The following is a 57,671-nucleotide window of genomic DNA, read 5'->3' on the forward strand; positions in this document are numbered from 1 at the left end:
CACTAGCTCTTCAAAATTATCAAGGGTAACAGCTGTGCACGGAGCATTTCCGCGCAACTTTCCATGAGGGTTGCTCAGCATTCGATAGACATCCCAGGCCCCTATTGCGGGCAGTGCTTCGAATACCGCAAGCACCAGCTTGAGCTTCAACGGATCAAGCTGCCAATCTGGGATTCGCTGCCCCCGATTTCCAAGACTAAGTGAGAGCAACCTCCGAGCCTTGATATCCCGGTTGAGCTGATCGCGAGATTTGCCTGCCAACCGAGCAAATGTGGGGAGTGGAAGAGTACTTGGCGCTTCAAATGCTGCAAGCATTTCAGCGCGCTCTTTTTGGATCTCTGAGACTTCCCTGCCGCCAATCTCAGCCTGCGAATCAACAGCCGGCCTACAAGGTTTGGCACCATAATCAGCCCCTTTCGGCTTAGGTTGTGCGAGTACATTGTGCAGTGGAGCTACAAATTGTGTGGCGTCAGTCCGTGCCGGAGCGGACGCAGTGCCCTCCAGCCGAATTGTTAAGGGTGCACTTGCTGCCTGTACATGCCCTTGCGCGCAGAGATCCAGTCGATTCGCCCAGTCCTGCATCATTGCCCGGCGCTGCTCAACGTACTCGGCGTGGTTGTACGAAGCGCTGACCCTGTCGGGGTCGGCGTGTGAAAGCTGTGCATCAACCCATGCTTTCGGGTAGCCGATCTCGTTGAGAGCTGTTGAGATGGTAGCTCGCATGCCGTGCCCGGTGAGCCTGTCAGCAAAGCCCATACGGCGCAGCGCACTGTTCAAAGTGTTCTCGCTAATACGTTTGCTCAAGTCGCTTCGATGGGCAAGCAAATGCCGCTGCGCGGGCACTACGCGCTCAAGCAGCAGCCCCACCACTTCTATCGCCTGGACTGACAACGGAACGATGTATGGCGGCACCTTGGAGGCGCTGCTACGGCTCTTGCGCATCTTCAGCTGCAACTGCTTGACCACTTCTGGCGGAATGATCCACAGCCGACGCTCCAAGTCGAATTGATCAGGCGTCGCCAAACGCAGCTCACCTGTACGGACACCAGTGAGTAGCAGAAGCCAAATTCCCAATAGAGTCTGCTGACCGCCGTTGTAAGTACGGAGCTTACTTAACAACGGGGGCAGCTCAGCCATTCGCAGGAAAGGATTATGCTCCACTGGAGGTTTCGGCATCGCCACAACGTCCAGATCGGCCGCAGGGTTGTGCTCCAGGCCAGGGATGCGCACCAGCGCATAGCGAAACAATTGATTGAGCCAGGTCCGGCACTTTTCCGCCGTGGTAAATGCACCGCGAGACTCGATACGATCCAGCAGCTCCATGAGCACATGTCGGGTGATGTCATGGATTGAGCGGTCGCCGATGTGGGGCAGTATATCTTTGGCGAAGATGCGCAGCATCTGTGACAACGTGCTCTGTCGCCCCTCTTTGAGACTCAAGCGGCGGAAGGCGATCCACTGATTGAATACGGACTCAAAGGCATGATCACTGGAAAGGCGCACTGCTTGGCGTTGCTGCTTGCGCTGCTCACAGGGATTGGTGCCTTGAGCAATCAGCGCTCGCGCTTCATCGCGCCGTGCACGCGCATCGCGAAGGCCGACCTGAGGGTAACTGCCAAACGACATGCGCTTTTGCCGTCCCGCCCAGTAGTAGCGGAAGTGCCAGATCTTGCCACCCTGCGCCGTGACATTGAGGAACAAGCCGTCACTGTCTGCGAGTGTGTAATCCTTACCGGTGACCCGAGCGTGCCGGATCGCCATTTCCGAGAGTGCCATGGTGACCTCCTGAACCTGTCAGAGGCCAAATGCTCGTCTCGTGTGCCACCTAGCTCTACCGGAAAAGCGAATTGGGCGTTTTCCAATTCTGGACTCAATCCTGGACTTAAAATGTCCGGATACTGCCGGTTTTCGGTGGTTTCCGCTGGAACGAAAAAAGGGCCCTAAGGCCCTTTTTTTCAACGACTTACAGACTTCCATGGAACTCTGTAGATCTATAACTGGAGCGGGAAACGAGACTCGAACTCGCGACCCCGACCTTGGCAAGGTCGTGCTCTACCAACTGAGCTATTCCCGCGTCGTGATGGGTGCCATTCTAGCGATATCTGAAACGGCGTCAACCCCTTGATTCAAAGAAAGTTTATTTCTGCTCGGAGCCTTCGCGCAGGTGCGGCCAGGCCGCCAGCAGGTAGTGAATCATCGACCACAAGGTCAGCGCTGCCGCCACTAGCAACAGACCATAGCCAAGCACAACCCAGAAGCTCACCAGCGGCGGATTACCCAGCAGAATCACCAAGGCCAGCATCTGCGCCGCGGTTTTCCATTTACCGAGATTGGAGACCGCCACATGCGCCCGCGCGCCCAGTTCGGCCATCCACTCGCGCAGTGCCGAGACCACGATTTCGCGGCCAATGATGACCGCAGCCGGCAGGGTCAGCCAGAAGTTCGCATGCACCTGCACCAGCAGCACCAAGGCCACTGCCACCATCAACTTGTCAGCCACAGGGTCGAGGAACGCGCCGAAGGGCGTGCTCTGCTGCAGGCGCCTAGCCAGGTAGCCGTCGAGCCAGTCAGTGGCGGCAGCGATGGCGAACACCGTGCTGGCGGCCAGGTAACTCCAGTGGTACGGCATGTAGAACAGCAGGATGAAGATCGGGATGAGCAGGACGCGTAGAACGGTGAGCAAATTTGGAATATTCATCGGTACGACTGGCTGCGGGTTGAGCCGGCATTCTACTCGCTATGCAGGCTGGCATAAATCGACTCGGCAAGCTTTTTACTGATGCCGGGCGCTTTGGCGATTTCATCGATACTGGCGCGGTTGAGCTCTTGCAGGCCGCCGAAATGTTTCAGCAACTCGCGGCGACGCTTGGGGCCGACACCTGCGACGTCTTCCAAGGTCGACGTGCGCCGGGCCTTGCCGCGCCGTGCACGGTGGCCGGTGATGGCGAAACGGTGCGCTTCGTCGCGGATCTGCTGGATCAGGTGCAGCGCCGGGCTGTCACCTTTGAGGGTGAACTCGTGGGCGACATCGTTCAGGTAAAGCGTCTCGAAACCGGCCTTGCGGGTCACGCCCTTGGCCACGCCAAGCAGGGTCAGGTCGGTGAAGGCCAGCTCCTGCATCACCTCGCGGGCCATGTTCAGCTGGCCCTTGCCGCCGTCCACCAGCAGCACGTCGGGCAGTTTGCCCTCGCCATCGCGGATACGCCCGTAACGGCGGGTCAGGGCCTGCTGCATGGCGGCGTAGTCGTCGCCAGCGGTCACGCCCTCGATGTTGAAGCGGCGGTAATCGGACTTGACCGGCCCTTCCGGGCCGAATACCACGCAACTGGCCACGGTGGCTTCACCGCTGGAGTGGCTGATGTCGTAGCATTCCAGGCGCTGCGGCACTTCGTCCAGGCCCAGCACCTCAGCCAGGGCTTCGAAGCGCGCCGCCATGTGCTGACGGTTGGCCAGGCGCGCATTGAGCGCTTGCTCGGCATTGGTGACCGCCAGTTGCTGCCAGCGCGCCCGGGTACCACGCACCCGGTGGCTGATGCTCAGTTCACGGCCGCGCAGGGTCTGCAGCGCTTCGGTGATGGCTTCGAAGTCCTCGTGCACCACATTGACGATCAGCTCGCTCGGCAGCTCGCGCTCGACGTTGCCCAGGTAGTACTGCGAGAGAAACGCAGCCATGACCTCGGCCACTTCCTCCTCGATGCCCACCTGCGGGAAAAAGTTCTTGCTGCCGAGCACTCGCCCACCGCGCACGCTGATCAGGTGCACACAGGCGCCACCCGGATTGACGAACGCTGCGACCACATCGACGTCACCTGAACCGCCCTCGATGTGCTGCTGGTCCTGAACCCTGCGCAGCAGGCCAATCTGGTCGCGCAGGGCGGCGGCCTTCTCGAAGTTGAGGGCCATGGCGGCCTTTTCCATCTCAGCATTGAGCTCATTGCCCAGTTGCTGGCTGCGACCTTCGAGGAACATCACCGAATGGCGTACGTCCTCGGCGTATTCCTCAGGGCTGACCAAGTTGGTGCAGGGCCCTTTGCAGCGTTTGATCTGGTATTGCAGGCACGGACGGGTGCGGTTGGCGAAATAGCTGTCCTCGCACTGGCGCACCGAAAACGCTTTCTGCAGCAGGCTGAGGCTTTCACGAATGGCCCCGGCGCTGGGGTAGGGTCCGAAATAACGCCCCTTGGCCTTCTTGGCGCCACGGTGAATGCCCAGGCGGGGAAATTCACCGTCCGAGAGGAATACGTAAGGATAGGACTTATCATCGCGCAGCAGGATGTTATACGGCGGTCGCCACTGCTTGATCAGGTTCTGCTCGAGCAGCAGCGCTTCCGTTTCGTTGGCGGTGATGGTGGTCTCGACCTGGGCAATGCGCCCGACCAACGCGGCGGTCTTGGGCGCGAGGCCCGACTTGCGGAAATAACTGGCCAGACGCTTCTTGAGATTTTTCGCCTTGCCCACATAGAGCAGCCGCGCCTCGGCGTCGAACATACGGTAAACGCCTGGGCGACCACTGCAGGTCGCAAGAAACGCGCTGGCATCAAAAACTTCAGACATGAGGGATCAAAGGCTTGCGTCGACCATACCGTGGCGAACGGCCAGCAAGGTCAATTCGACGTCACTGGTGACAGAGAGTTTTTCGAAGATTCGATAACGGTAAGTATTGACGGTCTTGGGCGACAAGCACAACTTGTCGGAGATGATCTGCACCTTCTGGCAGCCGACGATCATCAGGGCAATCTGGATTTCCCGCTCGGACAACGCATCGAACGGCGAGCCCTGCGGCTGGAACGACTTGAGCGCCAGCTGCTGGGCGATCTGCGGGCTGATGTAGCGCTGGCCGGCAAAAGCCAGGCGAATGGCCTGGACCATTTCATCAAGGCCGGCGCCCTTGGTCAGGTAACCGGCAGCGCCGGCCTGCATCAGCCGTGTCGGGAACGGATCTTCTTCGCACACCGTGACAGCGACCACCTTGGTGTCAGGGTGGCTGCGCAACAGCTTGCGGGTCGCCTCCAGGCCACCGATACCCGGCATCTTGACGTCCATCAGGACGACGTCTGGCTTGAGCTCCCGCGCGAGTCTGAGCGCCGATTCGCCCGAATCTGCCTCACCGACGACCTGCAGGCCGTCGATGTCGGCCAGCATGCGCGTTATACCGGTTCGCACCAGATCGTGATCATCGACCACTAGGACCCTAATCAAGCACACACCTCGTCAACAGGGCGATTGGATCCCGCCACCTTAACAAAATTTTTCACAGCGGACCTAGCGTAATACTTCTGTCAGAAACGTCTGACGGTTTTGCCGTGGCTGCCAGGCCGATTCACCCCCGACGGCCTCGCCCGCCAGACGCAACAACAGGTGCTGCAAAGCGGCCTTGTCAGCCTCTGGCAAACGCCGAAGAGCGCTCAGCACGCCGGTTTCATCAGCGCTCAGGCAGTCCAGCGGTGCCGGCGTGCGCACCCCGTTCAACACATACAGCGCGTCTACTCCGCTGGCGGCCAGTGCGGCCAGGTAGTCGGCACGCGGCGTCCGCTCACCGCTCTCATATTTGCCCTGGGCGTTCGGCTCCACCCCGCCGATGTCGCCGAAGACCCGCTGGGTCATGCCCAGCCGCTCACGCTCTTCCCTCAGGCGCGTACCGAGTCCGTTCATATTCCCGTTTCTCCTGAATGTCCTTTCAGTAGCGGCGCGCTTCGCTTTCGCACGCGCGCAGACGTGGCGGCCACTATGCCCATCGCCGACCTCGGTCGCAAGCCAGTATTGCGCCACCATGGGCGCCTCGGCGGCCCAGTAAGCCCATCAGCAACTTTCGATAATGAACCAAGACGGCACTTTTTTTACTGACAATTGTCGCGCCACCACGCCGTAGCTTTGGCGCCAGTAAAACGCCATATAGGGCGTTTACATTTTTTTGACGCCTAACTAACAACAACTATAACTTATTGATTCTAAACAGTTTTTTTAACTTAACACGAAAGTATTAAGTTATTTTCACATCGGCGTTTAACAGCGCTTGCATTGAAAATATGAAGCCATTTAGGCTGTAGGGAGACCACTAAGAAATAGCCTGCTACGCCACTTCCGAGCGCGGCTCAATTCTGCGCGTCTGTCTATCCAAACACTTCATGAACGATGTATCTCGGCCGGCTTCGCCGTGCCCCAGGGAGAGGGTTTTATGAACATCAGTATTTTTGGTCTTGGCTATGTTGGCGCGGTCTGCGCGAGTTGCCTGTCGGCTCGCGGTCACCAGGTGCTGGGGGTCGATATTTCCCCGGCAAAGATCGACCTGATCAACCAGGGCAAGTCGCCAATCGTCGAGCCGGGCCTCGAGCAACTGCTGCAGGATGGCGTCAAGACCGGTCGCCTGCGTGGCACCACCGACGTTCAGGCAGCGATCCTGGCCACTGACATGTCGCTGCTGTGCGTGGGTACGCCGAGCAAGAAAAACGGCGACCTGGATCTGGTCTACATGGAAGCGGTATGCCGGGAAATCGGCACGGCGCTGCGCGACAAGGCCAGCCGCCACACCGTGGTGGTGCGCAGCACCGTGCTGCCGGGCACGGTGAAGAACGTGGTGGTGCCAATTCTCGAGCAACACTCGGGCAAAAAAGCCGGTGTCGATTTCGGCGTGGCGGTCAACCCTGAGTTCCTGCGCGAAAGCACCGCCATCCAGGATTATGATTTCCCGGCCATGACCGTGATCGGCGAGCTGGACACCCAGTCGGGTGATTTGCTGGAGTCGCTGTACAAAGGTCTGGATGCGCCGGTAATCCGCAAGTCGGTCGAAGTGGCCGAAATGATCAAGTACACCTGCAACGTCTGGCACGCGACCAAGGTCACCTTCGCCAACGAGATCGGCAACATCGCCAAGGCCGCCGGCGTGGATGGCCGCGAGGTCATGGATGTGGTCTGCCAGGACCACAAGCTCAACCTGTCGCGTTACTACCTGCGCCCAGGTTTCGCCTTCGGCGGCTCGTGCCTGCCCAAGGACGTGCGCGCCCTCACCTATCGCGCCGCGAGCCTGGATGTAAACGCCCCGCTGCTCGACTCGCTGATGCCAAGCAACGCCTCGCAGGTGCAAAACGCCTTCGAGCTGATCGAGCGCCAGGACAAGCGCAAGATCGCCATGCTCGGCCTGGCCTTCAAGGCCGGCACCGATGACCTGCGCGAGAGCCCGCTGGTCGAGTTGGCCGAGCGCCTGATCGGCAAAGGCTACCAGCTGAGCATCTTCGATGAAAACGTCGAGTACGCCCGCGTCCACGGAGCCAACAAGGAATACATCGAAGCCAAGATCCCGCATGTCTCGTCGCTGCTGCACAGCAACCTGGAGCAGGTGATCGGCAATGCCGATGTGATCGTGCTGGGCAACAACGACCCACGGTTTGCCAATGCCCTGCAAGCCGGCCATGGCAAGCAGGTGATCGACCTGGTCGGCTTCATGCCTGGCGTGAGCGACGAGCACAACCACGGCATCTGCTGGTAACCGACCCGGCAGCTTAGCGCCCTGTCCGCTGCAGGCTCTGGCCTGTGCGGCTTGGCGCGCCGGTATTGCACATCTGGAGTCAAGGCTACATGGATCGACAGCAACCCTCTTTCGTGGCACCCGGCTACCTGCGCGCCAGCGCCAGCTTCTTCGGCTGGGCGTGCCTCGCCGGACTGATCGCGCTGGCCTCGGAGATGGTCGCGCCGCAGTACCTGGACCCAAGCCATCACTTGTTCATCTTCCTGATCGGCACCTTGGGCATGTGGCGTTATGGCAACGCCATCGTTCACTACCTGCGCGGCATGTACTTCCTGCACTGGAAATTCCCCCGCATGCGCCGCCAGGTCGAACGCCTGGGCGATGCCGCGCTGCCCTCGCACATGTTCATGGTGGTGACCAGCTTCCGCATCCCGACCATGACCACCTTCAAGGTCTATCAGTCGGTGTTCCAGGAAGTGCAACGGCTGAAAGTGCCGTGCACGGTAATTGCCTCGATCGTCGAAAAAGGCGACGAGACGTTCATCAAGGACATCATGCGCAACGAGGTCAAGGACCGCGACGACATCAAGCTGGTGATCGTGCGCGCCCGCGGCACCGGCAAGCGCGATGGTCTGGCTCATGCGTTTCGCGCCTTGTCGCGGCAGATGCCGCTCAATGACGCGGTGGTTGGCGTGGTCGACGGCGACACCATGATGCTGCCCGGCTGCGTCGAGCGCGCGGTCAAGCTGTTTGCCCTGCTGCCGGACGTCGGCGGCCTGACCACCAACGAGTTCTGCGAGGTCGAAGGCAGCCGCCTGATGCGCCAGTGGCACTCCATGCGTTTCGTCCAGCGCCACATCAACATGTGCTCGATGGCCCTGTCGCACCGGGTGCTGACCCTGACCGGGCGACTGTCGTTCTTCCGCGCCGAGGTGATGATCGATCCTGAGTTCATCCGCGATGTGGAAGCCGACTTTCTCCAGCACTGGCGCCTGGGCCGCTTCCAGTTCCTCACCGGCGACGACAAGTCGAGCTGGCTGAGCCTGATGCGCGCTGGCTGGAACACCTTCTATGTGCCCGACAGCCACACCCTGACCGTCGAGCACCCGCCCAGCGACAGCTTCCTGACGGCTACCCGCCAGCTGATGTTCCGCTGGTATGGCAACTCGCTGCGCCAGAACTTCCGCGCCACCGCCCTGCTCGGCCGGGCACGCCTGGGCCTGTTCACCCTGTACGTGTTGCTCGACCAGCGCGTATCGATGTGGACCTGCCTGATGGGCCTGACCGCTTCGGTGGTTGCGGGCCTGGCCTTCGGTATCCAGTACCTGCTGGTGTACCTGTTCTGGGTCCTGATCTCGCGCAGCCTGGTGACAGTGCTGTTCGTGTTCGCCGGGCACCCGGTCAGCCCGATGTACCCCTTCGTTCTTTATTACAACCAGATCGTCGGTTCGCTGATGAAGGTCTACGCCATGTTCCACATGGACCAGCAGAGCTGGACGCGACAAAAGACCACCCTGGCCACCGGCAGCGTCGACTTCGACGCCACCCTGAATCGCTGGTCCTCGAAGGCGATGTTGTGCTCGTCGATCGCGATCTTCTTCGGGGTCATCACCGTTCTTCTCGAACTCTCGCAACGTTAAGGAAAGGCGCCTGCACATGAGTACCACCAACATCCCCGCGGCCCCGGGCAAAACAGCGGCCAACATCGTCCACGAGGCGATCGACGAGCGTCAGTACGTGCGTACGCGGATGAACGCGCGGGTGCGCCTGTCCAGCGCCGGGCAAGCGCCCTTCGACGTGGCCCTGCAGGATATATCGCTCGGCGGCCTGGGCCTGATCCATGACGCCCCGCTGAAAGTCGGCGCACTGTACGACGCCTCGATCCGCCTGCGCCTGAACCAGGTCGACCTGAACATCGACAGCAAGATTCGCATCGTCTCGCAACGCGGCAGCGAAGTGGGCGCGCAGTTCGTCGAGCTGGATGCGCAGAAACGCGACATCCTGCGCTACCTGATCAGTGCCTATATGTCGGGTGAAATCGCCGACATCAATGGCCTGTTCAACGTCATGCAGCGCGAGAACTACATCAAGGAGCGCAAGCACAAGTTCGCCAGCCCGCGCGGTGCCGGTGCACGCCTGAAGGCCGTGACCGGCACGCTGCTGTATACCGCTGCCGGGATCGCCGCGCTGGCCTTCGTCGGCTACAAAGGCTACATGCTGTTCTTCCGCATCCCCGCCGTACAGGCGCAAGTGGCGACCAATGCCCAGGTCATCAGCATGCCTGACAACGGCTATGTGAAGTACCTGCTGCCTGCCGATGCCACGGAGGTCAAGGCCGGCCAGCCGATCGCCAGCATTTCCACGCAGTTGGCCACCAGCTTCACCAGCCCCGCCGACATGAAGGCAGTCGCCGACCTGTCGCCTGGCGACCTGCAGACCCTGCTCGGCCGCGCCACCATCGAGACGGTGATCAACAGCCCGTGCGACTGCACGGTCTACTACCCCAACCAGCGTGTGGACGGCTACGGCTACAAAGAGGCGCCGTTGATGCACCTGCTGCCCAAGGACCAAGGTTTGTTCGTGCGCGCCAACGTGCCGTTCGACAAGCTCACCGATGTCAACCGGGTCAAGTCGGTGGACATGCAGGTCTTCGGTGTGGACCAGCACTTCAGCGGCAAAGTGGTCGATGCACGCGTGGATGAAACCAACCGCAACCTGGCCCTGACCATCGCGCCCGACAGCCCGCTGCCGGCGGCTGCCTACCAGAAAGCAGCGGCGGTCGACCTGTACCTGGGCCTGCCGTTCGGCGCAGCGCACTAAGCGCCCGAGGATTCTGAAGCCATGAGCGTGAACATGCCCCCCCGCCTGCTGCTGGCCAGCCTGGCGCTGGCTTGCGCCAGCACGGCCAGCGCCGGGCAGAGCCTGGAACAGATTCGCTACGCGCTGTACAAGGATCCGTCGGCCGAGGTCACCACCGATCTGCGCGAGCTGGCTGCGCGTGGCGACCTGGCCAGTACCCTGCTGCTTGGCGACGTGCTGGCCGGGCGCGACGATGCCAGCCGCGCTGAAGTGGTGGCGCTGTACCGCAAGGCTTTTGCCGATGGCCATGGCCTGGTCCCGGCGCTGGCCTCGCTGGCACGACTGATCGACCGTACTCCGAGCCTGCGCCAAGCGCAGAAGCCGTGGATGGCCCAGGCCTTGACCCGTTATCCGGCGAACCTCGATCCGCGCAACACCAGCACCACCCTGGAAGTGTTCATCACGTATCCTGAGCTGGTCGACACCGCCGAGGCCGCCCAGCTGCTGGCGCTGTACGAACAGGCCTGCCTGCTCAACTGCCGGCCAGAGCTGTACCACGCCGTGCTAGCCGAGCGCCAGGGCGACCGCGCCGAAGCCGAGCGCTGGTACCGCCAGGCCGTGCGCGTGGACGTACGCGCCCTGGACCGCTACTACGCCTTCCTCGGCGAGCAGCAGGACCGCCTGTTCACCGCCTTCGCCGACCAGCTCGAGCCCGAACGCGAACAGTTGCCGGTGGAGATCATCCACCGCATCGGTGCGCTGCTCGACACCATCACCAGCGTGCAGCGCGCTGAGATCGACGCCGACCGCTACGAGCAGCAAGCCAGCGTTCAGCCAGGCGCCGAGAAGCTGCCACCCAGCCCTGAGCAAGTGGCCCGCGAGCAGGCCCAGAACCAAGCGCTCGATCTGGCCACCGCGCGCGTGCAGCGCTGGCGTGACGTGGCGGTGGCGCGCGGTTTCGTGCCGGCCATGGTCTCCAAGGCCAACTACATGATTTCCAACCCCACCGAGCACAACGCCGAAGAAACCCAGGCGATGATCGACCAGGTGCGCCAGCGCGAGCCGGTGCGGGCCAAGGCATTGCAGGCGCAGTTCTACATGGTCAACAACTGGCTGACCCTGGATCCCGACAAGGCCCGGGCCTTGATCGAGGAACTGCGCGCCGGCGGCTACCCCGGTGCCGGCCTGTTGCTGGGCGAGTACTACAGCAAGGGCGTGGAAGACCAGCCCGACCAGGACAAAGCCCTGGCGCTGTTCCAGGCAGAAGCTGACAAAGGCAACACTGCCGCCTGGTACCGCATGGCCACCTTGCACGCCTACGGCCGCGCCCTGTGCCATGACCCGGTCAAGGCCTACACCTACGCCCGCGTGGCCTTGGACCTGGGCGAGCGCAGCGCGCGCAGCCTGGTCAGGCGCCTGGAAAAAACCCTGCCGAAGGATGATATCGAGCGCGCCCTGGCCGCTCGCAATGGGCTCTTCAAGGAGGCCACCCTGTGAAAGCGCACCACCCCCTGTTCGGCGCCCTGCTGGCCCTGGCACCGTTGCCAGCGGCCTTTGCCGCAGAAGAGATCACCGGCCCCGAAGCGGACAGCAGCGAACCGGTACGGGTCGCTGCCCTCGATGGCAGCGAGCCGGTCATCACCTCGGAAATGTTCAACAAGCTGACCCTGCAGACCGGCTACGGCCCGGAAGACTCGCAGGTCGGCAGCGACCGTGAGACGTTCTACAGCCTGCGCTACGAGCCTTCGTTCGCCTGGTATTCGCCGGAAAAGCGCTGGGCCAAGTGGATGGTCTACGGTCGCCTGTGGCTGAACTATGACTCCAGCCAGTCGAGCAACCTGACCAACGAAAGCTCCAACAGCAATCAGCGCGAGCAAGCCGAAGGCTGGTACGCGGAAATGCGCGAGCTGTATGTCAAGCGCAACCTGATCGGCGATGATCCACGCTTCTCTGCCTCCTTCGGTCGCCAGCGCTTTTACGACGACTATGGCATCTGGTGGGATGACAGCCTGGAATCGCTGCGTTTCAACTACAAGGACACTTTCTCCGAGGCGTTCGTCGCGGTCGGGCAGAAGTTCTACAACTACAACACCGACGTCAATCGCCTGGACGACACCGAAGAACGCATCACCTACCTGATGGGCCAGTACGCCTATCGCTGGAGCCAGAACAACCAGGTCGGCGTGCGCCTGATGCATGAAAATGATCACAGTGGCCACGACGCCGGCGACCGCTACGACTTCAAGGGCCTGCGCTACGGCCTGTTCTTCAAGGGCGACAACCTCGCCTACCCGATGCTCAGCGATTATCACCTGGAGCTCGCTGCGCTCGACGGCAAGATGGACAACACGGATGGCAACGGTGTCACCAGCACCGGCCACAGCAGCACAGGCTGGGCGGTACTGGGTGAAGTCGGCAAGCGCTTCGACGAGCTGGCCTGGACCCCGCGCGTGGCACTGCGCGGCGGTCTGACCGACAAACCCAGCGACGAGAACGACGGTTTCCGCCTCAACGCGATTCAGTCCGACCGCATCACCCGCACCGGCTCCTACAGCACGCGCCTGACCAGTTCGTTCGTCGCCCTCGACCTGCGTAACCTCAGCTACTACGGCTTCGCCGTGGAAACCCGCCCCACCCCGCGCACCGCGCTGGATCTGCGCGTGACCCAGCTGCAGCTGCGCGACGCCGACGGCACCCTGCCGATCCGCCTGAACGGCGATCAACGCGCCGAGCGCAACCGCGCCATCAACCAAGGCAACAACGGCAACGGGCGCAACGTCGGGCAGATGATCGACCTCAATTACTACTGGAAGATGTTTCCGGTGGCTATCGATGGCAAGCACCTGGATGTCAACGCGCTGGTCAGCGCCAGTTACCTCAATGCCGGCAGCGCATTGGAAACCGGCGATGACTACCAGCTGAGCGTCGGCGTGGTGGTCAGTTACTAAGGAAGGGCAATGCCATGATCTTCGCCTCCAACGTATTCCTGTTTCTCTACCTGCCGCTGTTCCTGGCCGTGTATTTTCTGGCCAAGGCGCAGTGGCGCTCGACGGTGATCGTGGCTGCCAGCTACATCTTCTATGCCTGGTGGCGCCCGGACTTTCTGCTGCTGTTCGTCGGTATCACCTACTGGAACTACTGGTTCGGCCTGCGCATCAAGGCGCGCCTGGATGCCGGCGAAAAACGCATGGCCCTGCGCATGCTGTGGATTGGTGTGGCCGGTAACCTGTCGACCCTCGGTTACTTCAAGTACGCCAACTTCGGCGCCGAGGTCATGGCCATGCTGCTGGCGCCGCTGGGAATCAACACCTGGACCCTGGAAAACATCTTCCTGCCACTGGGCATTTCGTTCTACGTGTTCCATGCGCTGAGCTACATCGTCGACATCTACCGCAAGGACGCCACGCCCACGCGCAACTTCATCGACTTCGCCGCGTTCGTGGCGCTGTTCCCGCACTTGGTAGCTGGCCCGATCCTGCGCTACAGCCAACTGGCACCGCAGCTGCGCGAACGCACCCACTCGATGGAGCTGTTCTCCCTGGGCGTGTGCCGCTTCATGCTCGGCTTCATCATGAAGGTGCTGATCGCCGACCGCCTGGCGCCCATCAATGTGCTGTTCGTGGCCGAGGGCACCTTGCAGTTCAGCGATGCCTGGTTCGGCCTGGTGATCTCGACCCTGCAGCTGTATTTCGACTTCGCCGGCTACAGCCACATGGCGCTGGGCCTGGCGCTGATGATGGGCTTCCGCTTCCCGGAGAACTTCAACCAGCCCTACGTGGCGCAGAGCATCACCGAGTTCTGGGCGCGCTGGCACATGACCCTGGCGCATTTCCTGCGCGACTACGTGTACATGCCGCTGGTGCGCAAGCGCGTGGCCGGTGCGATGCCGGCGCTGATCTGGACCATGCTGCTGTCGGGCCTGTGGCACGGCGCAAGCTTCGCCTTCATCTGCTGGGGGCTGTTCTTCGGCATCGGCATGGTGATCGAGCGCAAGTTCCACCTGGCGACCAAGGTCGGTGCGCCGTACCGCGTCGGCCGGCACCTGCGCACCGGCCTGTTGATCGTGCTGAGCATGCCGCTGTTCTTCACCATGGACCTGCGCCACAGCATCGACATCTACAAGGCGCTGTTCGGTTTCAACGGCTTCGGCTCGCTGGAATTGTACGTGCTTGGCGCCTCGAAGATGGCCATGGCCTTTGCCCTGGTGGCGCTGGCGTGGCTGGTGCTGGCGGGGATCAACAACCTGCGTTTCTACGGCGGTAACAAGGAAGGCTACTTCATGCGCCATGTCGGCGCGTTGAACAGCGTGTTGCTGTGGGCTGGGTTCATCGTGGCGCTGAGCAGCCTGGCGGCCAACTCGTTCTCGCCGTTCCTGTATTTCCAGTTCTAGGAGAATGCCATGTACCCGGTGATGAAAACGGCCAGCAAGGCCAATGGCATTCTGTTCCTGGTGATGCTGGCGGCGATGTTCGTCTACTCGCTCCCTCCGGTCTACACATTCGCCCGCACCTCGACCGATACCTGGAACCTGTTCGTCGATGGCAAGCTGTTGCGCAAGTTCGAGCAGGCCTACGACAAGCGCTTCTTCCTGCGCGAGCCGTCGGTCGAGCTGTGGGCCGATGCCCAGTTCCACCTGTTCGGCGAAGGCACCAAGGGTGTGGTCCTGGGCAAGGACGGCTGGTTGTTCACCAACCAGGAATACCGTGTGCCCAACGACCTGCAGGTCAATGTTCAGGCGCAGATCGAGCAGATCGACAAGGTTCGCGCCAAACTGGCCGAGCACGGCAAGCAGCTGGTGATTCTGCCTCTGCCGATGAAGCTCGATGTGTATGCAGCCCACGCCGAACACGCCTTCGATCCGCGCGTGATCAGCCTGTACGATCAGTTCGTCAGCCAGTTGCAAAGCCGCCAGCTCGATGTCGTGCCGCTGCGCGAGGCGTTTCTGGCCAACATCAACGGCCCCCAGCTGTTCCTCAAGTCCGATACCCACTGGAGCCCTGAAGGTGCACGCTTGTCGGCCTACGAGTTGGCGCGCCAGCGCCCGCAGCTGCTGGGCGAGCAGACCTACGTGTCGCACAAGGCCGGCGAGAAGGAGGTCAAGGGCGACCTGATGAACTACCTGCAGTTCGACCACGCGCGCCTGGCGCCGCAGTTCGGGCCGAACCCGATCGCCCTGTACGAAACCCTCAAAGCCCAGCAAAGCGCCGACGACCTGTTCGCCGAGCAGGACCAGAGCCTGCTGCTGGTCGGCACCAGCTACAGCAAGATCGATGACTGGAACTTCGTCGGCTTCCTCAAGGAGGCGCTGAACCGCGACCTGCTGAGCATCGCTGTCGAGGCCCGTGGTCCTTTCGAGGCGATGAACCAATTCCTGGCCAGCGACCAGTTGGCCAGCCCCCAGATCGACACCGTGGTCTGGGAGTTCCCACTACGTACCTTGCTCGCCCACCGCCCCGGCTCCCTGAGCCGTAGCGCTACGCCCCAGCATTTCTGACCTTCAAGGAGAGCCTGATGAAACTCACCCAACTGTTCACCGCCATCGCCCTGGCCGCCGTCGGCCACACCGCCCTCGCCGCCGAAGGCAACGCCGATCTGTACGATGCCGTGGCACCGGCCGACTCGGCGTTCGTGCGCGTGCTCAACCTCTCCGACAGCAACATCGACGTCACCCTCAGCGGCAAGGTCAACCCGCAGCGCGTTGCCGCCGGCCAGCTCAGCGGCTACCGCTTCACCCCGGCCGGCCCCCACAAGATCGCCATCGGCGGCAAGTCGATCGAGCCGCAATTGAAGGCCAACGCGGCCAGCACCGTGGTCTACGACGGCAAGCAGCTCAAGCTGATCAGCGACAAGTACGTCAACGAGCCGAAGAAGGCGCAGATCGCCTTCTACAACCTGACCCCCAAGCAGGCCGCATTGAAGACTGCCGATGGCAAGCACGACGTGGTCGAGGCGCTGGGCAGCGGTGAGACCGGTACGCGCATGGTCAACGAAATCAAGATCGACTTCGCCGCCTACCAGCAGGACACCAAAGTCGCCAGCTTCGACGAGCAGTTCCTCAAGAAAGGCCGCTCGTACAGCTACGTGCTGCTGCCGGGCAACCGCAGCATGACCCTGGCCAACAGCATCGACCCGACCGAGTGATGATCGCCGCGCAAGGATAATGGCCCATGAAGACCCTTGTACCTTTTGCCCTGAGCGCCGCGTTGGCGGTGCTCAGCCTGCCCGGCCAGGCAGCGCAGCCGGCGCCAGCGGCCCAGGCGAGCAAGCCGGGCTGTGAGAACCTGCAATGCATGCTCTGCCCGGCCCTGAGCGACCCGCAGCGCTATGCCGAAGGGCGCATGAAGCTGATGCGCGAGATCGTCCCTGGCAAGGACCGCTGGCTGTTCCGCTCGGCGGTCGACCTGACCAACGAGTTCGGTATCCCGGCGCCGATGCGCCCGGAGTTCGCCCGCCTCATGCAAGCGTTCGAGCGCCAGGGGATCCATGTCGCCATGGCGATCCAGCCGACCCGCGGCCTGATGCACCGCGACAAGCTGTTCGCCGACCAGCTGCACGGCTTCGACTATGCGCGGGCCAGCAGCAACCTCAACGCCTTCCTGGGCCAACTGCGCCAGGGTGGCGCGGTGGTCGCGCCGATGATGCAGCTGGTGCAGCAACCGCCTCAGGGCGAGTACTTCTTCCGCCGTGATCACCACTGGACCCCGGCTGGCGCCAACGCCACCGCCAAATTGATGGCAGAGGAGATTCGCCGCCAGCCGTTCTACGCCGAGCTGACCAAGAAGCAGTACCGCACCGAGCCTGGGGTGATGGTGCCCAAGGACGGCACGCTCAACCTGGCGCTGAGCAGCATCTGCGGCAACAACTATGGCTTCCAGTACGTGCGCGGCTTCCAGACCGTGCCGGTGGCTGCCGGCGCCGATGCGCTGTTCGACGAAGCACCGGACCCGGAAGTGATCCTGGTCGGCGACAGTAACGCGGCGGCCCGAGAAGATGAGAGCAAGCAGTTCAACTTCGACGGCTACCTCAAGCAATACCTGGACGTCGACGTGCTCAACTACGCGCTGCCAGGCGTTGGCGAGGATGGCTCGCTGCTCGAGTACCTGCTGTCCAGCGACTACAAGCCCAAGGCGCCGCCCAAGCTGATCGTCTGGGAGCTGCCGGCCAACTACCGGCTCGACTCGCCATTGATGTATCGCCAGCTGGTACCGGCGGTGCAAGGGGGCTGCGCGGCCAGCCGCGAAGTGCTCGGCAACAAGCTGCAGCACTCGGCGTTGAAGGTCGGCGAGCGCATCGAACTGCTGAGCAATGCCGGCAGTGGCCGTCAGGCGCTGTCCAAGGGCTTTCTGGACATTCGCCTGAGCGACAAGAACGTCAAGGATTTCTACATCATCGTCTATTACGACAATGGCGCGCGCGACAAGGTGTGGTTCCGCCGTGAGGCGGCGGTCACCGGTGGCCAGTATTACCTTGAGCTGAGCAAGGCACCGGAGTTCGCTGGCGCCAACCTGCTTTCGGTGTTCATGGAACCCACCAAGCCTGGGACCGCGGCGACCGCTGTGGAGACCCGCCTGTGCCTGTAGACACCGTATCGCCACGCCTGGGATTGCGTTGCCCGGCGACAGCTGCACTGGCGTTTGCCATGGCGCTGGCACTCCCGCAGGCCCAGGCCGCCCAATCGATCTGGCCTGCTCATCACACGGCGCAGTCGGCCATGGTCGCCGACTACCGGACCTTGGCCTGCACCAAGCAACCTCCCGCGCCCTACACCGGCAGCCTGCGCCTGCAAAGCAAATACGACCAGCGCGACGCCAGCAAATCGACGCTGCGCAGCAGCCCGGACGCCGATAGCGAACGCATCGGCAAGCAGGTCAAGCAATTCGTCGGCGGGCTGATCTATGCCAGCAAGCGCTTCCAGAACGCCAAGAAACCGCAGGATGCCAACATGGCGTTGGCCTGCCAGGACCAGTGGTTGCAGCAGTGGGCCGAGGCCGGCGCACTGCTCAACCCCGACGCCAGCGGCACCGGTATGGCGGCGCGCAAGTGGGCGCTGGCAGCGATGGCCGGCGCAGTGCTGGCGACCCAGTCGGCCAGCGACGGCAAGTTGCAGCTCAGCGATGCGCAGCGCCGCTGGTTCGGCCAACTGGGCGAGCGGGTGATTGGCGAGTACGATCCGCGCCGCACGGCCAGCGGTGTGTACTTCAACAACCACGATTACTGGGCGGCCTGGGCCGTCGCGGCCACCGGCATGCTGATCGGGCGCGATGATTTCATCCAGTGGGCCGATGGTAATCTGCGCCGCGGCCTTGCCCAGGCGGTCAAGACCGGCGACGGCAGCTATGCCTACCTGCCACTGGAGGTGGCGCGTAGCAAGCTGGCCGCCAACTACAGCCAGTATGCCCTGGTGCCACTGGTGTTGCTGTCGGAGTCGGCGCGGGCCAACGGCCTGCCCTGGAGCGACAGCGACCAGCGCACCTTGGACCTGCTTGCCAACTTCGCCGCGCGCACCGTGCTCGACCCAGATGAGCTACCCGAACTCAAAGGCCAGTCTCAGGCCGACGTGGCCCCCTACAAGATGGCTTGGCTGATCCCGTTCCTGCAGCGCAATCCGGGCCACGCCCTGGCGCGCAAGCTGTACGACAGCGAAGACGGCGAGGTGGACAATTACAGCCAGCTCGGCGGTCCGATCAAAGCCTTCTACCCCCCATTGCCCGGATCAAGGAGCTGACCGATGGCCGCCCTCGCCCGCTATTCCCTTACCTGCCTGGCTGCGCTGTGCCTGGTGGGCGCCGCCCAAGCTGCCACCCAGAGCCTCACCGCGCAACCGAGCGTCGACACCCTGCCGCGCGAACAGCGCCAGCTTCAGGTCGATCACCTGCGTCAGCAGGTGCGCCAGGCCGTGGCCTTCGAGCAAGGCGAACGGCAACGCCCGACCGGCCGCGCCAGCGTCAGCCTGCAACCGATGTTCTCGGCCCAGGCCGGCAGCTGGCCGTTCGAGCCGTTCGTCAACAACGGGCTGTTCCGCGCCATCGCCGGCTACCAGTCGCATCACCCGCAAGTGGTGATGCTACGCGGCGGCAGCATGACCCTGGCGCAATTGCACGATGCGTTGAATGACCCACGGATCCTCAAACGCTACAAGGATGGCTACCTGCTCAGCTACCCGCTGATGATCGGCAGCGATGCTGGCCTGGTGCTAGAGGGCACTGCGCTGTACCTGTCGAGTTTCTCCGGGACGGCGTTGATCAACCAGGGCTGGCTGGGCTTGAACCAGTCGCGCCTGGAAAGCATGGCCGGCGAGCAACCCGGCAGTACCGACCGCGCCTGGCGGCCGTTCGTGGTGGCGTGGGCGGGCAGTCATACGCAAGTCATCGGCTCGACCCTCAAGCGTCTGGGCTACAACGCCAACCTGTCGCGTGGCCTGACCACCGCCCTGAGCACCCAGCAGGCGGCCAACACCCGTCCGGCCACGGTGATCATTCGCGATAGCCAGTTGAGCGAGATGTCCACCGCGGTGGAATTGCAGCACAGCCAGGCGAGCATCAGCGCCAGCCGGATCGAGCAGTCGCAGCAGTACGCCATCGACGTGCAGAACAGCCAGGTCAACCTGCACGGCAACCAACTGCGCGGCATCGACAACAACAGCGGGGTGCGCTTGCGCGGCAAGACTCGCGCCGCTGTCGAGGCTAACCTGATCCTTGGCGCGACCAAGGCCGGCATCGAGGTCAGTGACCAGCAGGGCGCCGTCTTGCTCTCGGGCAACCGCATCGGCGACAGTCGCGGCAATGGCATCCAGCTGCGCAGCCTGGCGCCCACCGCTTCGGCGCCTTTGGTGATCGACGGCAACCTGCTCGGCAGCAGCCAGGGCAGCGCCCTGGATGCCAGTGAAGTGGGCGCGCTGGCGCTGCTCGACAACCGTATCGGCAATACTTCCGAATACGCCATCAGCCTGCGCAACAGCACGCCTCAGGCTGGGCCGCTGATCATCAGCGGCAACCGCCTTGGCCAGGTCGGCAAGGCGCTGCTGCGTGTCGAAGGCATGCGCGATGTGCTGCTCGGCGGCAACCGCTTCGAGGGCAAGCCATTGCTGCAGAACCTGCTGATCGGCGACCTGTTGCCGGTGCAGGGGCAATTGCTCGAAGCCACGGTGCGCCAAGGCGAGACGGTGCGGGTCAGGCAACAATAACCCCAACTGCGGCAGCGGCTTGTCCGGCTTCCACTTACGCCAGTTACGCGGCGAGGAGGCCGGCAAGCTTCACGCGATGACCCGCTGCATCCTGACGAAGCAGCCCTCTTCCCCGACCTCGACGAAGCCGTGGCGCTCGTACAGCTGGCGCGCCGGGTTGCTCTGAAACACCATCAATCGCAACAGCGGCAAGCGCCGCTGCGCTGTCCAGTCGGCGAGGGTCTCGAGCACCTGGCTGCCCACCCCCTGGCCTCGATGGGCCGGCAGCAGGTGCAGCTCGCGGATGAACAAGGCTTGGCGGTCCTGGCTGAGGCTGCAGAATCCGAGGGTTTGTCCAGCTTCGACGACCAACCATTGCTCGCGCCAATCCCAGGCTTGGTCGAAGGCCTCCTCCACCCAGAGCAGATCGAACTGATGGTAGTAAGGCAGCATCGCCCGACGCGTCAGGTCCCGCGCGAAGGTGCGATGGCTAGCGCTGGCGGCGATCAGCTGGACGGGCATCGATATTCTCCCTGAGTCTTTTGCCATCAGCCTAGGTAATTCATTGACCGAGGTCACGTGCCTACGCGCACAACTTTCTATCCTTTGGGCCATTCCCGCCGACGCCCACCGGAGCCCCCATGGCAATCCCGTCGCTGGCCCATGGCGACCCACGCCCGGACCTCTCCCGCTCGCCAGGGCGGCGCAGCCTGTTGCTGTTCTTCACCGTGCTGCTGGCCGGCATTGCCTACACGGCCTGGAGCCTGAAGCAGGACGTCAGCGCCAGCGGCACGGTGATCACCACGGTCACGCCATTCCTGCTGCTGGGCCTGGCGCTGTTGATCGCGCTCGGGTTCGAGTTCGTCAACGGCTTTCACGACACGGCCAATGCCGTCGCCACGGTGATCTACACCCACGCGTTGCCCGCCTCGGTAGCGGTGGTCTGGTCAGGACTGTGCAATTTTCTCGGTGTTTTGCTTTCCAGCGGCGCGGTGGCGTTCGGCATCATCGCCCTGCTGCCGGTGGAACTGCTGCTGCAGGTGGGGTCGTCCGCCGGCTTCGCCATGGTCTTCGCCCTGCTGCTGGCCGCCATCATCTGGAACCTCGGCACCTGGTGGCTGGGGCTGCCGGCGTCATCCTCGCACACCTTGATCGGCTCGATCATCGGGGTGGGCATCGCCAACGCCTGGATGCACGGGCGCGATGGCGCCAGTGGCGTGGACTGGACGCAGGCCGGCAAGGTCGGCTACGCCCTGCTGTTTTCGCCGCTGATCGGGTTCGTCTGCGCGGCCCTGCTGGTGCTGGCATTGCGCAGTTTGCTCAAGCACCAGGCGCTGTATCAAGCACCGCAAGGGCGCATGCCGCCGCCGTGGTGGATCCGCGGGCTGTTGATTCTGACCTGCACCGGCGTGTCGTTCGCCCACGGTTCCAACGACGGGCAAAAAGGCATGGGGCTGATCATGCTCATCTTGATAGGCACATTGCCCATGGCTTATGCACTGAACAAGACGGTGCCGCACGAGCAGGCCGCGCAGTTCTGCACGGTGGCTGAACAAACCCGCCAAGCGCTGGCCCAGGTGGCGCCGGAACCCGCGCCAGCCGACCCGCGCCAGGTGCTCAGCGAGTTCATCGCCGCGCCCACGGCCGGCCCTCTGCCGCTGCCCGCCCTGACGGCCCTGACCGGTGCGATTGCCGAGCAGGTCAAAAGCTATGGCTCGCTGCAACGGGTACCGGCCGAAGCCGTGGCCAACGTGCGCACCGACATGTACCTGACCAGCGAAGCCATCCGCCTGATCGACAGGCATCCGCAACAGACGCTGGATTCCGACACGCGCCACCAGCTATTGCAGTTCAAGACGCACCTGGACGCTGCCACTCGCTATATCCCACTGTGGGTCAAGGTGGCGGTTGCCCTGGCCTTGGGCCTTGGCACCCTGGTCGGCTGGAAACGCATCGTGGTGACCGTGGGCGAGAAGATCGGCAAGACCCACCTGAGCTATGCCCAGGGGGCTTCGGCGGAAATGGTCGCGATGTGCACCATTGGTGCGGCGGATATGTTCGGGCTACCGGTGTCGACGACGCATGTATTGAGTTCCGGGGTGGCGGGGACCATGATCGCCAACGGCTCGGGCATCCAGAAACGTACGCTGATCAACCTGCTGCTGGCCTGGGTGCTCACCCTACCGGCAGCGATGTTGTTGGCCGCAGGCCTGTACTGGCTGTTGAACCAGGTTTTCTGAGTGGATAGGCACGCTTGCTGTTGGAACCGGGGCGCAGGACGCCCCCGCTCGAGCAGTTGGCTCAAGCGGGCTGGGCCACCGCCCTGCCGCGCTTATGAGTCAGTGCAACCAGCAGAATGAAGACGGTCACACCAGCGGTCATCAGGGTTTCGTAGCGGTAGGCATCGCTGAACAGCATGTAGCCCAGGACCATGACGATGGTGCCGATCACCAACCAGGTCAGCCACGGGAACAGCCACATCTTCAATTCCAACGAGCGCCCCTCGCGCTCGGCACGGGCGCGCATGCGCAATTGCGAGACCGCAATCACCAGGTAGACCAGCAGGGCGATGGCGCCGGTGGTCGAGAGTAAGAAGCCGAACACCTTGCCAGGCAGCACGTAGTTGACGAAGCATCCGACAAAGCCTGCCAAGGTCGAACACAGGACCGCCACAATGGGCACGCCGGCGCCAGAGATGCGCTTGGTCATGCGCAGCGCCTGTCCGCGGGCACCTAGTGAATAAAGCATGCGCGAGGCGGTGTACAACCCTGAGTTCATGCAGCTGGTCACCGCCACCAGCACCACCAGGTCGACCAGCAACTTGGCGCCGGGCACGTTCAGCACCTCCAGCGTGCGCTGGAACGAACCGACCGCCTTGAGCCCCGGATCGTTCCAGGCCACCAACGACACCACCAGGAAGATCGACGCCAGGTAGAAGATGGCAATGCGGTACACCACCAGGTTGGTCGCCCGGCGAATCTTGTCCTTGGGGTTGGCCGTTTCATCGGCCGCGATGGTGACGATCTCGGCACCGAAGAACGAGAAGATGGTGATCAGCACGTCGCCCAGTACGGTGCCCCAACCGTTGGGCATGAAACCACCGCTGTCCCACAGGCGGCTGATGCCTGACACCGGCGCCAAGGGCCAGAAGCCGGACACCGCGAGGCTGCACACACCGATGAAGGCGACGATGGCGATCACCTTGACCAAGGCAAACCAGTACTCGAATGCTCCAAAATTCTTCACACTGACCAGGTTGCTTGCCGACAGCACCAGCATGATGACGAAGGCGAACAGCCACGACGGCACCTGCGGGAAATAGGCGTGCAGGATATCGGCACCGGCGATGGCCTCGACCGGAATGATCAGCACCCAGAACCACCAGTACAGCCAGCCGATGGTAAACCCTGCCCAAGGGCCGATGGCCTCGCTGGCATAGGTGGAAAACGAGCCGCTGTTGGGGTTGGCGATGGCCATCTCGCCCAGCATGCGCATCACCAGCAGCACCAGCAGGCCAGTCAGGGCGTAGGACAGCAAGATGGCTGGGCCGGCTGTGGCAATGGCATTGGACGAGCCAATGAACAACCCGGCGCCGATGATGCCGGCGATGGAAATCATCGAAACCTGACGCGAGGTCAAGCCGTGCTGCAAGGACCGCTGTTTCTTATTGTGTAGCGAAGCCATGGAGAACCCTCGAGTGGGTCGGCCGCCGCATGATCCCGCTGCCTGCGACGGCTGAAAGTTGAAGCGCATGTCGGCCAGTAGGTGCCGGCAGTATCGATTCCAGCGCGCGCGCTCAACAAACGACGTTTTGGAAGTACATGATGCCGCCAAGGAATGAATCCGATATTGGCCATGTACTCCCCTGCGTAAGTTCATCGTTTCTAGGCCGGCTTCCTGCATCGCGCCCTGGCCCGCGAAGCGAAGGTTCATGACTGCAGGGAATGATCGCAATCGAATAATTCGTTTGCCGTGCGCCCTGGCGGCAGGTTTGGATAGTGACAAAGCCGAACAAGGTCTACCGCCCATGCATCCGCCAAGCATCAGCCAATCGCTCGCCATCGTGCACCCGATCACCCTCTCCCATGGCCGCAACGCCGAGGTATGGGATACCGAAGGCAAGCACTACATCGACTTTGTCGGCGGCATCGGCGTTCTCAACCTGGGTCATTGCAACCGCGCCGTAGTCGAGGCCATCCAAGCCCAGGCCGGTCGCCTGACCCACTACGCCTTCAACGCAGCTGCACATGAGCCGTACCTGCAACTGATGGAGCGTTTGTGCCGGTTCGTGCCGGTCAGTTACCCGCTGGCCGGCATGCTCACCAACAGCGGTGCGGAAGCGGCGGAGAACGCACTCAAAGTGGCCCGTGGCGGCACCGGCAAGCGCGCCATCATCGCCTTCGATGGCGGTTTTCATGGCCGCACCCTGGCTACCCTCAGCCTCAATGGCAAAGTGGCGCCGTACAAGCAACGAGTCGGTGAGCTGCCAGGCCCGGTGTACCATCTGCCCTACCCCAGTGCCGACAGCGGCATCACCAGCGAGCAAGCGTTCGCGGCGATGGAGCGCCTGTTCAGCGTCGAGTTGGCAGTGGAGGATGTCGCCGCATTCATCTTCGAGCCGGTGCAGGGCGAAGGCGGCTTCCTGGCCATGGACCCGGGCTTTGCCCAGGCCCTGCGGGCATTCTGCGACCAGCACGGCATCTTGATCATCATCGATGAGATCCAGTCTGGCTTCGGCCGCACCGGGCAACGCTTCGGCTTCTCGCGCCTGGGCATCGAACCGGATCTGCTGCTGCTGGCCAAAAGCATCGCTGGCGGTATGCCGCTGGGTGCGTTGCTCGGGCGGCAGGCGTTGCTGGGCGCATTGCCCAAGGGAGGATTGGGCGGAACCTACTCTGGCAACCCCATCGCCTGCGCTGCGGCATTGGCGAGCCTTGCGCAGATGAGCGATGAAAACCTTGCCACCTGGGGTGAGCGTCAGGAGCAGAGCATCGTGGGCCGGCGTGCGCGATGGAAGGCTGAGGGGCTTAGCCCCTTCCTCGGCCGCCTGACCGGCAGCGGCGCGATGCGCGGCATCGAATTGATCGACAGCGATGGCAACCCGGCGCCGCTGCAGCTGACCAAGGTACTGGATGCGGCAAGGGCCCGTGGCTTGCTGCTGATGCCCAGCGGCAAGGCCCGGCACATCATCCGCCTGCTGGCGCCGCTGACCATCGAGGCCGAGGTGCTCGAGCAGGGACTGGATATCCTCGAGCAGTGCCTGGCTGAACTGGAGTGAGGCTTACAAGCCCAGCTCTTCAGGGGTGAGCATGTCGGATTCGAAGGCGATCCAGCCGCCTTCGAGTTCGGCATGGCCATTGACGATCGGACCGTAGTAGGTCAGGCCGTTTTCCAGGGTCACGCAGATGTGCGTGGCGGATTTTTCGGGGGCCGCGAGCGTACCGACGAAATGCACCTTCTTCAGGGTTTCGGTGACCGCCTCCAGACCGACGCGCATGCCGGCGTTCTCCGAGGCTTCAGTATCGCCGCCACGGTCCTCGGCGCTGATGGTCACGGTGGCGGTGTAAGGGTACTGGGTGCTCAAGCGGGGTTACCTCAAAGGGATGAGTTGGGCGTGAAGGCGCGTAGAGTACGGCAGGTCACCGCTGTTGTCTCTACTGGGCTCATCAGCACCTCGTGCGCCAAGCGGCAGGCCAGGCCTGCAAAACCGGCCCCGATCTGTTAGGGTGCCGGCCGATGCACGCCACACCACACGAGGACACCTGAGTGAGCGCCGAACAACCCCTGATCGCCGACCTGTTCGAGGTCGACAAACGCCTGACCCTCAAGCCCGTCGTGGACTTCAACGTTTACCTGCGCAACGCCTTCGGCGAAGGCCCATGCCGCTGCCATCGCTGCGTCGAAGGCGCCGACCCGAGCAGCTACAGCCATGCGCACAGCTTCACCTTCGATGGCCGTGAGTGGCACCGACGCTTTGCCAGCACCGCTGGCAGCGACGTGGCCCAGGCCCTGAAAAAGGCCTGGGTGTCGTACACCAAGGCCGATCTGGCCCTGGCCGGGGTGCTCGACATGACCACCGTCAAGACCTTTACCGAGCTCGCCCTGCATGAGCGGTTGCTGGCGCTGCTGCCAGCCAGTGGCCTGGCCAGCCTGGTCAACGGTCAGTGGATGTTGCACGCCCCGGCCGACTGACTGCCGGGCGGTCGGGCAGTATTCTCGCGCTCTGCTAACGTGGGAGAATCCGTATCGCCGCAGGTGCTCCGCCATGGCCCGTACCACGCCCATCGAGCTGTACCGCAACATCGGCATCGTCGCCCACGTGGACGCTGGCAAGACCACGACCACCGAGCGGATCCTGTTCCACACCGGGGTCAACCACAAGATGGGCGAGGTGCACGATGGCGCTGCGACCATGGACTGGATGGCCCAGGAGCAGGAGCGCGGCATCACCATCACCTCAGCGGCGACCACCGCCTTCTGGCAGGGCTCGACCAAGCAGTTCGAGCACAAGTACCGTTTCAACATCATCGATACGCCCGGCCACGTCGATTTCACCATCGAGGTCGAGCGTTCGTTGCGTGTGCTCGATGGCGCGGTGGTGGTGTTCAGCGGCGCCGATGGGGTCGAACCGCAGTCCGAGACGGTGTGGCGCCAGGCCAACAAGTACCATGTGCCGCGTCTGGCCTACATCAACAAGATGGACCGCCAGGGCGCCGATTTTCTGCGCGTGGTGAAACAGATCGACCAGCGCCTAGGCCATCATCCGGTACCGATCCAGTTGGCCATCGGCAGCGAAGAGAACTTCATCGGGCAAATCGACCTGGTCAAGATGAAGGCGATCTATTGGAACGAGGACGACCACGGCACCAGCTACCGAGAAGAGCCCATTCCGCAAGATCTGCAGGCGTTGGCCGAAGAATGGCGGGCGCACATGGTCGAGGCTGCCGCCGAAGCCAATGACGCGCTGACCACCAAGTTCCTCGAAGGCGAAGAACTGAGCGTGGCTGAAATCAAGGCGGCGCTGCGCCAACGCACCCTTGCCAATGAAATCGTGCCGACCATCCTGGGCTCGTCATTCAAGAACAAGGGCGTGCCACTGATGCTCGATGCGGTGATCGATTACCTGCCGGCGCCCTCGGAAATCCCGGCGATCAAAGGCACCGACCCGGACGACGAAGCGCACCTGCTCGAGCGCCACGCCGATGACAGCGAGCCATTCTCGGCGCTGGCCTTCAAGATCGCCACCGATCCCTTCGTCGGCACCCTGACTTTCGCCAGGGTCTACTCAGGCGTGCTCAGCTCTGGCAATGCCGTGCTGAACTCCGTCAAAGGCAAAAAAGAGCGCATCGGCCGCATGGTGCAGATGCATGCCAACCAACGCGCCGAGATCAAGGACGTGTGTGCCGGCGACATCGCCGCCCTGATCGGCATGAAGGACGTCACCACCGGCGATACGCTGTGCGACCTGAATGCTCCGATCATCCTTGAGCGCATGGACTTTCCCGATCCGGTGATCTCCGTGGCGGTGGAACCGCGGACCAAAGCCGATCAGGAAAAGATGGGTATTGCCCTGAGCAAGCTGGCCCAGGAAGACCCCTCGTTCCGGGTGCGCACCGATGAGGAAACCGGGCAGACGATCATCTCCGGCATGGGTGAGCTGCACCTGGACATCATCGTCGACCGCATGCGCCGCGAATTCAATGTCGAGGCCAACATCGGCAAGCCGCAAGTGGCCTACCGCGAGAAGATCCGCAATACCTGCGAGATCGAAGGGCGCTTCGTGCGCCAGTCCGGCGGACGCGGCCAGTATGGCCACTGCTGGATCCGCTTCGCGCCAGGCGATGAGGGTCAGGAAGGGCTCGCCTTCAGCAATGAGATCGTCGGCGGCGTGATACCGCGCGAATACATTCCGGCGATTCAAAAGGGCATCGAGGAGCAGATGAAGAACGGTGTTCTGGCCGGTTACCCGCTGATCAGCCTCAAGGCCGCAGTGTTCGACGGCTCATACCACGACGTCGACTCCAACGAAATGGCCTACAAGATCGCGGCATCGATGGCTACCAAGCAACTCTCACAGAAAGGCGGTGCCGTGTTGCTCGAGCCGGTGATGAAAGTCGAGGTGGTCACCCCTGAAGAATATCAAGGCGACATTCTTGGCGACCTGAGCCGGCGCCGCGGCATGATCCAGGATGGCGACGAGACCCCGGCCGGCAAGGTGATCCGCGCCGAGGTGCCGCTGGGCGAGATGTTCGGCTACGCCACTTCGATGCGTTCGATGACCCAGGGTCGGGCCAGCTTCTCGATGGAGTTCACCCGCTATGCCGAGGCACCGGCGAGCATTGCCGACACCATCGTCAAGAAAAACCGCGGGGACTGAGTTGGGGTCTGAGCGCGATCACTCAGTGTTGTTCCCCCGCACGGCGCAGTAGCTTCCTGCACCGCTGCGACAGGTGCACCACCCGCAGGTGCTTACCGGCCTTGGCATAGCGCTCGCGCAGGGTCTGCAGGGCTGCGATGGCCGAGTAGTCGACAAAACTCAGGTGCTTGCAGTCCAAGGTCACGTTGGCCGGATCGTTGGCGGGGTCGAACTGGTTCAGAAACGGCGCGGTAGAGGCGAAGAACAGCGTGCCGTGCACCTGATACAACTTGCCGCCCTCGCCGTCTTCATGGCTGTCGGCGTACAGCTCCCGTGCGTGCTGCCAGGCGAAGTTCACTGCCGCGATGATGATGCCGAACAGCACGGCCATGGCCAGGTCCGTCAGCACCGTGACGATGGTCACTGCAATGATCGCCAGCACGTCGCTCAGCGGCACTTTGTGCAGCACCCGCAGCGAGGCCCAGGCGAAGGTCTGCTGCGCCACCACGAACATCACCCCGACCAACGCTGCCAGGGGAATGCGCTCGATCAACGGCGACAGGAACAGCACGAACAGCAGGATCATCACCCCCGCAGCCACGCCCGAGAGGCGTCCGCGGCCGTTGGAGCTGAGGTTGATCACGGTCTGGCCGATCATCGCACAGCCGCCCATGCCACCGCACAAGCCCGAAACCATGTTGGCTGCACCCAGGGCCACGCACTCACGATCGGGAAAACCGCGGCTTTCGGTGATTTCATCAGTGAGATTGAGCGTCAGCAGGGTTTCCAGCAAACCGACCATGGCCATCAACACGGCGTACGGCGCAATGATCGTCAGCGTTTCGAGGTTCCACGCTACACCGGGCAGCGCCAGCTGCGGCAGGCCACCCGCGATGTGCGCCATGTCGCCGAGCGTGCGCGTCGGCAGGTCGAGCAGGTACACCAGCAGGCCCACCCCGAGGATCGCCACCAGCGCTGGCGGTACCGCTCGAGTGAGCTTGGGCAGGACATAGACCACCAGCATGGTCAGCGCTACCAAGCCAATCATCAGGTACAGCGGCGCGCCACTGAGCCAATGCTCGCCGTCCTTGAAATGTTCGAGCTGAGCCATGGCGATGACGATCGCCAGGCCGTTGACGAAGCCGAGCATCACCGGGTACGGCACCAGGCGCACCAGCTTGCCCAGGCGCAGCAGACCGAACAGGATCATCACCACGCCGCCCAGCAGCACCGTGGCCAGCAGATATTGCACGCCGTGCTGCACCACCAGCGCCACGATGACCACCGCCATCGAGCCGGCGGCCCCGGAGATCATCCCGGGGCGCCCGCCGAACAGGGCCGTGAGGGTGCAGATGATGAAGGCGCCATACAAGCCCATCAGCGGGTTGAGGTGGGCCACCAGGGCGAAGGCGATGCACTCGGGCACCAAGGCGAAAGAGGTGGTCAGGCCGGCGAGCAGGTCGGCACGTAGTCGGGCGGGCTTCATGGGCATCCTGGGGTGCAGTCCGAATGGACGGGTGAAATCAAGGGGCGCGATGTTACGGAATTTATCTGACAGCGGCCACCGCTCAGCGCACCCGGTCGCGGCTTTGCACCGCCAGATCCAGCGCGCGCTGCATATCCAGCCGTGCCGAGCGGCCAAGGTCGGGGTGATGCAGTTGGCCACCGCGCTCGGACGGCAGGATCGGGGCCGTCAGGTCCTCGGCGTCCATGGCTTCGAAATCCTGTTCCTTGCCCAGGGTCAGGGCACTGCGGCGCAGCAATGTGCGCACCTGCTCGGGAGTCAACGCCGGGTTGATGGCCAGCATGGTCGCCACGGTCGCGGTGACCAGCGGCGTTGCATAGGAGGTGCCGCAGTGCTGATCGGCCGCGCCAGCAGGGCGAATGCAAGCGGCCGCGCTGACATCCACGCGCATGTCGATGTTAGAGCTGTGGCGTTTGCGCACATGGCGCGGGTCGTCCACCGCAACCGCCTGCTCGCTGCGCTGATGACCGCCCACTACCAGCAACTGCTCGGTGACGAACGATGATGGCAAGCGGTATTCGTCGGTGCCGGACCAAGATGCGCCGTTCCCGGCCGAATTCACCACTACGACGTCAGGATGCTTGGCGCGCAGCCAGAGGAAGAACTCTTCGAGCAATTCCTCGTAGCCACTCATGGCTAGCCCTGAACGGACCAGGGAATCGACCTCATCGCCTTTGACGTTGCGGGCACCGACCCGGTGCAGCCCCCAACTCCAATTCAGCACGCGGGCACCGTCCTCGACCAGGTTGACCGATGCGGCGATGTTAGCGGTGATGCCGGCATCGGAGTTGCGCTCGACGATCACCTCGAAGCCTGGGCTGTGCTCGCCCAAGCCCGCCAGGAAACCTTCCTGTTCGCCGGCCAGGATGCCGGTGACCAAGCTGCCGTGGGCATCGGCTTGCTGGCCGTCACGGCCATACACACACACGTGGCGCGCAGCGCACGGGCCGCGGTAGGCGGTGAACGCAGGCGCATCGAAATCCACGTCCCGCTCTATCACGCCGATGCGCACCGGTTGCACCGGCAGACGCGCTGCCGGGATGCGCCGCTGGTAGAAATACAGGGCATCCAGGAAACGGTTGGCCGCCCATTCGTCAGCCTGGCTGATCGCGGCGGAGCTGCGCCCAGCGCCCTCCTCGCCCGGCTCCGGCGCAGACTCCTCGATGACCACGGCGTCCACGCTGAGCTCGCTGCCCATGCGCAAGATCATCGCGTCACGCTGCACCAAGTCGCGCACCGGCAAGCGCAGCTGGTAGACATTGAGCGGCGCAATGGCCCCCACTACACGCGCGCCATATCTTTCGGCAATGCGCCGCGCTTCGTTCAAACCGTCGTGCTTTTCCTCGATCAACAGACTGACCAGATCGACGTAGGTGGTCAGACCGTCCATGTTCTTGGCCACTTCATGGGGCTGCGCGGCTATCACATGGCTGCGTCCACGCGTCAGCCATACGGAGTTGCTGGTGCGGCCGCCCTCCTCCAACCAGAGCGGCGCGCTGGGTCGCTGCATGTCGCCAAGCTTCACGGTCACGCGATCACCGTCGCGTTGCACCTGGTCACGGCTCAAGCGGGTTGTCCCGAGCCAGACGGTCGGGGTCTGTGCACCGAGCCCTTGACTGCGCAGGCACCACTGCGCCGCGTCGACAGCCAGCAGCTCGCCACAGCGTTGCAAAGCGTTGATGCGCAGTGGTTCAGCCGACGCCTGTACGCCGCTGCTGCACAGCCACAATAATCCAACCAGAACACGCTTCATGGCATCGGCCCTCACACCTTGTGAGTGCGACAGACCTTGCCGCGCAAAGGTTCATCGACGTTTGGGCGCCGCGCTATCGCGTGCCAGCCATTGCGCCAAGGCCTCGCTGATAATCGGCAATAACTTCCGCTTTCTTGCCAATAGCATGACACGGCGCAGATTCCGGCCCGACAAAGTGTCGGCAAATTTGCCATCATGCTGACTCTACCTGCGGAGATTCCAGACATGCCGCTACGCCCCCTTCTCTTCTCCCTGCTGCTGGCCACCAGCGCCGCTACCCAGGCCGCAACCGAAGTGATTGCACTGCAGCATCGCAGCAGCGCGGAACTGTTGCCTGCAGCCCAGTCGTTCCTCGGTCGTGACGGCACTGTCAGCGCTTTCGAGGACAAGCTCGTCGTGAATGCCGACGCCGAGCGCATCGACGACCTGCGCGCACTGCTGCAACAACTCGATACCGTTCCCAGGCGCTTGCTGATCAGCGTTGATAACACCGACAGCAACGACCAGGACACGCGGGGTGATGGTCGGGTCATTCGCTATGGCACCAGCAACCGCAACGGCGGGCTGCAGCAGATACAGGCCAGTGAGGGCCAACCCGCGCTGATCCAGGTTGGCCAGAGCATTCCGATTACCAGCGCCAGCACAGATGGCTACGGACGCCTGCAGACGGATACCCAGTATCGCAATGTAACCCAGGGTTTTTACGTCACGCCGTACCTGAGCGGTGAGCGCGTGCGCTTGCAAATCAGCAGCAATAACGATCGAACGAGCAGCGAACGCGCTGATGTAGTGGATGTTCAAAGTACCGACACAACCATCACCGCCCCGCTTGGCGAGTGGGTGAATCTAGCCGCTTCCAATCAGCAGAGCCAAGCTGAGCGCAACCCTTCCAGCCGTACCTACAGCACCCAGCGGGGGAAAAATATGACCTTGCGAGTAAAAGTCGACGTTTTGGAGTAAGCCCAGTCAGCTCAAGGCTTCGACCAATGGCCTCGAAACCGACCGACGAGTCGCATTAGACCAAAGATGTAGTAGACCAAAAAAACCACTACAAAACATTTGACAGGTGGTTTTTGCCAGGGGCATGATGGCCTCGCTCCCGCTAATCAGGGGCCCTGGCAAGGGCCTTCGAGGCGCTCTCCTCCTACCCTGGAGGCGCCTCGTGTCCATACGGCCCACAAGGCGGTTCGACGGGATTGCGACTGCAACGAAGAAGTTGTCCCGAGGGACGGAAGCGCAGTACCGCAGTTCTGGCAATCGCGTCGCACCGCAGCAAGGCATCCACGAGCCGAGCTGTCGGAAGCGCTCCTGCGCCTGCTCTGCACCTTCTACCCCTCCCGCCTTCACGTTCGCCGTCGCCGTCTCGCCGCTGGACAGCCGCCTCGCCCCTGAGCCGTCCCGAGCATCAGCACAATTAACCCAAGATCGATGCGACGAGGTTTATTTCCATGGCACTGACACGCGAACAGCAAATTGCAGCCCTCGAGAAAGACTGGGCCGAGAACCCGCGCTGGAAAGGCGTGACCCGTACCTATACCGCCGCCGATGTCGTTCGCCTGCGTGGCTCGCTGCAACCTGAGCACACCCTGGCGCGCCTGGGTGCAGAAAAACTGTGGAAGCTGGTCACCGAAGGGGCGCACCCGTCCTTCCGCCCGGAAAAAGACTTCGTCAACTGCATGGGCGCCCTGACCGGTGGCCAGGCCGTGCAACAGGTCAAGGCCGGCATCCAGGCTATCTACCTGTCCGGCTGGCAAGTCGCCGCCGACAACAACTCGGCCGAGTCGATGTACCCTGACCAGTCGCTGTACCCGGTCGACTCGGTTCCGACCGTGGTCAAGCGCATCAACAATTCCTTCCGCCGTGCCGACCAGATCCAGTGGAAAGCGGGCAAGAACCCCGGCGATGAAGGCTACATCGATTACTTCGCACCGATCGTCGCCGACGCCGAGGCAGGCTTCGGTGGCGTGCTCAACGCCTACGAGCTGATGAAGAACATGATCGAAGCGGGCGCTGCCGGCGTGCACTTCGAAGACCAACTGGCATCGGTCAAGAAATGCGGACACATGGGTGGCAAGGTCTTGGTGCCCACACAGGAAGCCGTACAGAAATTGGTAGCGGCGCGCCTGGCCGCAGACGTGTCCGGCGTGCCGACGATCATCCTGGCCCGTACCGACGCCAACGCCGCTGACCTGCTGACCAGCGACTGCGACCCGTACGATCAGCCGTTCGTGATCGGTGAGCGGACCCGTGAAGGTTTCTACAAGGTACGTGCCGGTCTCGACCAGGCGATCGCCCGCGGCCTGGCCTATGCCCCGTACGCCGATCTGATCTGGTGCGAAACGGCCAAGCCCGATCTGGACGAAGCACGCCGCTTCGCCGAGGCAATCAAGAAGGAATACCCGGACCAGCTACTGTCCTACAACTGCTCGCCGTCCTTCAACTGGAAGAAAAACCTCGACGACGCGACCATCGCCAAGTTCCAGCGCGAGCTGTCGGCCATGGGCTACAAGCACCAGTTCATCACCCTGGCCGGCATCCACAACATGTGGCACGGCATGTTCAACCTGGCCCACGACTACGCACGCAACGACATGACAGCGTACGTCAAGCTGCAGGAACAGGAGTTCGCCGACGCCAGCAAAGGCTACACCTTCGTTGCCCACCAGCAGGAAGTCGGTACCGGCTACTTCGATGACATGACCACGGTGATCCAGGGTGGCGCCTCGTCGGTGACGGCCCTGACCGGCTCGACCGAGGAAGAGCAGTTCCACTGACCTTGGCAGGTCGATGACCAGAGGCCCGGCGCTTGCGAGAGCGTCGGGCCTTTTTTCGTGGGTCGCTGCGCTGGATGCAAGGTCGCCAAAGGCCCAGCAGCGCCCCTGTCCTGTGAAACCGGTCTATGCTTTAAGCACCGGGGCATTGCTCGAGCCGGCGAAGTATTGATCCAGAGCGGTACCAGCCGCCGTCAGACCTGCTAAAAAAGGCGTTTTTGGCATTTGCAAGTGGGGGCGAATCGCTAATGAACTTTACAACCCGCAAAACAGCCAAACTATTCAGCATGCCTTCAAATGATATTAATTATCATTACGAAGTTTGTAATTCATTACCACTCGCAAGAAACATAATTAACAAAAGCGCACGCAATGCCCGAATCTCAAGGCTTTCAGCCAGTTAGCCGCAGATCATGTACTAAATCCTACGAATAAATTTGCAGCGGAAATTTTACTTGCTACCGGTTTACCCATAAAATCAGCGCGATTGATTCAGCTGCGACATTTGGTCACTGCACCTGCGACACCGCGTCGCCGCTCTACTTATTTCAGACTGCAGAGCTGGGTCTCTGTATAAGGATTTCAAGCATGTCCGATTCGGCAGGACTCATCGCCCACAACTGGGGCTTTGCCATCTTCCTCCTGGGTGTCGTCGGCCTGTGTGCCTTCATGCTCGGTCTGTCCAGCCTGCTCGGTAGCAAGGCTTGGGGCCGCGCCAAGAACGAACCCTTCGAATCCGGCATGCTGCCTACCGGCAGCGCGCGCCTGCGCCTGTCCGCCAAATTCTATCTGGTCGCGATGCTCTTCGTGATCTTCGATATCGAAGCCCTCTTCCTGTATGCATGGTCTGTGTCCGTCCGCGAGAGCGGCTGGACCGGATTCGTCGAAGCACTCGTTTTCATAGCAATTCTGTTGGCAGGTCTTGTCTACCTATGGCGTGTCGGGGCCCTTGACTGGGCTCCCGAAGGGCGCCGCAAGCGGCAAGCGAAGCTGAAACAATGAGGCTTTGGCAATGCAATACAATCTCACCAGAATCGACCCGGATGCGCCCAACGAGCAATACCCGGTAGGTGATCGGGAAACCGTCACCGACCAATTGCTGGAGGACCAGGTCCACAAGAACATCTTCATGGGCAAGCTCGAAGATGTCCTCAGTGGCGCGGTCAACTGGGGTCGCAAGAACTCCCTCTGGCCGTACAACTTCGGCCTGTCCTGCTGCTACGTGGAAATGACCACCGCCTTCACGGCGCCCCACGACATCGCCCGCTTCGGCGCCGAAGTCATCCGGGCCTCGCCGCGCCAGGCGGACTTCATGGTCATCGCCGGTACCTGCTTCATCAAGATGGCGCCGATCATTCAGCGCCTCTACGAGCAGATGCTCGAACCCAAGTGGGTCATCTCCATGGGTTCGTGCGCCAACTCCGGTGGCATGTACGACATCTACTCGGTCGTTCAGGGGGTCGACAAGTTCCTCCCCGTGGACGTCTACGTGCCTGGCTGCCCACCGCGCCCCGAAGCGTTCCTGCAAGGCTTGATGCTGCTGCAGGAATCGATCGGCCAAGAACGACGCCCGCTTTCCTGGGTTGTTGGCGATCAAGGCATCTACCGTGCCGAGATGCCTGCTCAGAAAGACCTGCGTCGTGAACAGCGCATTGCGGTAACCAACCTGCGCAGCCCCGACGAAGTCTGATCCAGCGACCTGCCGCCCGCTCCCGTGAGCCGGCGGCCTGGCTTCATTCTTAACGCTGACCCGAAGCGACCGAGACCATGACAGCGGACAACGCTATTTTCATTCCGCCCTACAAGGCTGACGACCAGGATGTGGTCGTCGAACTGCACAACCGTTTTGGCGCCGATGCATTCGTCGCCCAGGAAACCCGTACCGGCATGCCGGTGTTGTGGGTCAAGCGCGCCCAGCTCAAGGAAGTGCTCAGCTTCCTGCGCGGTGTCGCCAAACCGTACAGCATGCTGTACGACCTGCACGGCGTCGACGAGCGTCTGCGCACCCAGCGTCGCGGCCTGCCCGCTGCCGATTTCAGTGTGTTCTACCACCTGTTGTCGATCGAACGTAACAGCGACGTGATGATCAAGGTGTCGCTCAGCGAGGGCGACCTCAACCTGCCTTCTGTGACCGGTATCTGGCCGAATGCCAACTGGTACGAGCGCGAAGTCTGGGACATGTTCGGCATCGACTTCGCCGGCCACCCGCACCTGAGCCGCATCATGATGCCGCCCACCTGGGAAGGCCACCCGCTGCGCAAGGACTATCCGGCGCGCGCCACCGAGTTCGACCCGTTCACCCTGACCCTGGCCAAGCAGCAGCTCGAAGAAGAATCGGCACGCTTCAACCCGGAAGCCTGGGGCATGAAGCGCCAGGGCGCCAACGAGGACTACATGTTCCTCAACCTTGGCCCCAACCACCCTTCGGCCCACGGTGCCTTCCGCATCGTGCTGCAGCTCGACGGTGAAGAGATCGTCGATTGCGTTCCGGACATCGGCTACCACCACCGTGGTGCCGAGAAGATGGCCGAGCGGCAATCCTGGCACAGCTTCATTCCCTACACCGACCGCATCGACTACCTCGGCGGGGTAATGAACAACCTGCCGTACGTGCTCGCGGTCGAGAAGCTGGCCGGCATTCAGGTGCCGCAGAAAGTCGACGTGATTCGCATCATGCTGGCCGAGTTCTTCCGCATCACCAGCCACCTGCTGTTCCTGGGCACCTACATCCAGGACGTCGGCGCCATGACGCCGGTGTTCTTCACCTTCACCGACCGCCAGCGCGCCTACACGGTGATCGAAGCGATCACCGGTTTCCGCCTGCACCCGGCGTGGTACCGCATCGGCGGCGTGGCCCACGACCTGCCACGCGGCTGGGACAAGCTGGTCAAGGATTTCGTCGAATGGCTGCCCAAGCGCCTGGACGAGTACACCAAGGCCGCACTGCAGAACAGCATCCTCAAGGGGCGTACCATCGGCGTCGCTGCGTACAACACCAAGGAAGCGCTGGAGTGGGGTACCACCGGTGCCGGCCTGCGCGCCACCGGTTGCGATTTCGACCTGCGCAAAGCGCGCCCCTACTCCGGTTACGAGAACTTCGAGTTCGAAGTACCGCTGGCCCACAACGGTGATGCCTACGATCGCTGCATGGTCCGTGTCGAGGAAATGCGTCAGAGCATCCGCATCATCGATCAGTGCCTGCGCAACATGCCGGAAGGCCCGTACAAGGCGGATCACCCGCTGACCACGCCGCCGCCGAAAGAGCGCACCCTGCAGCACATCGAAACCTTGATCACGCACTTCCTGCAGGTTTCGTGGGGCCCGGTCATGCCGGCCAACGAATCGTTCCAGATGATCGAGGCGACCAAGGGCATCAACAGTTACTACCTGACGAGCGATGGCGGCACCATGAGCTACCGCACCCGGATCCGTACCCCGAGCTACCCGCACCTGCAGCAGATCCCTTCGGTGATCAAAGGCAGCATGGTCGCCGACCTCATTGCGTACCTGGGCAGTATCGACTTCGTTATGGCTGACGTGGACCGCTAAGCATGAACAGCACGCTTATCCAGACAGACCGTTTCGCCTTGAGCGAAACCGAGCGCTCGGCCATCGAGCACGAAATGCACCACTACGAAGACCCGCGCGCGGCGTCCATCGAAGCCTTGAAGATCGTCCAGAAGGAGCGCGGCTGGGTGCCAGACGGCGCCATCCACGCCATCGGCGAAGTGCTGGGCATTCCCGCCAGCGACGTCGAGGGTGTCGCCACCTTCTACAGCCAGATCTTCCGTCAGCCGGTCGGCCGCCACATCATCCGTGTGTGCGACAGCATGGTCTGCTACATCGGCGGCCACGAATCGGTGGTCAGCCAGATTCAGCACGAGCTGGGCATCGGCCTGGGCCAGACGACGGCCGACGGCCGCTTCACCCTGCTGCCGGTGTGCTGCCTGGGCAACTGCGACAAGGCGCCGGCGCTGATGATCGACGACGATACCTTCGGTGATGTGCAGCCGGCCGGTGTGTCCAAACTGCTGGAGGGTTACGTATGACCATGACTTCCTTCGGCCCGGCCAACCGCATTGCGCGCACGGCCGAAACCCACCCGCTGACCTGGCGCCTGCGCGATGATGGCGAGCCGGTCTGGCTGGCCGAGTACCAGTCCAAGAACGGCTATGTCGCCGCTCGCAAGGCCCTGGCCGAGATGTCGAGCGACGACATCGTGCAAAGCGTCAAGGATTCCGGCCTCAAGGGCCGCGGCGGTGCCGGCTTCCCCACGGGCGTGAAGTGGGGCCTGATGCCCAAAGATGAATCCATGAACATCCGCTACCTGCTGTGCAACGCGGATGAAATGGAGCCCAACACCTGGAAGGACCGCATGCTGATGGAGCAACAGCCCCATCTGCTGATCGAAGGCATGCTGATCAGCGCCCGCGCGCTGAAGGCCTATCGTGGCTACATCTTCCTGCGTGGCGAGTACACCACGGCGGCGAAGAACCTCAACCGTGCCATCGACGAAGCCAAGGCTGCCGGCCTGCTGGGCAAGAACATCCTGGGCAGCGGTTTCGATTTCGAGCTGTTCGTGCACACTGGCGCCGGGCGCTACATCTGCGGTGAAGAAACCGCACTGATCAACTCGCTCGAAGGCCGCCGTGCCAACCCGCGCTCCAAGCCGCCTTTCCCGGCCGCCGTGGGCGTGTGGGGCAAGCCGACCTGCGTGAACAACGTCGAGACCCTGTGCAACGTGCCGGCCATCGTCGCCAATGGCAACGACTGGTACAAGTCGCTGGCCCGCGAAGGCAGCGAAGACCACGGCACCAAGTTGATGGGCTTCTCCGGCAAGGTGAAGAACCCGGGCTTGTGGGAACTGCCGTTCGGCGTCACCGCCCGTGAGCTGTTCGAAGACTACGCCGGTGGCATGCGCGACGGCTTCAAGCTCAAGTGCTGGCAACCAGGCGGTGCCGGTACCGGTTTCCTGCTGCCCGAGCACCTCGACGCGCAGATGTACGCCGGTGGCATCGCCAAGGTCGGCACGCGCATGGGTACGGGCCTGGCCATGGCCGTGGACGACAGCGTCAGCATGGTTTCGCTGCTGCGCAACATGGAGGAGTTCTTCGCCCGCGAGTCGTGCGGCTGGTGTACGCCTTGCCGTGACGGCCTGCCATGGAGCGTGAAGATGCTGCGCGCGCTGGAAAACCGCCAGGGCCGCGCCGAAGACATCGAGACGCTGCTGGGCCTGGTCAACTTCCTCGGCCCGGGCCGCACGTTCTGCGCGCACGCCCCCGGTGCCGTCGAGCCACTGGGCAGTGCCATCAAGTACTTCCGCGCCGAATTCGAGGCCGGTGTCGCACCCGCTGGCGCTGACACCCTGCGCCCGAACCTGGCGAACCCGATTGTGGTAGGCGCATAACAAGATTGACCGCGGGTGGTCCGTGCCACCCGCCAGCCTGCCGGCCGGCCCGCATGATGCGCGGCGTGCCGCAGGTGTACCGATTTCCATTAGCCACGCCCGCTCACGCGGGCCAACGAAGAACTTTGAACAATGGCCACTATCCACGTAGACGGCAAAGCGCTCGAAGTCAACGGTGCAGACAACCTGTTACAGGCCTGTCTGTCGCTCGGCCTCGACATCCCCTATTTCTGCTGGCACCCGGCGCTCGGTAGCGTCGGCGCCTGCCGGCAGTGTGCGGTCAAGCAGTACACCGACGAGAACGACACCCGCGGTCGTATCGTCATGTCCTGCATGACCCCTGCCTCCGACGGCACCTGGATCTCCATCGACGACGATGAGTCCAAGGCGTTTCGCGCCAGTGTCGTCGAGTGGCTGATGACCAACCACCCGCACGATTGCCCAGTGTGCGAAGAAGGCGGTCACTGCCACCTGCAGGACATGACGGTAATGACCGGCCACAACGAGCGCCGCTACCGTTTCACCAAGCGTACCCATCAGAACCAGGACCTCGGCCCCTTCATCGCGCACGAGATGAACCGTTGCATCGCCTGTTACCGCTGCGTGCGGTACTACAAGGACTATGCCGGTGGTACCGACCTGGGCGTGTATGGCGCCCATGACAACGTGTACTTCGGTCGCGTCGAAGACGGCGTGCTGGAAAGCGAATTTTCCGGCAACCTGACCGAGGTCTGCCCGACTGGCGTGTTCACCGACAAGACTCACTCCGAGCGCTACAACCGCAAATGGGACATGCAGTTCGCGCCAAGCATCTGCCATGGCTGCTCCAGCGGCTGCAACATCAGCCCCGGTGAGCGCTACGGCGAACTGCGCCGCATCGAGAACCGCTTCAACGGCTCGGTCAACCAGTATTTCCTGTGCGACCGCGGCCGCTTCGGCTATGGCTATGTCAACCGCAGCGACCGCCCACGTCAGCCGCAACTGGCCGATGGCAGCAAACTGAGCGTCGATGCTGCCCTGGACAAAGCGGCCGATCTGTTGCGCGGCCGTACCATCGTCGGTATCGGCTCGCCGCGCGCCAGCCTCGAAAGCAACTACGGCCTGCGTGAACTGGTCGGCGCCGACTATTTCTACAGCGGTATGGAAGCCGGAGAACTGGCCCGCGTGCGCCTGGCCCTGGACGTGCTGAACAACAGCCCGCTGCCAGTGCCGACCCTGCGCGACATCGAAGATCATGACGCGGTGTTCGTGCTCGGTGAAGACCTGACCCAGACCGCGGCCCGCGTCGCCCTGGCCGTGCGCCAGGCGACCAAGGGCAAGGCCGAGGCAATGGCTGAGGCCATGAAGGTACAGCCATGGCTCGACGCCGCGGTGAAGAACATCGGCCAGCACGCGCTGTACCCGCTGTTCATCGCCTCGCTGGCTGAAACCAAGCTCGACGACGTGGCTGAAGAATGCGTGCATGCAGCGCCTGCTGACCTGGCCCGCATCGGCTTCGCCGTCGCCAACGCAATCGACCCGAGCGCCCCAGCGGTCGAGGGCCTGGACGCCGAGGCCCAGGCCCTGGCCCAGCGCATCGCCGATGCCCTGGTCGCGGCCAAGCGCCCGCTGATCATCGCCGGCACCTCGCTGGCCGACCCGGCCCTGATCGAGGCGGCCGCCAACATCGCCAAGGCGCTGAAACTGCGCGCCAAGGACGGCTCGCTGAGCCTGGTGGTGCCCGAGGCCAACAGCCTGGGCATGGCCATGTTCGGTGGCGATTCGGTCGATGCTGCGCTGGACGCGGTGATCAGCGGCAAGGCCGACGCCATCGTCGTGCTGGAAAACGACTTGTATGCCCGCGTCCCGGCTGCCAAGGTCGACGCAGCACTGGCCGCGGCCAAGGTGGTGATCGTCGCCGATCACTCGCGCACTGCTACCGTCGAGCGCGCCCATCTGGTGCTGCCAGCGGCCTCGTTCGCCGAGGGCGACGGTACTTTGGTCAGCCAGGAAGGCCGTGCCCAGCGCTTCTTCCAGGTGTTCGACCCGCAGTACCTGGACAGCAGCATCCTGGTCCACGAAGGCTGGCGCTGGATGCACGCGGTGCGTGCCACCCTGCTCAACAAGCCGGTCGACTGGACCCAGCTGGACCACGTCACCAGCGCCTGCGCCCAGGTGGCCGAGCAATTGTCCGGCATCGTCAATGCCGCACCGAGCGCTGCCTTCCGCATCAAGGGCCTGAAGCTTGCCCGCGAGCCGCTGCGCTACTCCGGGCGCACGGCCATGCGCGCCAACATCAGCGTGCACGAACCGCGCACGCCGCAGGACAAGGACACCGCCTTCGCCTTCTCCATGGAAGGTTATTCAGGGTCGGCCGAACCGCGCCAACAGGTGCCGTTCGCCTGGTCGCCCGGCTGGAACTCGCCACAAGCCTGGAACAAGTTTCAGGATGAGGTCGGTGGCCATCTGCGTGCCGGCGATCCAGGTGTACGCCTGATCGAATCGCAAGGCGACCGCCTGAACTGGTTCACCGCCATTCCGGGTGCCTTCAACCCGGCGCGAGGCACCTGGACCGCCGTGCCGTTCTTCCACCTGTTCGGCAGCGAGGAAAGCTCCTCGCGCGCAGCGCCGGTGCAAGAGCGTATCCCGGCTGCCTACGTAGCCCTGGCCAAGTCCGAAGCCGACCGTCTGGGGGTCAACGAGGGTGCCCTGTTGAGCCTGAACGTAGGCGGCGTGGCCTTGCGCTTGCCGCTGCGCATCAATGAAGAACTGGGCGCGGGCCTGGTTGCCCTGCCCAAAGGCCTGGCCGGCATCCCACCGGCCATCTTCGGAGCATCCGTCGAAGGTCTGCAGGAGGCAGCACAATGAGCTGGTTCACCCCCGAAGTGATCGATGTGATCCTCACCGTGGTCCGGGCCATCGTGGTCCTGCTCGCGGTAGTGGTCTGCGGCGCGCTGCTCAGCTTCGTCGAGCGGCGCCTGCTGGGCTGGTGGCAGGACCGTTATGGCCCGAACCGCGTGGGCCCATTCGGCATGTTCCAGATCGCCGCCGACATGCTGAAGATGTTCTTCAAGGAAGACTGGAACCCGCCTTTCGTCGATCGCATGATCTTCACCCTGGCGCCCGTCGTGGCCATGAGTGCTCTGCTGATCGCGTTCTGCGTCATTCCGATCACCCCGCTCTGGGGTGTGGCAGACCTCAACATCGGCCTGCTGTTCTTCTTCGCCATGGCGGGGCTGTCGGTGTATGCCGTGCTGTTCGCCGGCTGGTCGTCGAACAACAAGTACGCCTTGCTGGGCAGCTTGCGTGCCTCGGCCCAGACCGTGTCGTACGAAGTGTTCCTGGGCTTGGCGCTGATGGGCGTGGTGGTGCAGGTCGGTTCGTTCAACATGCGCGACATCGTTGAATACCAGGCGCAGAACCTGTGGTTCATCATTCCGCAGTTCTTCGGCTTCTGCACCTTCTTCATCGCCGGCGTGGCCGTGACTCACCGTCACCCTTTCGACCAACCGGAAGCGGAGCAGGAACTGGCCGACGGCTACCACATCGAGTATGCCGGCATGAAATGGGGCATGTTCTTCGTCGGTGAGTACATCGGCATCATCCTCATCTCGGCGCTGCTGGTGACCCTGTTCTTCGGCGGCTGGCACGGACCGTTCGGCATTCTGCCGCAACTGTCGTTCCTATGGTTCGCTTTGAAGACCGCGTTCTTCATCATGCTGTTCATCCTGCTGCGTGCCTCGATTCCGCGCCCGCGCTATGACCAGGTGATGGACTTCAGCTGGAAGTTCTGCCTGCCGCTGACCCTGATCAATTTGCTGGTGACCGCTGCGATCGTGCTTTACAACACGCCAGCCGTCGCGGCCCAGTGAGGATTTGACCCATGTTCAAGTATATCGGCGACATCGTTAAGGGCACCGGCACCCAGCTGCGCAGCCTGGCGATGGTGTTCTCCCACGGGTTCCGCAAGCGCGACACCCTGCAATACCCTGAAGAACCCGTGTACCTGCCACCGCGGTATCGCGGGCGCATCGTCCTCACCCGCGACCCCGATGGCGAAGAGCGCTGCGTGGCGTGCAACCTCTGTGCAGTGGCCTGCCCGGTCGGTTGCATTTCCCTGCAAAAGGCGGAAACCGACGACGGCCGCTGGTACCCGGAGTTCTTCCGCATCAACTTCTCGCGCTGCATCTTCTGCGGCCTGTGTGAAGAAGCGTGCCCGACCACCGCGATCCAGCTGACTCCGGATTTCGAAATGGCCGAGTTCAAGCGTCAGGACCTGGTGTACGAGAAGGAAGATCTGCTGATCTCCGGCCCCGGCAAGAACCCTGACTACAACTTCTACCGTGTTGCGGGTATGGCGATCGCTGGCAAGCCCAAGGGCGCTGCGCAGAATGAGGCCGAGCCGATCAACGTGAAGAGCTTGCTCCCATAAGGACAGAAAGATGGAATTCGCTTTCTACTTCGCATCCGGGATCGCCGTGGTCTCCACCCTGCGGGTGGTAACCGGCACCAACCCCGTGCACGCCTTGCTGTACTTGATCATCTCGCTGATTTCGGTCGCGATGATCTTCTTCGCCCTGGGAGCGCCGTTCGCCGGCGCCCTGGAAGTGATCGCCTACGCCGGCGCCATCATGGTGCTGTTCGTGTTCGTGGTGATGATGCTCAACCTGGGGCCGGCCTCGGTGGCCCAGGAACGCGGCTGGCTCAAGCCGGGGATCTGGGCCGGGCCGGTCGTGCTCGCCGCCCTGCTGTTGCTGGAGCTGCTGTACGTGCTGTTCGTCAGCCCCAGCGGTGCCGCCATCAGCGGTACTACTGTCACCCCCAAGGAAGTGGGTATCAGCCTGTTCGGCCCCTACCTGCTGGTGGTCGAACTGGCGTCGATGCTGCTGCTGGCCGCGGCCGTCACTGCCTTCCACCTGGGCCGCAACGAGGCGAAGGAGTAAATCATGGGTGCTATCCCTCTCGAACATGGGCTGGCCGTCGCCGGCGTCCTGTTCTGCTTAGGTCTGGTTGGCCTGATGGTCCGCCGCAACATCCTTTTCGTGCTCATGAGCCTGGAAGTCATGATGAACGCCGCTGCCCTGGCGTTCATCGTCGCCGGTGCCCGTTGGGTCCAGCCCGACGGCCAGGTGATGTTCATTCTGGTGATCAGCCTCGCAGCCGCCGAAGCCAGTATTGGCCTGGCGATCCTGCTGCAGCTGTATCGCCGCTTCCACACTCTCGACATCGATGCTGCCAGTGAGATGCGCGGATGAACCTACTCTTCCTGACTTTCGTCTTCCCCCTGATCGGCTTCCTGCTGCTGTCGTTCTCCCGCGGGCGGTTCTCGGAGAACCTGTCCGCGCTGATCGGCGTCGGCTCGGTCGGCCTCTCGGCGGCCACCGCCGCCTACGTCATCTGGCAGTTCAACGTCGCGCCGCCTGAAGGCGGGGCTTACAGCCAGTTGCTGTGGCAGTGGATGTCGGTGGACGGCTTTGCGCCGAACTTCACCCTGTACCTGGACGGCTTGTCGGTAACCATGCTCGGCGTGGTCACCGGGGTGGGCTTCCTGATCCACCTGTTCGCCTCCTGGTACATGCGTGGCGAAGCCGGCTACTCGCGCTTCTTCTCGTACACCAACCTGTTCATCGCCAGCATGCTGTTCCTGATCCTGGGCGATAACCTGCTGTTCATCTACTTCGGCTGGGAAGGGGTTGGCCTGTGCTCGTACCTGTTGATCGGTTTCTACTACAGCAACCGCAACAACGGTAACGCCGCACTCAAGGCGTTCATCGTCACCCGCATCGGCGACGTGTTCATGGCCATCGGCCTGTTCATCCTGTTCGCCCAGCTCGGCACGCTGAACGTGCAGGAGCTGCTGGTGCTGGCACCGCAGAAATTCCAGGCCGGTGACACCTGGATGGTCCTGGCAACACTGATGCTGCTCGGTGGTGCGGTCGGTAAGTCGGCCCAACTGCCGTTGCAGACTTGGCTGGCCGACGCGATGGCAGGTCCAACCCCGGTTTCGGCCCTGATCCACGCCGCTACCATGGTGACCGCGGGTGTGTACCTGATCGCGCGCACCAACGGGCTGTTCCTGCTGGCGCCGGATATTCTGCACCTGGTCGGTGTGGTGGGTGGTGTCACGCTGGTGCTGGCTGGCTTCGCCGCGCTGGTGCAGACCGACATCAAGCGTATTCTCGCCTACTCGACCATGAGCCAGATCGGCTACATGTTCCTGGCCCTGGGCGTCGGCGCCTGGGACGCGGCGATTTTCCACCTGATGACCCACGCCTTCTTCAAAGCCCTGCTGTTCCTCGCTTCCGGTGCGGTGATCGTCGCCTGCCACCACGAGCAGAACATTTTCAAGATGGGCGGGCTGTGGAAGAAGCTGCCGCTGGCCTACGCCAGCTTCGTGGTCGGTGGCGCTGCCCTGGCGGCCCTGCCAATCGTGACCGTGGGTTTCTACTCCAAGGACGAGATCCTCTGGGAAGCCTTCGCCAGCGGCAACAGCGGCTTGCTGTATGCGGGCCTGGTCGGCGCCTTCATGACCTCGCTGTACACCTTCCGCCTGATCTTCATCGCTTTCCATGGCGAAGCGAAGACCGAAGCCCATGCCGGTCATGGCATCAGTCACTGGCTGCCGTTGGGCGTGCTGATCGTGTTGTCGACCTTTGTCGGTGCCTGGATCACTCCACCTCTTGCAGGCGTGCTGCCACAGAGCGCCGGCCACGCCGGTGGCGAGGCCAAGCACGCGCTGGAGATCACCTCCGGTGCCATCGCCATCGCCGGCATCCTGCTGGCGGCGATGCTGTTCCTAGGCAAGCGTCGCTTGGTCAGCGCCATCGCCAACAGCGGTATTGGTCGGGTGCTGTCGGCCTGGTGGTTCGCCGCCTGGGGCTTCGACTGGATCTACGACAAGCTGTTCGTCAAACCTTACCTGCTGATCAGCCACCTCCTGCGCAAGGATCCGGTCGATCGCGGCATCGGCCTGATTCCTCGCATGGCTCGCGGCGGCCACCTCGCCATGAGCAAGACCGAGACCGGGCAGCTGCGCTGGTACACCGCTTCGATCGCCGTTGGCGCAGTGCTGGTACTCGGCGCTGTGGTAGTGGCTGCGGTATGACCATGAACCTTGCGAACCTTGCGACTCTGCGAAAGGAAACGAACCCGTCATGATTTTGCCTTGGCTGATCCTGATCCCCTTCATCGGCGGCTTCCTGTGCTGGCTGGGTGAACGCTTCGGCGCCACCTTGCCGCGCTGGATTGCGCTGCTGACCATGTCTCTGCTGCTCGGTATCGGCCTCTGGCTGTGGGGCACCGGTGACTACACCCTGGCCCCGGCACCGGGTGCCGAGCCTGCCTGGGCACTGGAATACAAAGTCCAGTGGATCCAGCGCTTCGGTATCAGCATCCACCTGGCCCTGGACGGCCTGTCGCTGCTGATGATCCTGCTCACCGGCCTGCTCGGTGTGCTGTCGGTGCTGTGCTCGTGGAAGGAAATCCAACGCCACGTCGGTTTCTTCCACCTCAACCTGATGTGGATCCTCGGCGGCGTGGTCGGGGTGTTCCTGGCCCTGGACCTGTTCCTGTTCTTCTTCTTCTGGGAAATGATGCTGGTGCCGATGTACTTCCTCATCGCGCTCTGGGGTCACAGCTCGGCAGACGGCAAGAAGACCCGGATCTACGCTGCGACCAAGTTCTTCATCTTCACCCAGGCCAGCGGCCTGATCATGTTGGTCGCGATCCTGGGCCTGGTGCTGGTCAACTACACCAACACTGGGGTGATCACCTTCAACTACAGCGACCTGCTCAAGGCCGAACTGCCAGCTGGCACCGAGTACCTGTTGATGCTCGGCTTCTTCATCGCCTTCGCGGTCAAGCTGCCGGTAGTACCGTTCCACTCCTGGCTGCCGGATGCCCACGCCCAGGCGCCGACCGCAGGTTCGGTGGACCTCGCCGGTATCCTGCTGAAGACGGCGGCCTATGGTCTGCTGCGTTTCGCCCTGCCGCTGTTCCCGAACGCCTCGGCCGAGTTTGCGCCGATCGCCATGACCTTGGGCCTGATCGGCATCTTCTACGGCGCTTTCCTGGCCTTCGCGCAGACCGACATCAAGCGCCTGATCGCGTTCTCCAGCGTCTCGCACATGGGCTTCGTGCTGATCGGCATCTACTCCGGCAGCCAGCAGGCCCTGCAAGGGGCGGTGATCCAGATGCTGGCCCACGGTCTGTCGGCGGCCGCGCTGTTCATCCTGTCCGGCCAGCTGTACGAGCGCCTGCACACCCGCGACATGCGCCAGATGGGCGGGCTGTGGCACCGCATCGCCTACCTGCCGGCCATCAGCCTGTTCTTTGCCGCAGCGTCGCTGGGCTTGCCGGGTACCGGCAACTTCGTTGGTGAGTTCCTGATTTTGCTCGGCAGCTTCGTGCACGTGCCGTGGATCACCGTGATCGCCACCACCGGTCTGGTATTCGGCTCGGTGTATTCGCTGATCATGATCCACCGCGCCTACTTCGGCCCTGCCAAGGCCGACACCGTACTGGCCGGCATGGACAGCCGCGAGCTGATCATGGTCCTGGGCCTGGCAGTGCTGCTGATTCTGCTGGGCGTGTACCCACAGCCGTTCCTCGATACCTCTGCCGCCACCATGAGTGGCGTGCAGCAGTGGCTCGGTTCCGCTTTCACTCAACTCGCTTCGGCCCGGTAAGAGCGCTATGGAATTCACCACTCAACACTTCATCGCATTGGCGCCGATGCTGATCACCACCATCACCACGGTGGTGGTGATGCTGGCGATCGCCTGGAAGCGCAACCACTCGCAGACCTTCCTGTTATCCACCGTGGGCCTGAACCTAGCCCTGCTGTCAATTCTGCCGGCCCTGAAAGTCGCACCGCTGGCGGTTACCTCGCTGGTCACCATCGACAAGTTCGCCTGCTTGTACATGGCGATCATGCTGGTAGCCACCCTGGCCTGCGTCACCTTGGCCCATGCTTACCTGGGCGAAGGTTCCAAAGGCTTCCCAGGCAACCGTGAAGAGCTCTATCTGCTGCTGCTGATGTCTGCCCTGGGCGGACTGGTGCTGGTCAGCGCCAACCACCTGGCCGGCTTGTTCATTGGCCTTGAGCTGCTGTCGGTGCCGGTCTATGGGCTGGTCGCCTATGCCTTCTTCAACAAGCGTTCGTTGGAGGCCGGCATCAAGTACATGGTGCTGTCGGCCGCAGGCTCGGCATTCTTGCTGTTCGGCATGGCGCTGTTGTACGCCGACGCCGGTAGCCTGACCTTCGACCAGCTGGGCAAAGCCTTGGCCGCGACCAGCATGCCAAGCCTGCTGGCGCAGCTGGGCCTGGGCATGATGCTGGTCGGCCTGGCGTTCAAACTGTCGCTGGTGCCGTTCCACCTGTGGACCCCGGACGTGTACGAAGGGGCCCCGGCGCCGGTGGCCGCTTTCCTGGCCACCGCCAGCAAGGTGGCGGTGTTCGCCGTTGTGGTGCGTTTGTTCATGCTCTCCCCTGCTGCCAGCAGCGGCGTGCTGAGCACCGTGCTGGCAGTGATCGCCGTGGCATCGATCCTGGTCGGTAACCTGCTGGCGCTGACCCAGAGCAACCTCAAGCGCCTGCTCGGTTACTCGTCGATCGCCCACTTCGGCTACCTGCTGATCGCGCTGGTGGCGAGTAAGGGCCTGGCCCTGGAAGCCATGGGCGTGTACCTGGTTACCTACGTGATCACCAGCCTCGGCGCATTCGGCGTCATCACCCTGATGTCTTCGCCTTACGGCGGGCGTGATGCTGACGCACTGTACGAGTACCGCGGGCTGTTCTGGCGCCGTCCGTACCTGACTGCCGTGCTGACCGTGATGATGCTGTCGCTGGCCGGTATCCCGCTCACCGCAGGCTTCATCGGCAAGTTCTACATCATCGCCACCGGTGTCGAATCGCAGCTGTGGTGGCTGGTCGGTGCCCTGGTGATCGGTAGCGCCATCGGCGTTTACTACTACCTGCGGGTCATGGTCACGCTGTACCTGGTCGAGCCAAACCTGCGTCGCCACGATGCTCCGCTGAAGTGGGAGCAACGTACCGGTGGTGTGATGCTGCTGGCCATTGCCCTGCTCGCATTCGTACTCGGCGTGTATCCGCAGCCGCTGCTGGACCTGGTGCAGCACGCCGGGCTGGCGCTGCTAGGCTAACGACGCTGGATAGAAAACACCCCGCACATGCGGGGTGTTTTTTTATCGGCGCTAATTCACGCTGCCCCAACCGCCCGTTGTAAAGACGCTGCCTACCGATCCGTGCAACTCCAGAACGGCAATAAAATGCCACCGCCTCGTGCTTTGGCGAGCCTATCGCGCGTCACAACGGCGTTACCCGTCTGCCTTGCGCCTGGAGTTGTACGATGCGTCCCGTTTTGCCCCCCTCGTCTTACCTGGGCTTGTTGGCCCTGTTCAGCATCGGCCAACCGGCCTTCGGCGCATCGGCCATCGAGCTAGGCCAGATGCTGATCACCGACGCGCAGCCAGACGAAATGGACGACGCCCGCGAGCGTCTGCGCAGCGTGCCGGGTGCTACCAACGTGGTGGATCTGCAGCAGGTCGAGCAAGGCCGGGTGGCGAGCAATCAGGACGTGCTGGCCTACCAGCCTGGGGTGTTCGCGCAGTCGGCCGGCAACGACGGTATCAAGCTGTCAATTCGCGGCTCAGGCATCAACCGCGCCCCCGGCGCCCATGGCTCGGGAGTCTACACGCTGTTCGACGGCCTGCCGCTGACCGGCCCCGGTGGCACTCCTTATGAATTGTTCGAGCCGCTGTGGCTCAGCCGCGCTGAGATCATGCGCGGCGCCAATGGCTTCGATGCAGGCGCCTTGGCCTTGGGCGGGGCGATCAACTATGTCACCCATACCGGTTACGATGCAGCACCTTTGCAACTGCGCTACGAAATAGGCAGCCGCGGTTACCAGCACCGCCATGTCAGCTCGGGCCAGGTGCTCGGCGACCTGGACTACTACGTGGCACTGACCGACTCGGAGTATGACGGCTACCAGCGCCACAGTAGCGGCAGCGCGAAAGGCGTCGCCGCCAACGTCGGCTATCGTTTCAATGCGAATGTGCAGACGCGGTTTTACCTGCGCTATCGGGAAACCGAGAACCAATTGGCCGGACGCCTGACCAAGGAGCAGATCAAGCACCACCCCCGCGCCGCCAACCCCGGTTACCTGTCACGCAACGACAGCCGCCCGCAGCCGGGCAGCACCTGGATTGGCAACAAGACAACCTTCTACCTTGCCGATGATGCGCGCCTGGAAGCCGGCCTGGTCTATCACGACTACCCCATGGACCTGCGCGAGGGCGCCATGCGCTTGAAGGTGGCCTACAGCGATGTCAGCGGCACCCTGAACTATCTGCGCCACGGTACCCTGTTCGGGCATCAGAGCAACACCACGGTTGGCTGGCGCACTACCAAACACCTGCCCAACAGCGGCGCCTCGCAATTTTCGCGGATCAACGATGTGGTCGGCGCGCGCAGCCGCGACTTTACCTACCAGGGCTCGGACACGGTAGTGCACGCCAGCAACGATCTTGAGCTGCTCCCAGACCTGTGGCTGACCACCGGACTGGCGATGATCTACACCCGGCGCGAAAGCGAGGTGACCTATCCGGCGAGCGGCGGCAGGGTCAGTCAGCATGACTGGGATTACGCACCGCGGCTGGGTATGCGCTATGACCTGCGCCCCGACCTGCAACTGTACGGCAACCTCAGCCGCTCGGTGGAACCGCCGCATCCCTGGTCGCTGGTGTGGAGCGCACCGGTCAGCAACCAGCCCATGAAGATGCGCAACCAGACCGCTACCACCCTGGAACTGGGCGCACGCGGCGACTCAGTGCTGGGCCGCTGGGACCTGGCCTGGTATTACGCGCAAGTGCGCCACGAGCTGCTCAATGTCGAAGTCGTGCAGGGCTTGCCGTTCAAGGAGTTCAACGCCAGCCCCACGGTGCATCAGGGTATCGAAGCCAGCCTGCAGAGCCTGCTCTGGGAGCGGCCGGGCACTGGCAAACTGAGCCTGCGCCAGGCGTATACCTTCAGCGACTTTCACTACCGCGACGACGACACGTTCGGCGATAACCGTCTGCCGGGCATCCCGGCGCACTACTATCAGGCCGAGCTGCGTTACGACTGGCCAAGCGGATTCTATGCCGCGGTCAACACCCAGATGGCGTCGAAAGTCCAGGTCGACTACGCCAACAGCTATCACGCCGACGCCTATGCAGTGCTCGGCGCCAAGTTGGGCTGGAACTCGCCCAAGCGCGATTGGCAGACCTGGCTGGACCTGCGCAACCTGACCAATCGACGCTATGCCGCTACGGTCACGCCGGGCTACGACGACGCTGGGCTGGACATTGCCCGCTCGACACCGGGCGAAGCCTTGGGTGTTTACGCCGGGGTCTCGTACAGTTTCCGCTGACCCCGGCACTGACTGGCGGGCTATTGCGGCAGTTGCACCTGCGGCTTGGTCGAGGCGAAGATGGCCCAACTGGAGAGGAACAAGGCGGCGATCAGCGGGCCGATGACGAAGCCGTTGAGGCCGAACACCGCCAGGCCGCCCAGGGTGGACACCAGGATCAGGTAGTCGGGCATGCGCGTGTCCTTGCCCACCAGGATCGGCCGCAGCAGGTTATCCACCAGGCCGATCACCAATACCCCGAATGCGGTCAGGATCACGCCAGGCAGAATCGTCCCCGTCAGCAGGAAATAAGCGGCCACTGGCGCCCAGATGATGCCTGCACCTACCGCAGGCAACAGCGACAGAAACGCCATCAGAACCGCCCACACCAACGCGCTCGGGATGCCTAGCACCCAGAATATGAACCCGCCCAGCGCACCCTGGGTGATGGCTACTAGCACGTTGCCTTTGACGGTCGCCCGCACCACACGGTTGAACTTCAGTTGCAGGCGGCGCTTTTGCTGTTCAGGCAGCGGCACTGCCATACGCACCTTGCGTGCGACCTCCGCGCCCTCGCGCAGGAAGAAGAACAGCAGGTACATCATGATGCCGAAGCTCACCAGAAATTCGAATGTGCCCTGGCCGAAGCTGAACGCTTGGCTGGCGAGGACCTGGCTGCCCTGGGTCGCCCACTTGGTGATCTTGTCGCGCAGCCCATCGAGATTGCCCATGCCCATGTTGTCCAGCCATTGCTGGGCGAACGCCGGGAGCATGTTCTTGCCTTGTTCGACGTAGCCGGCGATGTCCAGCTGGCCGCTCTCGATACGTTGGTACAGGGAGGCGCCTTCTTGCACCAGCAAGGCACTGGTGACGATCACCGGCAATACCGCGACCAGCAGGCACACCAGCAACGTAGTCGCCGCGGCAAGGTTGCGGCGGCGGCCAAAACGGATCAAGAGACTGCGCTGCAACGGCGCGAACAGGATGCCGAGGATCACCGCCCAGAAGATGGCGCCGTAATACGGCAGCAGGATCCAGACGAAGGCGATGCTCACCAGCGTCAGGAGTACTGCCAAGGCTTTGTTTTGCAGGGCGTCTTGATTCATGGCCGGTCCTCAGGGGTAGTGGTTATTAGTGCACACCACCTGAGCAAAAGTGCCACCGGCTGCTTGATTCAAATCAATACGGTTCCATCATCTTGCCATTAGCATCCGCGGCTTTGCCCCGGTGTGCCATGAAGTGTGCGATGAACCATCCTGCCAAACCCGAATTGCTGGCTCCCGCCGGCAGTCTCAAGACCCTGCGCTATGCCTTCGCCTACGGCGCCGATGCGGTCTATGCCGGCCAACCTCGTTACAGCTTGCGCGTGCGCAACAATGAATTCGACCATGCCAACCTGGCACTTGGCATTGCCGAGGCGCACGCGCTGGGCAAGCGTTTCTACGTCGTGGTCAACATCGCCCCGCACAATGCCAAGCTGCAGACATTTCTCAAGGACCTGGCGCCGGTCATCGACATGAGGCCTGACGCACTGATCATGTCCGATCCGGGCTTGATCATGCTGGTGCGCGAGCATTTCCCGCAGATGCCGATCCATCTGTCGGTGCAGGCCAACACCGTCAACTGGGCGAGCGTGGCGTTCTGGCAGCAGCAGGGGCTGAGTCGGGTGATCCTCTCGCGCGAATTGTCGCTCGAGGAAATCGAGCAGATCCGTCAGCATGTGCCGGACATGGAGCTTGAAGTGTTCGTCCACGGCGCCTTGTGCATGGCCTATTCCGGTCGCTGCCTGCTGTCGGGCTACTTGAACCGTCGCGACGCCAATCAGGGCACCTGCACCAATGCCTGTCGCTGGCAATACCAGGCCGCGCCTGCCCGAGAGACTGCGTCTGGCGACATCGTGCGGGAAATTCAACCGACCTTGGGCCAGGGCGCGCCGACCGAGCAGCTGTTCGTGCTGCAGGAAAGCAATCGACCTGGCAGCGAGATGCCTGCTTTCGAGGACGAGCATGGCACCTACATCATGAACGCCAAGGACTTGCGCGCTGTCCAGCATGTCGAACGGCTTGCCGCCATGGGCGTGCACTCGTTGAAAATCGAGGGCCGCACCAAGAGCCATTTCTATTGCGCACGCACGGTCCAGTGCTACCGCCAGGCCATCGATGACGCCGCTGCCGGCCGGCCCTTCGACCTCAGCCTGATGGACAACCTCGAATCGCTGGCCCAACGCGGCTACACCGAAGGGTTCCTGCGTCGCCATGTGCATGATGAATACCAGAACTACCTACGCGGCAATTCCGTTTCCGAGCGCCAGCAGTTTGTCGGTGAGCTGACTGGCGTACGACTGAACGGCCTGGCCGAGGTCAAGGTGAAGAATCGCTTCGCTCTTGGCGATCATCTCGAACTGATGACCCCACGCGGTAATTACCATTTCGACCTGCACCAGCTGTTCGACGGCGAGCAGCGTAGATTGGCGCTCGCCCCTGGGGATGGCCATGTGGTTTATCTGCCGGTGCCGGAACAGGTTGCGCTAGAGTATGGGCTGCTGATGCGCGACGTACGCGGCGACCATCAGCCTGCCTGACAGCACGGTAATCCAGGCCTCAGCGTGCTGACAGGTTCGAACGCTGAGAATGACAGGTCGGCACAAGGTGCCTATGTGAGGAATCTGAACATGTTCGGTAAACACTTGATCGCCATCGGCCTGCTGGCCATCAGCGGCCTGGTCCAGGCCAGTGACGTCATCGACGTCTATCGCGACCCTAACTGCGGCTGCTGCAAGGCGTGGATCGCGCACCTGCGTGACAACGGTTTCACCGTCAACGACCATGTCGAGCCGAACATGAGCGCGGTCAAGCAGCGTCTGGGCGTGGCACCGCAGTTGGCGTCCTGTCACACCGGGGTAATCGATGGCAAGTTCGTCGAAGGCCACGTGCCAGCCGAGCAAGTCCGCCTGCTGGCCCAGCGCGACGACCTCAAAGGCCTGGCAGTGCCGGGCATGCCGGTGGGTTCGCCAGGTATGGAAATGGGTGATCGCAAGGATGCTTACCAGGTCATCGGCATCTCCCCGGGCGGTGAGCAAATGGTGCTCGCTGACTACTGACTGGCCCAGCGCGGCTATGGGCTTCACGGCTGGTAACACCTTTGCAGGTTCAGGGAAGGCGACTGGCTGTTAAAGTCGCTTTTTCCTACATGGTCCTACATGGAGTGCCCCCATGCTGCGCGCAACCGCCCTCGCCTTGACCTGCCTGCTCGGCGCCCCGGCCATCGCCGCCGAGTCGCCCACCTACGGCAAGCAACTCGAGGGTTTCACCTACCCTCACCCGCTCAAGCATTTCGACTTTCAGTCCCAAGGCCAAGCGCTGCAGATGGGCTACATGGACGTCCCCGCCAAAAGCCAGGCCAATGGTCGCAGCGTGGTGCTGATGCATGGCAAGAACTTCTGCGCAGCCACGTGGGAAACCACTATCGATGCCCTGAGTCAGGCAGGCTTTCGCGTGATTGCGCTGGATCAGATCGGCTTCTGCACCTCCAGTAAGCCAGCCGCCTATCAGTACAGCTTCCAGCAATTGGCCGTGAACACCCACGCCCTGCTCGAGCATCTGGGCATCACCCAATCCATTGTGCTCGGGCACTCCACCGGCGGCATGCTGGCTACCCGTTATGCGCTGATGTACCCGCAGCAGGTCGAACGCCTGGCGATGGTCAATCCGATTGGCCTGGAGGACTGGAAAGCGCTCGGCGTACCGTACCGGACTGTCGATCAATGGTATGCCCGCGAGCTCAAGCTCGACGCCGACGGCGTGCGCGAGTATGAACGCAAGACTTACTACGCCGGGCGCTGGAAGCCCGAGTACGAGCGCTGGGTACAGATGCTGGTGGGGCTGAACAAGGGCCCAGGGCATGAGTCGGTGGCGTGGAATTCGGCGCTTATCTACGACATGATTTTCACCCAGCCGGTGTATCACGAATTCAAGGACCTGCAGATGCCGACGTTGCTGCTGATCGGTGACCAGGACAGCACCGCCATTGGCAGCGATATCGCGCCTGCCGAGGTGAAGGCGAAACTAGGTAAGTATCAACAGTTGGGCCCACAAGTGGCCAAGATGATTCCCCAAGGGGAATTGATCACCTTCGAGGGCATGGGCCACGCCCCGCAGATCGAGGAGCCGCGGCGGTTCAACCGTACGTTGGTCGAGTGGCTCGGACGCTGATCGTCCTCACCCGTGCAGGCAACGGCCCGACGAATCGGGCCCTTGCCATGTTCACGGTCGACGTCCCTATTCCTTGCTCAAGCCGACCTTCAGCAGTTGCCCATCCTTGTCATCGGTAAGCACATACACGTAGCCATCCGGGCCGACCCGTACATCGCGAATGCGCGCTTTCAGGTCACCGAGCAGGCGTTCTTCGTGAACGATCTTGTCGCCATCGAGTTGCAGACGAATCAGCTCCTCAGTGGCCAGGGCGCCGATGAACAGGTTGTGATCCCAGGCCTTGAACATCGGACTGTCATAGAACGCCATACCGCTTATGCCGGGTGATTTCTCCCAGACATGATGCGGGTCGACCATGCCCTGCACGTGCTTGCCCTTGGCTTCGGGGATCGGCAGCATCGAGTAGTTGATGCCATGGGTGGCGATCGGCCAACCATAGTTCTTGCCAGCCGTCGGGATATTGATCTCGTCACCGCCGCGCGGACCATGCTCGTGAGTCCAGAGCTTTCCGGTCCATGGGTTTAGCGCTGCGCCCTGCTGATTGCGGTGGCCAAACGACCAGATTTCCGGGCGAACATTCTTCTGGCCAACGAACGGATTATCCTTGGGCACTTCGCCATCAGGCAGAATTCTCACCACCTTGCCTTGCAGCTTGTCGAGATCCTGGGCGGTCGACCGCTGGTTGTTCTCGCCCAAGGCGATGAACAGGTAGCCGTCTCGGTCGAACACCAACCGCGAACCAAAATGGTTGCCCTCCGACAGCTTGGGTTGCTGACGGAAGATCACCTGAAAGTTCTCGAGGCGCGCGCGGTCCTCGGACAGTTGGCCACGGC

At 62.7% G+C, this 57,671-nt stretch carries 46 protein-coding genes and 1 tRNA gene (2 of these 47 only partly in view); 34 read left to right on the forward strand and 13 right to left on the reverse strand.

The window, feature by feature from the left end:
- The 6 genes from ACLEJW_RS05635 to ACLEJW_RS05660 all read right to left on the reverse strand — a co-directional run.
- On the reverse strand, positions 1-1,776 hold the 5' portion of the coding sequence (locus ACLEJW_RS05635; protein ID WP_440777184.1) for a tyrosine-type recombinase/integrase. It extends 24 nt beyond the left edge of the window; only the first 1,776 of its 1,800 coding nucleotides appear in the window; it begins with the start codon at positions 1,774-1,776; its stop codon lies off the left edge, out of view.
- A gap of 222 nt (positions 1,777-1,998) precedes the next feature.
- Positions 1,999-2,074 (reverse strand) — tRNA-Gly (locus ACLEJW_RS05640).
- Positions 2,075-2,137: 63 nt separating this feature from the next.
- Positions 2,138-2,698 carry a CDP-diacylglycerol--glycerol-3-phosphate 3-phosphatidyltransferase gene (gene pgsA, locus ACLEJW_RS05645; RefSeq protein WP_145187482.1) on the reverse strand — a complete coding sequence of 187 codons (561 nt, stop codon included), beginning with the start codon at positions 2,696-2,698 and terminating at the stop codon, positions 2,138-2,140.
- A 32-nt stretch (positions 2,699-2,730) separates the two neighbouring features.
- Positions 2,731-4,554 (reverse strand): excinuclease ABC subunit UvrC, encoded by a 1,824-nt coding sequence (gene uvrC, locus ACLEJW_RS05650; protein ID WP_313296293.1) that lies wholly within the window; start codon positions 4,552-4,554, stop codon positions 2,731-2,733.
- 6 nt (positions 4,555-4,560) lie between these two features.
- The gene (gene gacA / locus ACLEJW_RS05655; protein ID WP_145187488.1) at positions 4,561-5,199 is read right to left on the reverse strand and encodes a response regulator transcription factor GacA; all 639 of its coding nucleotides are present in this window, start codon (positions 5,197-5,199) and stop codon (positions 4,561-4,563) included.
- 63 nt (positions 5,200-5,262) lie between these two features.
- Positions 5,263-5,652, reverse strand: a complete 390-nt coding sequence (locus ACLEJW_RS05660) for a helix-turn-helix domain-containing protein (protein ID WP_313296298.1) — start codon at positions 5,650-5,652, stop codon at positions 5,263-5,265.
- A 523-nt stretch (positions 5,653-6,175) separates the two neighbouring features.
- Here ACLEJW_RS05660 and ACLEJW_RS05665 point away from each other — a divergent pair.
- From ACLEJW_RS05665 to ACLEJW_RS05715, 11 genes are all read left to right on the forward strand, one after another.
- Positions 6,176-7,483, forward strand: a complete 1,308-nt coding sequence (locus ACLEJW_RS05665) for a nucleotide sugar dehydrogenase (protein ID WP_440777185.1) — start codon at positions 6,176-6,178, stop codon at positions 7,481-7,483.
- An 89-nt stretch (positions 7,484-7,572) separates the two neighbouring features.
- Positions 7,573-9,102, forward strand: a complete 1,530-nt coding sequence (locus tag ACLEJW_RS05670; RefSeq protein WP_313455643.1) for a glycosyltransferase — start codon at positions 7,573-7,575, stop codon at positions 9,100-9,102.
- Positions 9,103-9,118: 16 nt separating this feature from the next.
- Positions 9,119-10,282 (forward strand): PilZ domain-containing protein, encoded by a 1,164-nt coding sequence (locus ACLEJW_RS05675; RefSeq protein WP_313296305.1) that lies wholly within the window; start codon positions 9,119-9,121, stop codon positions 10,280-10,282.
- A 33-nt stretch (positions 10,283-10,315) separates the two neighbouring features.
- Complete coding sequence (locus ACLEJW_RS05680; RefSeq protein WP_256675081.1) at positions 10,316-11,758, forward strand: tetratricopeptide repeat protein; 1,443 nt, start codon at positions 10,316-10,318, stop codon at positions 11,756-11,758.
- Positions 11,755-13,209, forward strand: a complete 1,455-nt coding sequence (locus ACLEJW_RS05685; RefSeq protein WP_313455648.1) for an alginate export family protein — start codon at positions 11,755-11,757, stop codon at positions 13,207-13,209. The genes ACLEJW_RS05680 and ACLEJW_RS05685 overlap by 4 nt, the downstream gene beginning before the upstream one ends.
- A gap of 14 nt (positions 13,210-13,223) precedes the next feature.
- The gene (locus ACLEJW_RS05690) at positions 13,224-14,651 is read left to right on the forward strand and encodes an MBOAT family O-acyltransferase (RefSeq protein ID WP_313455650.1); all 1,428 of its coding nucleotides are present in this window, start codon (positions 13,224-13,226) and stop codon (positions 14,649-14,651) included.
- A 9-nt stretch (positions 14,652-14,660) separates the two neighbouring features.
- The gene (locus ACLEJW_RS05695; protein WP_313455652.1) at positions 14,661-15,755 is read left to right on the forward strand and encodes an alginate O-acetyltransferase; all 1,095 of its coding nucleotides are present in this window, start codon (positions 14,661-14,663) and stop codon (positions 15,753-15,755) included.
- A gap of 17 nt (positions 15,756-15,772) precedes the next feature.
- Positions 15,773-16,402, forward strand: coding sequence for an alginate O-acetyltransferase AlgF (locus tag ACLEJW_RS05700; protein WP_313296315.1), 630 nt, complete (start codon positions 15,773-15,775; stop codon positions 16,400-16,402).
- A 26-nt stretch (positions 16,403-16,428) separates the two neighbouring features.
- Positions 16,429-17,841, forward strand: a complete 1,413-nt coding sequence (locus ACLEJW_RS05705) for an alginate O-acetyltransferase AlgX-related protein (protein WP_145187514.1) — start codon at positions 16,429-16,431, stop codon at positions 17,839-17,841.
- On the forward strand, positions 17,832-18,986 hold the full coding sequence (locus ACLEJW_RS05710; RefSeq protein WP_256675083.1) for a polysaccharide lyase: 1,155 nt from the start codon (positions 17,832-17,834) through the stop codon (positions 18,984-18,986). The genes ACLEJW_RS05705 and ACLEJW_RS05710 overlap by 10 nt, the downstream gene beginning before the upstream one ends.
- A gap of 3 nt (positions 18,987-18,989) precedes the next feature.
- On the forward strand, positions 18,990-20,444 hold the full coding sequence (locus tag ACLEJW_RS05715; protein ID WP_145187517.1) for a right-handed parallel beta-helix repeat-containing protein: 1,455 nt from the start codon (positions 18,990-18,992) through the stop codon (positions 20,442-20,444).
- A 69-nt stretch (positions 20,445-20,513) separates the two neighbouring features.
- On the opposite strand, the gene ACLEJW_RS05720 is transcribed toward ACLEJW_RS05715, so the two are convergent.
- Positions 20,514-20,945, reverse strand: coding sequence for a GNAT family N-acetyltransferase (locus ACLEJW_RS05720; RefSeq protein WP_145187520.1), 432 nt, complete (start codon positions 20,943-20,945; stop codon positions 20,514-20,516).
- A 119-nt stretch (positions 20,946-21,064) separates the two neighbouring features.
- Here ACLEJW_RS05720 and ACLEJW_RS05725 point away from each other — a divergent pair, with 119 nt between their 5' ends.
- Positions 21,065-22,663, forward strand: a complete 1,599-nt coding sequence (locus tag ACLEJW_RS05725; RefSeq protein ID WP_440777186.1) for an inorganic phosphate transporter — start codon at positions 21,065-21,067, stop codon at positions 22,661-22,663.
- A gap of 61 nt (positions 22,664-22,724) precedes the next feature.
- Here ACLEJW_RS05725 and ACLEJW_RS05730 read toward each other — a convergent pair whose 3' ends face one another.
- Positions 22,725-24,107: an amino acid permease gene (locus ACLEJW_RS05730; protein WP_440777187.1), complete on the reverse strand. Its 1,383-nt coding sequence runs from the start codon at positions 24,105-24,107 to the stop codon at positions 22,725-22,727.
- 343 nt (positions 24,108-24,450) lie between these two features.
- Here ACLEJW_RS05730 and ACLEJW_RS05735 point away from each other — a divergent pair, with 343 nt between their 5' ends.
- Positions 24,451-25,701 carry a 2-aminoadipate transaminase gene (locus ACLEJW_RS05735; RefSeq protein WP_440777188.1) on the forward strand — a complete coding sequence of 417 codons (1,251 nt, stop codon included), beginning with the start codon at positions 24,451-24,453 and terminating at the stop codon, positions 25,699-25,701.
- Positions 25,702-25,704: 3 nt separating this feature from the next.
- Here the strand turns inward: ACLEJW_RS05735 and ACLEJW_RS05740 are convergent, their stop codons facing one another.
- Positions 25,705-26,007, reverse strand: coding sequence for a hypothetical protein (locus ACLEJW_RS05740; protein ID WP_145187532.1), 303 nt, complete (start codon positions 26,005-26,007; stop codon positions 25,705-25,707).
- A 182-nt stretch (positions 26,008-26,189) separates the two neighbouring features.
- Between ACLEJW_RS05740 and ACLEJW_RS05745 the strand changes: the two genes are divergently transcribed.
- Both ACLEJW_RS05745 and fusA read left to right on the forward strand, forming a co-directional pair.
- Positions 26,190-26,615, forward strand: a complete 426-nt coding sequence (locus ACLEJW_RS05745; protein WP_440777189.1) for a hypothetical protein — start codon at positions 26,190-26,192, stop codon at positions 26,613-26,615.
- Between the two features lie 73 nt (positions 26,616-26,688).
- Positions 26,689-28,800 (forward strand): elongation factor G, encoded by a 2,112-nt coding sequence (gene fusA / locus ACLEJW_RS05750; RefSeq protein ID WP_440777190.1) that lies wholly within the window; start codon positions 26,689-26,691, stop codon positions 28,798-28,800.
- A gap of 22 nt (positions 28,801-28,822) precedes the next feature.
- Here the strand turns inward: fusA and ACLEJW_RS05755 are convergent, their stop codons facing one another.
- Together ACLEJW_RS05755 and ACLEJW_RS05760 are read right to left on the reverse strand one after the other, a co-directional pair.
- The gene (locus ACLEJW_RS05755) at positions 28,823-30,265 is read right to left on the reverse strand and encodes a SulP family inorganic anion transporter (RefSeq protein ID WP_313296346.1); all 1,443 of its coding nucleotides are present in this window, start codon (positions 30,263-30,265) and stop codon (positions 28,823-28,825) included.
- An 82-nt stretch (positions 30,266-30,347) separates the two neighbouring features.
- The gene (locus tag ACLEJW_RS05760; RefSeq protein ID WP_440777191.1) at positions 30,348-32,057 is read right to left on the reverse strand and encodes a S8 family peptidase; all 1,710 of its coding nucleotides are present in this window, start codon (positions 32,055-32,057) and stop codon (positions 30,348-30,350) included.
- A gap of 225 nt (positions 32,058-32,282) precedes the next feature.
- Here ACLEJW_RS05760 and ACLEJW_RS05765 point away from each other — a divergent pair, with 225 nt between their 5' ends.
- The 16 genes from ACLEJW_RS05765 to ACLEJW_RS05840 all read left to right on the forward strand — a co-directional run bounded on the left by ACLEJW_RS05765 (position 32,283) and on the right by ACLEJW_RS05840 (position 52,648).
- On the forward strand, positions 32,283-33,017 hold the full coding sequence (locus ACLEJW_RS05765; protein ID WP_440777192.1) for a secretin N-terminal domain-containing protein: 735 nt from the start codon (positions 32,283-32,285) through the stop codon (positions 33,015-33,017).
- A 488-nt stretch (positions 33,018-33,505) separates the two neighbouring features.
- The gene (gene aceA / locus ACLEJW_RS05770; protein ID WP_012315229.1) at positions 33,506-34,831 is read left to right on the forward strand and encodes an isocitrate lyase; all 1,326 of its coding nucleotides are present in this window, start codon (positions 33,506-33,508) and stop codon (positions 34,829-34,831) included.
- 585 nt (positions 34,832-35,416) lie between these two features.
- Entirely contained in the window at positions 35,417-35,830 is a 414-nt protein-coding gene (locus tag ACLEJW_RS05775) for an NADH-quinone oxidoreductase subunit A (protein WP_145187547.1), read from the forward strand.
- A gap of 10 nt (positions 35,831-35,840) precedes the next feature.
- Positions 35,841-36,518 carry a NuoB/complex I 20 kDa subunit family protein gene (locus ACLEJW_RS05780; protein ID WP_145187550.1) on the forward strand — a complete coding sequence of 226 codons (678 nt, stop codon included), beginning with the start codon at positions 35,841-35,843 and terminating at the stop codon, positions 36,516-36,518.
- Between the two features lie 77 nt (positions 36,519-36,595).
- Entirely contained in the window at positions 36,596-38,377 is a 1,782-nt protein-coding gene (gene nuoC, locus ACLEJW_RS05785) for an NADH-quinone oxidoreductase subunit C/D (protein ID WP_145187553.1), read from the forward strand.
- 2 nt (positions 38,378-38,379) lie between these two features.
- Positions 38,380-38,877 (forward strand): NADH-quinone oxidoreductase subunit NuoE, encoded by a 498-nt coding sequence (gene nuoE / locus ACLEJW_RS05790; protein ID WP_145187556.1) that lies wholly within the window; start codon positions 38,380-38,382, stop codon positions 38,875-38,877.
- Positions 38,874-40,235, forward strand: a complete 1,362-nt coding sequence (nuoF, locus tag ACLEJW_RS05795) for an NADH-quinone oxidoreductase subunit NuoF (protein ID WP_145187559.1) — start codon at positions 38,874-38,876, stop codon at positions 40,233-40,235. The genes nuoE and nuoF overlap by 4 nt, the downstream gene beginning before the upstream one ends.
- A gap of 132 nt (positions 40,236-40,367) precedes the next feature.
- The gene (gene nuoG, locus ACLEJW_RS05800) at positions 40,368-43,082 is read left to right on the forward strand and encodes an NADH-quinone oxidoreductase subunit NuoG (protein ID WP_440777193.1); all 2,715 of its coding nucleotides are present in this window, start codon (positions 40,368-40,370) and stop codon (positions 43,080-43,082) included.
- Complete coding sequence (nuoH, locus tag ACLEJW_RS05805) at positions 43,079-44,086, forward strand: NADH-quinone oxidoreductase subunit NuoH (RefSeq protein ID WP_054884882.1); 1,008 nt, start codon at positions 43,079-43,081, stop codon at positions 44,084-44,086. Before nuoG ends, nuoH begins: the two co-directional genes overlap by 4 nt.
- An 11-nt stretch (positions 44,087-44,097) precedes the next feature.
- Positions 44,098-44,646, forward strand: a complete 549-nt coding sequence (nuoI, locus tag ACLEJW_RS05810; RefSeq protein ID WP_023534793.1) for an NADH-quinone oxidoreductase subunit NuoI — start codon at positions 44,098-44,100, stop codon at positions 44,644-44,646.
- A 10-nt stretch (positions 44,647-44,656) separates the two neighbouring features.
- Entirely contained in the window at positions 44,657-45,157 is a 501-nt protein-coding gene (gene nuoJ, locus ACLEJW_RS05815; RefSeq protein WP_145187564.1) for an NADH-quinone oxidoreductase subunit J, read from the forward strand.
- Positions 45,158-45,160: 3 nt separating this feature from the next.
- A complete protein-coding gene (gene nuoK / locus ACLEJW_RS05820; RefSeq protein WP_145187567.1) occupies positions 45,161-45,469 on the forward strand; it encodes an NADH-quinone oxidoreductase subunit NuoK in 309 nt (102 codons plus the stop codon).
- Positions 45,466-47,319 carry an NADH-quinone oxidoreductase subunit L gene (gene nuoL / locus ACLEJW_RS05825; RefSeq protein ID WP_440777194.1) on the forward strand — a complete coding sequence of 618 codons (1,854 nt, stop codon included), beginning with the start codon at positions 45,466-45,468 and terminating at the stop codon, positions 47,317-47,319. Before nuoK ends, nuoL begins: the two co-directional genes overlap by 4 nt.
- A gap of 49 nt (positions 47,320-47,368) precedes the next feature.
- Positions 47,369-48,901 carry an NADH-quinone oxidoreductase subunit M gene (gene nuoM, locus ACLEJW_RS05830; protein ID WP_145187573.1) on the forward strand — a complete coding sequence of 511 codons (1,533 nt, stop codon included), beginning with the start codon at positions 47,369-47,371 and terminating at the stop codon, positions 48,899-48,901.
- Between the two features lie 7 nt (positions 48,902-48,908).
- On the forward strand, positions 48,909-50,378 hold the full coding sequence (gene nuoN, locus ACLEJW_RS05835; RefSeq protein ID WP_313296370.1) for an NADH-quinone oxidoreductase subunit NuoN: 1,470 nt from the start codon (positions 48,909-48,911) through the stop codon (positions 50,376-50,378).
- Between the two features lie 206 nt (positions 50,379-50,584).
- Positions 50,585-52,648, forward strand: coding sequence for a TonB-dependent receptor family protein (locus ACLEJW_RS05840; RefSeq protein ID WP_440777195.1), 2,064 nt, complete (start codon positions 50,585-50,587; stop codon positions 52,646-52,648).
- 20 nt (positions 52,649-52,668) lie between these two features.
- On the opposite strand, the gene ACLEJW_RS05845 is transcribed toward ACLEJW_RS05840, so the two are convergent.
- Entirely contained in the window at positions 52,669-53,733 is a 1,065-nt protein-coding gene (locus ACLEJW_RS05845; protein WP_440777196.1) for an AI-2E family transporter, read from the reverse strand.
- A gap of 140 nt (positions 53,734-53,873) precedes the next feature.
- On the opposite strand from ACLEJW_RS05845, the gene trhP reads away from it, so the two are divergent.
- The 3 genes from trhP (at position 53,874) to ACLEJW_RS05860 (ending at position 56,838) form a co-directional block, all read left to right on the forward strand.
- Positions 53,874-55,208, forward strand: coding sequence for a prephenate-dependent tRNA uridine(34) hydroxylase TrhP (gene trhP, locus ACLEJW_RS05850; protein ID WP_440777197.1), 1,335 nt, complete (start codon positions 53,874-53,876; stop codon positions 55,206-55,208).
- Positions 55,209-55,298: 90 nt separating this feature from the next.
- Positions 55,299-55,727 carry a DUF411 domain-containing protein gene (locus ACLEJW_RS05855; RefSeq protein WP_440777198.1) on the forward strand — a complete coding sequence of 143 codons (429 nt, stop codon included), beginning with the start codon at positions 55,299-55,301 and terminating at the stop codon, positions 55,725-55,727.
- 112 nt (positions 55,728-55,839) lie between these two features.
- A complete protein-coding gene (locus ACLEJW_RS05860; RefSeq protein ID WP_440777199.1) occupies positions 55,840-56,838 on the forward strand; it encodes an alpha/beta fold hydrolase in 999 nt (332 codons plus the stop codon).
- Between the two features lie 66 nt (positions 56,839-56,904).
- On the opposite strand, the gene ACLEJW_RS05865 is transcribed toward ACLEJW_RS05860, so the two are convergent.
- A protein-coding gene (locus ACLEJW_RS05865) for a PQQ-dependent sugar dehydrogenase (RefSeq protein WP_440777200.1) crosses the window boundary here: on the reverse strand, positions 56,905-57,671 show its 3' portion. Its footprint extends 382 nt past the window's final position; only the last 767 of its 1,149 coding nucleotides appear in the window; its start codon lies beyond the right edge, outside the window — the gene reads right to left on this strand; it ends in the stop codon at positions 56,905-56,907.

Source organism: Pseudomonas sp. SMSB3, from assembly GCF_052041965.1.
Classification (GTDB): domain Bacteria; phylum Pseudomonadota; class Gammaproteobacteria; order Pseudomonadales; family Pseudomonadaceae; genus Aquipseudomonas.

What these genes read in the sequence shown, in the direction of transcription:
- ACLEJW_RS05670 (WP_313455643.1), top strand. Translation starts at nt 7,573, where the DNA reads ATGGATCGACAGCAACCCTCTTTCGTGGCACCCGGCTACCTGCGCGCC.
- ACLEJW_RS05755 (WP_313296346.1), bottom strand. Translation starts at nt 30,265, where the DNA reads ATGAAGCCCGCCCGACTACGTGCCGACCTGCTCGCCGGCCTGACCACC.
- ACLEJW_RS05665 (WP_440777185.1), top strand. Translation starts at nt 6,176, where the DNA reads ATGAACATCAGTATTTTTGGTCTTGGCTATGTTGGCGCGGTCTGCGCG.
- nuoK (WP_145187567.1), top strand. Translation starts at nt 45,161, where the DNA reads ATGGGTGCTATCCCTCTCGAACATGGGCTGGCCGTCGCCGGCGTCCTG.
- ACLEJW_RS05775 (WP_145187547.1), top strand. Translation starts at nt 35,417, where the DNA reads ATGTCCGATTCGGCAGGACTCATCGCCCACAACTGGGGCTTTGCCATC.
- ACLEJW_RS05675 (WP_313296305.1), top strand. Translation starts at nt 9,119, where the DNA reads ATGAGTACCACCAACATCCCCGCGGCCCCGGGCAAAACAGCGGCCAAC.
- ACLEJW_RS05715 (WP_145187517.1), top strand. Translation starts at nt 18,990, where the DNA reads ATGGCCGCCCTCGCCCGCTATTCCCTTACCTGCCTGGCTGCGCTGTGC.
- ACLEJW_RS05690 (WP_313455650.1), top strand. Translation starts at nt 13,224, where the DNA reads ATGATCTTCGCCTCCAACGTATTCCTGTTTCTCTACCTGCCGCTGTTC.
- ACLEJW_RS05720 (WP_145187520.1), bottom strand. Translation starts at nt 20,945, where the DNA reads ATGCCCGTCCAGCTGATCGCCGCCAGCGCTAGCCATCGCACCTTCGCG.
- nuoF (WP_145187559.1), top strand. Translation starts at nt 38,874, where the DNA reads ATGACCATGACTTCCTTCGGCCCGGCCAACCGCATTGCGCGCACGGCC.
- nuoE (WP_145187556.1), top strand. Translation starts at nt 38,380, where the DNA reads ATGAACAGCACGCTTATCCAGACAGACCGTTTCGCCTTGAGCGAAACC.
- nuoH (WP_054884882.1), top strand. Translation starts at nt 43,079, where the DNA reads ATGAGCTGGTTCACCCCCGAAGTGATCGATGTGATCCTCACCGTGGTC.
- ACLEJW_RS05700 (WP_313296315.1), top strand. Translation starts at nt 15,773, where the DNA reads ATGAAACTCACCCAACTGTTCACCGCCATCGCCCTGGCCGCCGTCGGC.
- uvrC (WP_313296293.1), bottom strand. Translation starts at nt 4,554, where the DNA reads ATGTCTGAAGTTTTTGATGCCAGCGCGTTTCTTGCGACCTGCAGTGGT.
- ACLEJW_RS05845 (WP_440777196.1), bottom strand. Translation starts at nt 53,733, where the DNA reads ATGAATCAAGACGCCCTGCAAAACAAAGCCTTGGCAGTACTCCTGACG.
- nuoJ (WP_145187564.1), top strand. Translation starts at nt 44,657, where the DNA reads ATGGAATTCGCTTTCTACTTCGCATCCGGGATCGCCGTGGTCTCCACC.
- ACLEJW_RS05680 (WP_256675081.1), top strand. Translation starts at nt 10,316, where the DNA reads ATGCCCCCCCGCCTGCTGCTGGCCAGCCTGGCGCTGGCTTGCGCCAGC.
- aceA (WP_012315229.1), top strand. Translation starts at nt 33,506, where the DNA reads ATGGCACTGACACGCGAACAGCAAATTGCAGCCCTCGAGAAAGACTGG.
- nuoI (WP_023534793.1), top strand. Translation starts at nt 44,098, where the DNA reads ATGTTCAAGTATATCGGCGACATCGTTAAGGGCACCGGCACCCAGCTG.
- nuoG (WP_440777193.1), top strand. Translation starts at nt 40,368, where the DNA reads ATGGCCACTATCCACGTAGACGGCAAAGCGCTCGAAGTCAACGGTGCA.
- nuoN (WP_313296370.1), top strand. Translation starts at nt 48,909, where the DNA reads ATGGAATTCACCACTCAACACTTCATCGCATTGGCGCCGATGCTGATC.
- ACLEJW_RS05860 (WP_440777199.1), top strand. Translation starts at nt 55,840, where the DNA reads ATGCTGCGCGCAACCGCCCTCGCCTTGACCTGCCTGCTCGGCGCCCCG.
- fusA (WP_440777190.1), top strand. Translation starts at nt 26,689, where the DNA reads ATGGCCCGTACCACGCCCATCGAGCTGTACCGCAACATCGGCATCGTC.
- ACLEJW_RS05730 (WP_440777187.1), bottom strand. Translation starts at nt 24,107, where the DNA reads ATGGCTTCGCTACACAATAAGAAACAGCGGTCCTTGCAGCACGGCTTG.
- pgsA (WP_145187482.1), bottom strand. Translation starts at nt 2,698, where the DNA reads ATGAATATTCCAAATTTGCTCACCGTTCTACGCGTCCTGCTCATCCCG.
- nuoM (WP_145187573.1), top strand. Translation starts at nt 47,369, where the DNA reads ATGATTTTGCCTTGGCTGATCCTGATCCCCTTCATCGGCGGCTTCCTG.
- ACLEJW_RS05765 (WP_440777192.1), top strand. Translation starts at nt 32,283, where the DNA reads ATGCCGCTACGCCCCCTTCTCTTCTCCCTGCTGCTGGCCACCAGCGCC.
- ACLEJW_RS05855 (WP_440777198.1), top strand. Translation starts at nt 55,299, where the DNA reads ATGTTCGGTAAACACTTGATCGCCATCGGCCTGCTGGCCATCAGCGGC.
- ACLEJW_RS05840 (WP_440777195.1), top strand. Translation starts at nt 50,585, where the DNA reads ATGCGTCCCGTTTTGCCCCCCTCGTCTTACCTGGGCTTGTTGGCCCTG.
- ACLEJW_RS05695 (WP_313455652.1), top strand. Translation starts at nt 14,661, where the DNA reads ATGTACCCGGTGATGAAAACGGCCAGCAAGGCCAATGGCATTCTGTTC.
- ACLEJW_RS05735 (WP_440777188.1), top strand. Translation starts at nt 24,451, where the DNA reads ATGCATCCGCCAAGCATCAGCCAATCGCTCGCCATCGTGCACCCGATC.
- ACLEJW_RS05725 (WP_440777186.1), top strand. Translation starts at nt 21,065, where the DNA reads ATGGCAATCCCGTCGCTGGCCCATGGCGACCCACGCCCGGACCTCTCC.
- ACLEJW_RS05660 (WP_313296298.1), bottom strand. Translation starts at nt 5,652, where the DNA reads ATGAACGGACTCGGTACGCGCCTGAGGGAAGAGCGTGAGCGGCTGGGC.
- nuoL (WP_440777194.1), top strand. Translation starts at nt 45,466, where the DNA reads ATGAACCTACTCTTCCTGACTTTCGTCTTCCCCCTGATCGGCTTCCTG.
- trhP (WP_440777197.1), top strand. Translation starts at nt 53,874, where the DNA reads ATGAACCATCCTGCCAAACCCGAATTGCTGGCTCCCGCCGGCAGTCTC.
- ACLEJW_RS05760 (WP_440777191.1), bottom strand. Translation starts at nt 32,057, where the DNA reads ATGAAGCGTGTTCTGGTTGGATTATTGTGGCTGTGCAGCAGCGGCGTA.
- nuoC (WP_145187553.1), top strand. Translation starts at nt 36,596, where the DNA reads ATGACAGCGGACAACGCTATTTTCATTCCGCCCTACAAGGCTGACGAC.
- ACLEJW_RS05705 (WP_145187514.1), top strand. Translation starts at nt 16,429, where the DNA reads ATGAAGACCCTTGTACCTTTTGCCCTGAGCGCCGCGTTGGCGGTGCTC.
- ACLEJW_RS05780 (WP_145187550.1), top strand. Translation starts at nt 35,841, where the DNA reads ATGCAATACAATCTCACCAGAATCGACCCGGATGCGCCCAACGAGCAA.